The 52009-nt window shown below is 61.3% G+C and carries 71 protein-coding genes (1 of these 71 cut by a window edge); 26 read left to right on the top strand and 45 right to left on the bottom strand.

The features are described from left to right. From JQ558_RS30765 to JQ558_RS30670, 21 genes are all read right to left on the bottom strand, one after another. Nucleotides 1-1070: the 5' portion of a hypothetical protein gene (locus tag JQ558_RS30765; protein ID WP_212296133.1), read on the bottom strand. The gene continues 940 nt to the left of window position 1, outside the view; the window shows 1070 of its 2010 coding nt (coding positions 1-1070); the start codon lies at nt 1068-1070; its stop codon lies off the left edge, out of view. Nucleotides 1071-1089: 19 nt separating this feature from the next. Then, nucleotides 1090-1929, bottom strand: coding sequence for a hypothetical protein (locus JQ558_RS30760; protein ID WP_212296132.1), 840 nt, complete (start codon nt 1927-1929; stop codon nt 1090-1092). A 13-nt stretch (nt 1930-1942) separates the two neighbouring features. Continuing rightward, complete coding sequence (locus tag JQ558_RS30755) at nt 1943-4318, bottom strand: hypothetical protein (RefSeq protein ID WP_212296131.1); 2376 nt, start codon at nt 4316-4318, stop codon at nt 1943-1945. Then, complete coding sequence (locus JQ558_RS30750) at nt 4318-5145, bottom strand: hypothetical protein (RefSeq protein WP_212296130.1); 828 nt, start codon at nt 5143-5145, stop codon at nt 4318-4320. The genes JQ558_RS30755 and JQ558_RS30750 overlap by 1 nt, the downstream gene beginning before the upstream one ends. Continuing rightward, the gene (locus tag JQ558_RS30745; RefSeq protein WP_212296129.1) at nt 5145-7169 is read right to left on the bottom strand and encodes a hypothetical protein; all 2025 of its coding nucleotides are present in this window, start codon (nt 7167-7169) and stop codon (nt 5145-5147) included. Before JQ558_RS30745 ends, JQ558_RS30750 begins: the two co-directional genes overlap by 1 nt. 8 nt (nt 7170-7177) lie before the next feature. Continuing rightward, complete coding sequence (locus tag JQ558_RS30740) at nt 7178-7390, bottom strand: hypothetical protein (protein WP_212296128.1); 213 nt, start codon at nt 7388-7390, stop codon at nt 7178-7180. 89 nt (nt 7391-7479) lie between these two features. Beyond that, a complete protein-coding gene (locus tag JQ558_RS30735) occupies nt 7480-7911 on the bottom strand; it encodes a hypothetical protein (RefSeq protein ID WP_212296127.1) in 432 nt (143 codons plus the stop codon). 3 nt (nt 7912-7914) lie between these two features. After that, the gene (locus JQ558_RS30730; protein ID WP_212296126.1) at nt 7915-8349 is read right to left on the bottom strand and encodes a phage tail tube protein; all 435 of its coding nucleotides are present in this window, start codon (nt 8347-8349) and stop codon (nt 7915-7917) included. 61 nt (nt 8350-8410) lie between these two features. Beyond that, a complete protein-coding gene (locus tag JQ558_RS30725) occupies nt 8411-8872 on the bottom strand; it encodes a hypothetical protein (RefSeq protein ID WP_212296125.1) in 462 nt (153 codons plus the stop codon). Next, nucleotides 8872-9279, bottom strand: coding sequence for a DUF3168 domain-containing protein (locus JQ558_RS30720; RefSeq protein ID WP_212296124.1), 408 nt, complete (start codon nt 9277-9279; stop codon nt 8872-8874). The genes JQ558_RS30725 and JQ558_RS30720 overlap by 1 nt, the downstream gene beginning before the upstream one ends. Beyond that, nucleotides 9279-9686, bottom strand: a complete 408-nt coding sequence (locus JQ558_RS30715) for a hypothetical protein (protein ID WP_212296123.1) — start codon at nt 9684-9686, stop codon at nt 9279-9281. Before JQ558_RS30715 ends, JQ558_RS30720 begins: the two co-directional genes overlap by 1 nt. A gap of 25 nt (nt 9687-9711) precedes the next feature. Then, nucleotides 9712-10098, bottom strand: a complete 387-nt coding sequence (locus JQ558_RS30710) for a head-tail adaptor protein (RefSeq protein WP_212296122.1) — start codon at nt 10096-10098, stop codon at nt 9712-9714. A 3-nt stretch (nt 10099-10101) separates the two neighbouring features. Continuing rightward, nucleotides 10102-10680 (bottom strand): head-tail connector protein, encoded by a 579-nt coding sequence (locus JQ558_RS30705; protein ID WP_212296121.1) that lies wholly within the window; start codon nt 10678-10680, stop codon nt 10102-10104. Continuing rightward, nucleotides 10680-11051 (bottom strand): hypothetical protein, encoded by a 372-nt coding sequence (locus JQ558_RS30700; RefSeq protein ID WP_212296120.1) that lies wholly within the window; start codon nt 11049-11051, stop codon nt 10680-10682. The genes JQ558_RS30705 and JQ558_RS30700 overlap by 1 nt, the downstream gene beginning before the upstream one ends. Nucleotides 11052-11102: 51 nt before the next feature. Continuing rightward, a complete protein-coding gene (locus JQ558_RS30695; RefSeq protein WP_212296119.1) occupies nt 11103-11387 on the bottom strand; it encodes a hypothetical protein in 285 nt (94 codons plus the stop codon). Nucleotides 11388-11444: 57 nt separating this feature from the next. Continuing rightward, nucleotides 11445-12650 carry a phage major capsid protein gene (locus JQ558_RS30690; protein ID WP_212296118.1) on the bottom strand — a complete coding sequence of 402 codons (1206 nt, stop codon included), beginning with the start codon at nt 12648-12650 and terminating at the stop codon, nt 11445-11447. A 31-nt stretch (nt 12651-12681) separates the two neighbouring features. Then, complete coding sequence (locus JQ558_RS30685; protein WP_212296117.1) at nt 12682-13338, bottom strand: HK97 family phage prohead protease; 657 nt, start codon at nt 13336-13338, stop codon at nt 12682-12684. Then, the gene (locus JQ558_RS30680; protein WP_249142716.1) at nt 13339-14598 is read right to left on the bottom strand and encodes a phage portal protein; all 1260 of its coding nucleotides are present in this window, start codon (nt 14596-14598) and stop codon (nt 13339-13341) included. It abuts the gene before it with no gap. Between the two features lie 2 nt (nt 14599-14600). Continuing rightward, the gene (locus JQ558_RS30675; protein ID WP_312015053.1) at nt 14601-16139 is read right to left on the bottom strand and encodes a terminase TerL endonuclease subunit; all 1539 of its coding nucleotides are present in this window, start codon (nt 16137-16139) and stop codon (nt 14601-14603) included. Then, nucleotides 16127-16552, bottom strand: a complete 426-nt coding sequence (locus JQ558_RS37975; RefSeq protein WP_312015051.1) for a P27 family phage terminase small subunit — start codon at nt 16550-16552, stop codon at nt 16127-16129. The genes JQ558_RS30675 and JQ558_RS37975 overlap by 13 nt, the downstream gene beginning before the upstream one ends. Nucleotides 16553-16753: 201 nt before the next feature. Continuing rightward, nucleotides 16754-17149: an HNH endonuclease gene (locus JQ558_RS30670; RefSeq protein ID WP_212296193.1), complete on the bottom strand. Its 396-nt coding sequence runs from the start codon at nt 17147-17149 to the stop codon at nt 16754-16756. 175 nt (nt 17150-17324) lie between these two features. Here JQ558_RS30670 and JQ558_RS30665 point away from each other — a divergent pair, with 175 nt between their 5' ends. Further along, nucleotides 17325-17558 carry a hypothetical protein gene (locus tag JQ558_RS30665; protein ID WP_212296115.1) on the top strand — a complete coding sequence of 78 codons (234 nt, stop codon included), beginning with the start codon at nt 17325-17327 and terminating at the stop codon, nt 17556-17558. A 174-nt stretch (nt 17559-17732) separates the two neighbouring features. Here the strand turns inward: JQ558_RS30665 and JQ558_RS30660 are convergent, their stop codons facing one another. From JQ558_RS30660 to JQ558_RS37540, 9 genes are all read right to left on the bottom strand, one after another. After that, entirely contained in the window at nt 17733-18032 is a 300-nt protein-coding gene (locus tag JQ558_RS30660) for a hypothetical protein (protein ID WP_212296114.1), read from the bottom strand. Between the two features lies 1 nt (nt 18033). Continuing rightward, nucleotides 18034-18591 (bottom strand): transcription termination/antitermination protein NusG, encoded by a 558-nt coding sequence (locus tag JQ558_RS30655; RefSeq protein ID WP_249142724.1) that lies wholly within the window; start codon nt 18589-18591, stop codon nt 18034-18036. Next, on the bottom strand, nt 18591-19535 hold the full coding sequence (locus JQ558_RS30650) for a hypothetical protein (RefSeq protein WP_212296112.1): 945 nt from the start codon (nt 19533-19535) through the stop codon (nt 18591-18593). The genes JQ558_RS30655 and JQ558_RS30650 overlap by 1 nt, the downstream gene beginning before the upstream one ends. Further along, nucleotides 19536-19724, bottom strand: coding sequence for a hypothetical protein (locus tag JQ558_RS30645; protein WP_212296111.1), 189 nt, complete (start codon nt 19722-19724; stop codon nt 19536-19538). It lies immediately after the preceding gene. 201 nt (nt 19725-19925) lie between these two features. Further along, nucleotides 19926-20216, bottom strand: coding sequence for a DUF6378 domain-containing protein (locus JQ558_RS30640; RefSeq protein ID WP_212296110.1), 291 nt, complete (start codon nt 20214-20216; stop codon nt 19926-19928). After that, entirely contained in the window at nt 20213-20557 is a 345-nt protein-coding gene (locus JQ558_RS30635; protein ID WP_212296109.1) for a hypothetical protein, read from the bottom strand. The genes JQ558_RS30640 and JQ558_RS30635 overlap by 4 nt, the downstream gene beginning before the upstream one ends. After that, the gene (locus JQ558_RS30630; protein WP_212296108.1) at nt 20554-21114 is read right to left on the bottom strand and encodes a GcrA family cell cycle regulator; all 561 of its coding nucleotides are present in this window, start codon (nt 21112-21114) and stop codon (nt 20554-20556) included. Before JQ558_RS30630 ends, JQ558_RS30635 begins: the two co-directional genes overlap by 4 nt. Further along, a complete protein-coding gene (locus JQ558_RS30625) occupies nt 21114-21680 on the bottom strand; it encodes a helix-turn-helix domain-containing protein (protein ID WP_249142715.1) in 567 nt (188 codons plus the stop codon). The genes JQ558_RS30630 and JQ558_RS30625 overlap by 1 nt, the downstream gene beginning before the upstream one ends. Before the next feature lie 10 nt (nt 21681-21690). Further along, complete coding sequence (locus JQ558_RS37540) at nt 21691-22164, bottom strand: phage regulatory CII family protein (RefSeq protein ID WP_249142714.1); 474 nt, start codon at nt 22162-22164, stop codon at nt 21691-21693. Between the two features lie 95 nt (nt 22165-22259). Between JQ558_RS37540 and JQ558_RS30620 the strand changes: the two genes are divergently transcribed. Further along, on the top strand, nt 22260-22538 hold the full coding sequence (locus tag JQ558_RS30620) for a hypothetical protein (RefSeq protein ID WP_212296106.1): 279 nt from the start codon (nt 22260-22262) through the stop codon (nt 22536-22538). Nucleotides 22539-22554: 16 nt separating this feature from the next. On the opposite strand, the gene JQ558_RS30615 is transcribed toward JQ558_RS30620, so the two are convergent. Further along, nucleotides 22555-22833 (bottom strand): hypothetical protein, encoded by a 279-nt coding sequence (locus JQ558_RS30615; RefSeq protein ID WP_212296105.1) that lies wholly within the window; start codon nt 22831-22833, stop codon nt 22555-22557. A gap of 97 nt (nt 22834-22930) precedes the next feature. On the opposite strand from JQ558_RS30615, the gene JQ558_RS30610 reads away from it, so the two are divergent. Together JQ558_RS30610 and JQ558_RS30605 are read left to right on the top strand one after the other, a co-directional pair. Further along, complete coding sequence (locus JQ558_RS30610; RefSeq protein ID WP_212296104.1) at nt 22931-23620, top strand: helix-turn-helix transcriptional regulator; 690 nt, start codon at nt 22931-22933, stop codon at nt 23618-23620. 366 nt (nt 23621-23986) lie between these two features. Continuing rightward, a complete protein-coding gene (locus JQ558_RS30605) occupies nt 23987-24694 on the top strand; it encodes a hypothetical protein (protein WP_212296103.1) in 708 nt (235 codons plus the stop codon). On the opposite strand, the gene JQ558_RS30600 is transcribed toward JQ558_RS30605, so the two are convergent. Together JQ558_RS30600 and JQ558_RS30595 are read right to left on the bottom strand one after the other, a co-directional pair. Then, nucleotides 24655-25269: a hypothetical protein gene (locus JQ558_RS30600; protein WP_212296102.1), complete on the bottom strand. Its 615-nt coding sequence runs from the start codon at nt 25267-25269 to the stop codon at nt 24655-24657. The two genes, JQ558_RS30605 and JQ558_RS30600, sit on opposite strands and share 40 nt — an antisense overlap. A gap of 49 nt (nt 25270-25318) precedes the next feature. Further along, a complete protein-coding gene (locus tag JQ558_RS30595) occupies nt 25319-25555 on the bottom strand; it encodes a hypothetical protein (RefSeq protein WP_212296101.1) in 237 nt (78 codons plus the stop codon). A gap of 167 nt (nt 25556-25722) precedes the next feature. Here JQ558_RS30595 and JQ558_RS30590 point away from each other — a divergent pair, with 167 nt between their 5' ends. The 18 genes from JQ558_RS30590 to JQ558_RS30505 all read left to right on the top strand — a co-directional run bounded on the left by JQ558_RS30590 (nt 25723) and on the right by JQ558_RS30505 (nt 34169). Beyond that, nucleotides 25723-26157, top strand: coding sequence for a hypothetical protein (locus JQ558_RS30590; protein ID WP_212296100.1), 435 nt, complete (start codon nt 25723-25725; stop codon nt 26155-26157). 7 nt (nt 26158-26164) lie between these two features. Then, entirely contained in the window at nt 26165-26434 is a 270-nt protein-coding gene (locus JQ558_RS30585) for a hypothetical protein (protein WP_212296099.1), read from the top strand. Beyond that, on the top strand, nt 26434-26595 hold the full coding sequence (locus JQ558_RS30580) for a hypothetical protein (protein ID WP_212296098.1): 162 nt from the start codon (nt 26434-26436) through the stop codon (nt 26593-26595). The genes JQ558_RS30585 and JQ558_RS30580 overlap by 1 nt, the downstream gene beginning before the upstream one ends. Next, a complete protein-coding gene (locus tag JQ558_RS30575; RefSeq protein ID WP_212296097.1) occupies nt 26595-27044 on the top strand; it encodes a DUF968 domain-containing protein in 450 nt (149 codons plus the stop codon). Before JQ558_RS30580 ends, JQ558_RS30575 begins: the two co-directional genes overlap by 1 nt. Next, nucleotides 27041-27292: a hypothetical protein gene (locus tag JQ558_RS30570; RefSeq protein ID WP_212296096.1), complete on the top strand. Its 252-nt coding sequence runs from the start codon at nt 27041-27043 to the stop codon at nt 27290-27292. Before JQ558_RS30575 ends, JQ558_RS30570 begins: the two co-directional genes overlap by 4 nt. Nucleotides 27293-27488: 196 nt before the next feature. Then, nucleotides 27489-27662, top strand: coding sequence for a hypothetical protein (locus JQ558_RS30565; RefSeq protein ID WP_212296095.1), 174 nt, complete (start codon nt 27489-27491; stop codon nt 27660-27662). Beyond that, nucleotides 27659-27952, top strand: coding sequence for a hypothetical protein (locus JQ558_RS30560; protein WP_212296094.1), 294 nt, complete (start codon nt 27659-27661; stop codon nt 27950-27952). Before JQ558_RS30565 ends, JQ558_RS30560 begins: the two co-directional genes overlap by 4 nt. Further along, nucleotides 27952-28320: a hypothetical protein gene (locus JQ558_RS30555; protein ID WP_212296093.1), complete on the top strand. Its 369-nt coding sequence runs from the start codon at nt 27952-27954 to the stop codon at nt 28318-28320. The genes JQ558_RS30560 and JQ558_RS30555 overlap by 1 nt, the downstream gene beginning before the upstream one ends. Beyond that, nucleotides 28317-29108, top strand: a complete 792-nt coding sequence (locus JQ558_RS30550; protein ID WP_212296092.1) for a hypothetical protein — start codon at nt 28317-28319, stop codon at nt 29106-29108. The genes JQ558_RS30555 and JQ558_RS30550 overlap by 4 nt, the downstream gene beginning before the upstream one ends. Next, entirely contained in the window at nt 29105-29434 is a 330-nt protein-coding gene (locus JQ558_RS30545) for a hypothetical protein (protein WP_212296091.1), read from the top strand. Before JQ558_RS30550 ends, JQ558_RS30545 begins: the two co-directional genes overlap by 4 nt. Then, nucleotides 29427-30101: a hypothetical protein gene (locus JQ558_RS30540; RefSeq protein ID WP_212296090.1), complete on the top strand. Its 675-nt coding sequence runs from the start codon at nt 29427-29429 to the stop codon at nt 30099-30101. The genes JQ558_RS30545 and JQ558_RS30540 overlap by 8 nt, the downstream gene beginning before the upstream one ends. Then, entirely contained in the window at nt 30094-30312 is a 219-nt protein-coding gene (locus JQ558_RS30535; RefSeq protein ID WP_212296089.1) for a hypothetical protein, read from the top strand. The genes JQ558_RS30540 and JQ558_RS30535 overlap by 8 nt, the downstream gene beginning before the upstream one ends. A gap of 241 nt (nt 30313-30553) precedes the next feature. Next, entirely contained in the window at nt 30554-30700 is a 147-nt protein-coding gene (locus JQ558_RS30530) for a hypothetical protein (protein ID WP_212296088.1), read from the top strand. Further along, a complete protein-coding gene (locus JQ558_RS30525; protein WP_212296087.1) occupies nt 30697-31458 on the top strand; it encodes a DNA cytosine methyltransferase in 762 nt (253 codons plus the stop codon). The genes JQ558_RS30530 and JQ558_RS30525 overlap by 4 nt, the downstream gene beginning before the upstream one ends. Continuing rightward, nucleotides 31455-31910 (top strand): XF1762 family protein, encoded by a 456-nt coding sequence (locus JQ558_RS37535; RefSeq protein WP_249142713.1) that lies wholly within the window; start codon nt 31455-31457, stop codon nt 31908-31910. Before JQ558_RS30525 ends, JQ558_RS37535 begins: the two co-directional genes overlap by 4 nt. 282 nt (nt 31911-32192) lie before the next feature. Then, nucleotides 32193-32459: a hypothetical protein gene (locus tag JQ558_RS30515; protein ID WP_212296086.1), complete on the top strand. Its 267-nt coding sequence runs from the start codon at nt 32193-32195 to the stop codon at nt 32457-32459. After that, the gene (locus JQ558_RS30510; protein WP_212296085.1) at nt 32452-32814 is read left to right on the top strand and encodes a hypothetical protein; all 363 of its coding nucleotides are present in this window, start codon (nt 32452-32454) and stop codon (nt 32812-32814) included. Before JQ558_RS30515 ends, JQ558_RS30510 begins: the two co-directional genes overlap by 8 nt. A 335-nt stretch (nt 32815-33149) precedes the next feature. Further along, nucleotides 33150-34169, top strand: a complete 1020-nt coding sequence (locus tag JQ558_RS30505) for a tyrosine-type recombinase/integrase (protein WP_212296084.1) — start codon at nt 33150-33152, stop codon at nt 34167-34169. Nucleotides 34170-34454: 285 nt separating this feature from the next. Here JQ558_RS30505 and JQ558_RS30500 read toward each other — a convergent pair whose 3' ends face one another. The 5 genes from JQ558_RS30500 to JQ558_RS30480 form a co-directional block, all read right to left on the bottom strand. Further along, a complete protein-coding gene (locus JQ558_RS30500; protein WP_212207364.1) occupies nt 34455-35423 on the bottom strand; it encodes a tripartite tricarboxylate transporter substrate-binding protein in 969 nt (322 codons plus the stop codon). 54 nt (nt 35424-35477) lie between these two features. Then, entirely contained in the window at nt 35478-36245 is a 768-nt protein-coding gene (locus JQ558_RS30495) for an RraA family protein (RefSeq protein ID WP_249119173.1), read from the bottom strand. A 94-nt stretch (nt 36246-36339) separates the two neighbouring features. Then, entirely contained in the window at nt 36340-37224 is an 885-nt protein-coding gene (locus JQ558_RS30490) for a phosphatidylcholine/phosphatidylserine synthase (protein WP_212207424.1), read from the bottom strand. A 79-nt stretch (nt 37225-37303) separates the two neighbouring features. Next, complete coding sequence (locus tag JQ558_RS30485) at nt 37304-38008, bottom strand: phosphatidylserine decarboxylase (RefSeq protein ID WP_212207363.1); 705 nt, start codon at nt 38006-38008, stop codon at nt 37304-37306. Nucleotides 38009-38065: 57 nt separating this feature from the next. Next, nucleotides 38066-40012, bottom strand: a complete 1947-nt coding sequence (locus tag JQ558_RS30480; RefSeq protein WP_212207362.1) for an ABC transporter ATP-binding protein/permease — start codon at nt 40010-40012, stop codon at nt 38066-38068. Between the two features lie 213 nt (nt 40013-40225). On the opposite strand from JQ558_RS30480, the gene JQ558_RS30475 reads away from it, so the two are divergent. Continuing rightward, nucleotides 40226-40831, top strand: coding sequence for a TIGR00730 family Rossman fold protein (locus JQ558_RS30475; protein ID WP_212207361.1), 606 nt, complete (start codon nt 40226-40228; stop codon nt 40829-40831). 12 nt (nt 40832-40843) lie between these two features. Here the strand turns inward: JQ558_RS30475 and JQ558_RS30470 are convergent, their stop codons facing one another. The 4 genes from JQ558_RS30470 to cysS form a co-directional block, all read right to left on the bottom strand. Continuing rightward, nucleotides 40844-41221, bottom strand: coding sequence for a VOC family protein (locus JQ558_RS30470; protein WP_212276202.1), 378 nt, complete (start codon nt 41219-41221; stop codon nt 40844-40846). A 131-nt stretch (nt 41222-41352) separates the two neighbouring features. Next, nucleotides 41353-42951, bottom strand: a complete 1599-nt coding sequence (cimA, locus tag JQ558_RS30465) for a citramalate synthase (protein WP_212207359.1) — start codon at nt 42949-42951, stop codon at nt 41353-41355. Further along, nucleotides 42948-43457, bottom strand: coding sequence for a GNAT family N-acetyltransferase (locus tag JQ558_RS30460; protein WP_212207358.1), 510 nt, complete (start codon nt 43455-43457; stop codon nt 42948-42950). Before JQ558_RS30460 ends, cimA begins: the two co-directional genes overlap by 4 nt. A 117-nt stretch (nt 43458-43574) precedes the next feature. Continuing rightward, entirely contained in the window at nt 43575-44990 is a 1416-nt protein-coding gene (gene cysS / locus JQ558_RS30455; protein ID WP_212296083.1) for a cysteine--tRNA ligase, read from the bottom strand. A gap of 288 nt (nt 44991-45278) precedes the next feature. Between cysS and JQ558_RS30450 the strand changes: the two genes are divergently transcribed. Beyond that, nucleotides 45279-45587, top strand: a complete 309-nt coding sequence (locus JQ558_RS30450) for a hypothetical protein (protein ID WP_212296082.1) — start codon at nt 45279-45281, stop codon at nt 45585-45587. Nucleotides 45588-45755: 168 nt separating this feature from the next. After that, nucleotides 45756-46958 carry a DUF2865 domain-containing protein gene (locus tag JQ558_RS30445; RefSeq protein WP_212207355.1) on the top strand — a complete coding sequence of 401 codons (1203 nt, stop codon included), beginning with the start codon at nt 45756-45758 and terminating at the stop codon, nt 46956-46958. A gap of 59 nt (nt 46959-47017) precedes the next feature. Here JQ558_RS30445 and JQ558_RS30440 read toward each other — a convergent pair whose 3' ends face one another. From JQ558_RS30440 to JQ558_RS30430, 3 genes are read right to left on the bottom strand one after another with little or no spacing between them, the layout of a single operon-like run. After that, complete coding sequence (locus JQ558_RS30440; protein ID WP_212296081.1) at nt 47018-48769, bottom strand: NAD+ synthase; 1752 nt, start codon at nt 48767-48769, stop codon at nt 47018-47020. Between the two features lie 44 nt (nt 48770-48813). Continuing rightward, nucleotides 48814-49167 carry a diacylglycerol kinase gene (locus tag JQ558_RS30435; RefSeq protein WP_212207353.1) on the bottom strand — a complete coding sequence of 118 codons (354 nt, stop codon included), beginning with the start codon at nt 49165-49167 and terminating at the stop codon, nt 48814-48816. 1 nt (nt 49168) lies between these two features. Next, nucleotides 49169-50557, bottom strand: coding sequence for a class II 3-deoxy-7-phosphoheptulonate synthase (locus tag JQ558_RS30430; RefSeq protein ID WP_212207352.1), 1389 nt, complete (start codon nt 50555-50557; stop codon nt 49169-49171). 176 nt (nt 50558-50733) lie between these two features. Here JQ558_RS30430 and JQ558_RS30425 point away from each other — a divergent pair, with 176 nt between their 5' ends. Then, a complete protein-coding gene (locus JQ558_RS30425; protein WP_212296080.1) occupies nt 50734-51636 on the top strand; it encodes an alpha/beta fold hydrolase in 903 nt (300 codons plus the stop codon). The last annotated feature ends 373 nt before the right edge of the window (nt 51637-52009 follow it).

Below are 52009 nucleotides of genomic sequence, written 5' to 3'. Positions count from 1 at the left end.
CCGGTCGTGATCGGCGAGACAAAGGTCTGCGCCCCGGCCCATGTGTGCGCAGTTGAGAGGAAGCCGGAACAGATTCCGTAGGTCGGATTGCCGGAAACCCCGTCGCCATTGGTGATACAGACCTCGTTGGCGGTTCCGGTGTTGGTGCGCTGCGCCCAGGTATCGCTCGCAGTGCGGACCGCAAAGCCCGTGCTGCCAAGCGCCTCGAGCGCCCCCAGGTCATTGGCAAGCACAAAGGTCGGATTGCCCGCAGTGCCCGCGCCGTTGGTGATCGTAAAGCCCGCGGCCGGCGCGGTCAGTGTGCGATATGCACAGGTGCCGGCGCCCGTATAGGCCATCAGGCCCGCGGTCGAATTGGCCGCGATGCAGTCGAGATCGGCGTCCCACGCCTGAACGTTGGTGCCGATGACAGCTCCGGCGAGCGTCCGCAATGCAGAGGCATCGGCCGCATTAGTGACCGAACGTCCGAACGACGTGCAATCGAAATTCGCGGCAGTCCCCGAGCCGGTCCAGTAGAAGCATTTGTTGTTGGCCGATGTCAGTCCGGCGAGCGCCGCAAGGTCAGCGTCATAGCCCTGAACATCAGTTCCGATGACGATGCCGGCCAGGGTCCGCAGTGCTGACGCGTCCGCGGTGTTGGCAACCGACCGGCCATATGAACTGCAATCGAAGGTCGCGGCAGTCCCCGAGCCGGTCCAGTAGAAGCATTTGTTGTTCGCCGAAGTCAGCCCGCCGAGTGCGGTTAGCTCGGCGTCGCCGACGTTCAACGTCCCGCCGGAGAACGACAGGAAGCCTCCAATGGAAACCGCCGACCATGCGGCAGCGCCAGAGCGATAATAGATCGTATTGGTGCCAGAAAGTGCCGACAGCGCGTCGAGATCGGCATCCCAGGCCTGCACGGCCGAGCCGATCACAAGTCCCAGATTTGTCCGCGCGCCAGAGGCCGTCGATGCGGCCGTGCCGCCCTTGACGACCGACAGCGGCGACGTCCCCGGGTTGGTCTGAGCACAGGCGAGCGAGCCCGACAGAACAAGCGCGAGCGCGCCCGCGATGAGACTGCGAAGTTTCATGACCGCATCCTTGATGAGTTCAGTACCAACCGATTCCGGAACGCGGGCTGAGTTCAATGGAAGCCCCGTTTGAATCGATGACGTAGGAGGCACCGCCCATGATGGTTTCGTAGCCATAGGTATGGACGCCGGACTGCGATCCGGTCGTGTTGATCGCCGAACCCCCTGGTGTCGCCGAAATCGTGAACGTGTCGGCGGTTGGCGTAGTTTTCACATAGTACAGCGTGTCAGCCGACAGGCCGGTCGGCAACGCGCCCGTCGTCTCCAGGCTCACCGTTTGATTTACCGAAAGTCCATGTTGCGAAAAGGTGAAGACGGCAGGAGAAGCAATCGTGACCGTGAACGTGGCCGGCCGTTTCGGTACAATGGTGATGTTGTTGGTCGCAGCATCAAACTTGCCGTCGACGATTTTTTTCGACGTCGAGGAGACCAGCGACGAAAGCGGCATCACCTCGCGCGAAGCCCCCGCGACCGTCTTGTCGACGATGATGTGGTCGGCGTCCGACGTCGAGATGACGTCAGTGCCGGACGCCGTCACGACGCGCTGTGTCCGCTGCGCGAGGCTGTCCGACTCCGAATTCTTGCCGATGGCCTCATAGCGAAGGATTTTCTCAAACGTTGGCGTACCGCTTGGGCCGAGATAGGCACGGACTCGGTAGGCTCCGCCGACCGCGTATAGCGAAAAACTTCCGTCCACACCCGCATCGAACGGATTGGAGAGAGGCACCGTTCCGTCCCGGTCGCTGAAGATCGCTGCCAGAGGTTGACCCGGCACTTCACGGCGCACCTCGATATGCGCGCCAGGCACGGCATTGCCGCTCGTGTCCTGCACCGTTCGATTGTAAACCGCCAAGGTCATGAAGGTCGCCCTTTTAGTTTATCGTGCCGCCGAGGAGTGAGCCGCCGCTCGCGGTGACGGTGGCGTAGCCCCAGCCGTCGACCGCCGCACCAGCCGCGCCGCCTGCGCCGCCGGAGGCACCGGCGGCACCACCATCAAAACCGGGACCGCCCGGCGATCCGCCGTCGCCGCCGTAACCACCCGATGTGGGACCAGTGCCAGGCGCACCACCGCCGCCGCCGCCAAGCGCCGAGGCATCACCCCCCAAAGATCCGGCCGTCGAGCTGCCAAAGCTTCCGCCGGCAGCGCCGCCGGCAGCACCCGATCCCGCGGCCGTACCCGAACCACCACCGCCGCCGCCGCCGCCGGGACCGTTGAACCATATCGATGGCGTCGAGGAGGGAGACGCGCTGCCGCCACTACCGCCACCGCCGCCGCCACCGCCGGACCAGATCTTGGCCCCCGCGGGATAGCTGAGGTTGAACAGCGCACGGGAAAAGATGGCGGTACCGCCCGGGCTTCCCGGCGAGCCCGCAGTGGGTGAACCAACGGAAGGAGGAACTCCGCCTGACGCGCCTGCACCGCCAGCGCCCGCTGCACCGCCCTTGCCTTGGACCGTTCCGAGAACCACCAGGTTGACCGTGACGCCGGCAGGCCAGGAGCCGACGTGCACAGCCGGCAACCCCGTCGAGACAGACCCGATCACGACCCCTGCATTGATCGTGATGGTGACCGTGTCGCCGGACAGCGGCGCCGATGCATAGATGGAATCATGCGCGGTCCGCAGGTTGATGTTGAAGTTGTTCGCGTCGAAAATGATCTGGCGGTCGGTCAGATCGGCTTCCGGCGCCGTCCAGAGCATTTCCTCCGCTTCAACGGTGAATCGCTCCGGCGACGGATTGAGCCGGGTGACCTGTATCGGAATATTGGACTGGGCGCCGGTCGCGTCCTGAACACAGAAGGCCTCGACGCGATAGCCCACCCCCATCTCGATATCCGTTTCGGCATGGCGCGCCGTTGCGAAGGTCAAGCGGCGCGGCGGATCGCGGAATCGTCCGAGAATAATTTCGCCCAACCGATCGGCGACGGTTCGGCCGGCTTCGGGTATCCATCTGGACGTGATGGTCCTGATCGCCGCCGAGCCGTAGTCTTCCTCGGCTTCGTCGTCCTTCACCAGAGACGTAGACCGGAAGTTGTCGAGGTTCGAGAGCGGCTTGGTCGGGTCCTTCCGTCCGAAATAGGTGATGACCTGCGAAACCCGCAGGTCGGGCTGCTCTTTGATCGTCAGCGTGCCCTGCAGCGTGTTGTCAGGCGTAAACGTGTTGGCATCGGTGATGACGCCACGAAGCACCTGAAACCTGATCTTCTGCGCCAGATCGTCCCACCAGATCGCCAGCGCGGCCTGCTCGATCAGTTCATTGACCAGCGTGTTGACGGGCGTCGGCTCGCAGATGTCGGCGCTGTAGAGCGTTCCAAGAAACGCTGCGGTCTCCGCCTGCCAATCCGCCACATCGATATAGCTGTCGGGGATCAGCGTGAAGTTTCTCAGCAGGTTGGAGATGATGTTGGCAACGTCACCGTTCTGAAACCGAAGCACCAGCTGCGCACGATCCTGCGCCTTGTGCGAACTGGCGATCGTCCCAAGCTCGCCGCGTGTAATCGTCATCGTATCGCCGGAGCGCGTGAAGGAAACGCACTCGTTGCCGCCGATGCAGGCGAAGCCTGAGGACGGATACTCCGCGCCAATTCCTGACGGCAGCAGCGCGATGGACGTCGCGCTTGCATTGATGTCCGCCGACAAAAACCCATTGGACAACAGCGGCGCCTGCGCCCGGTCACCATCGGCCTGCTTTAAGGCGTCCTTTGCCAGGATGGTGTATTTGCCGTCCGGCGTCGGCCCATCGAAGCTATCGATGATGAAATGCCGCGTCTCCATGTCGGCGAGCTCTTCACCAACCACGCCGGAAATCCAGCGGATCGCCTGACCGCGCAGGAACGGCTGACGCGCGCGAAACTTGCCCCAGAACGTCCCTTGGCTGTAGGGGTCATAATCCCGGTCAGCAAGGTACTTGTCGAACCCCTCGCCCGTGTCGGAATGTGGCGCATCGACAAATGTGACGCTCAACGTCGCGCGCGTGCCAAGGTCCTTTCCAAGCGAGATCGTTGCCGGAGTGTATGCAATCTCGCTGATGAACGGAAAGCAGGCGATCTCATCGGGGAGAAAATCCGCCTGTTTAGCAAAGCGCAGCGTGACGTCCTCGGGATCGAAATTGTCCGTATCCTGACAGGTCGTCTTGCAATTGAAGCACTTGATCACGCCGGTCGTCGGTATCGACGCCGTGCACGGCGCGACGCCATAGGTAAGCGAGCAGAAAGGAATTTCGAACTCGATGAATTCGAGCGACTGCATCAAGCCACGCCCTTCATCTTCAAGTCGAAGGCGTGCAAGTTGGAGGGACCAACCGGGGATGGGTCTGGATCCTCGGTCAGCCTGGCATAGCCGATTTCAAGCGGATAGGTCCCCGGCCGCCAGCCGAAAAAGAACGGCTTACGCTTTCCGACGTCCGCGATAAATGCGTCCATGTAATTGCGGTACCAGTCCGGCGAGATCAGCGAGAACGGGGCTACAGACTCGCGCCAGGCCCCAAGTTCAATAGCTCCGAGGAAGTTGCCACTTTCGCTCATGTTGTCGATGACGCGCGTTCGCCGACCGTGCTTCATCGGAACGTGCCCCACATATAGCTTACGTTCCATGATCAGGAGCCGCCCAGCATAGACCACAGCCGCGCGCGGGATAGCCGTCCCTTCCTGTAGCCTGATCCTGATCTGCGCTAGCGATTGCAGGTCGGCACGAAACAACGCCGGACCATCGTCAGGCAGGATCACCTCCTCAACAATCTCCTCCCAGTCGCCGTCGATGAACCCCTCGATCGAAACCGGAATCTGCGCAGATCCCCAGTTGTGACGCGCGACGGCGACATAATCGATCGGGTCGACTTCGTTGGTGGTGATGGTCAGATACTGCTCGCTGTCGTCCTCCGCCCGCCATTCGAGATGCGTCGCTGGGTTGGCAAGGTTCGACGCCGGAAATCCCGCCTCCTCGGTATCGGCGACGATGGTGGATGCGGTGACGAGGTTGTGCCACCCGATGACGGGATGATCGAGCGTAACGCCTCCCGGTAACCCGGTGGGAGACGCCGCCTGCAGAACAATTGCACTGGAGATAACGATCGACATCAGGCCGGCACCACGTTCAAACGGTAGCCGTCACGGGTCATGTCATTCAGGCCGTCGATCAGCGCCCGGAACGCGTCGCGGGTCACGGCAATCGGCATGGAGAGATTAATCGGCTGCGCCCCGCCGGCGCCGCGGCGGGGATCTGCACCTCCGCCCTGCTCCGGACGCCAGACGTCAACCTGCTCACCCGGCGAGAGATCAAGCGCAACACGCTGGGAGTCCGGCCCGCCGCTACCCGGAACCGTGAACGAACCGCCGGTCATCATGCCGGTTGGAACACTCTGGGATTTGATCGACGCGACGAGGCTGGCGCCCTTCGCGAGCACGGCAGCGACCGCAGCGATATTGGCCGGGAAAGGCAGTTCCAGCGCCTTGGCCGCGCCGGTGAACATTGAGATCGTGCCCTGGATGACGCCGAACACCTTCGCAGCGGTCGCCATAGCGGACGACTCCTTGCTGAAGCTGCTCGAGATGGTGGCAAAGCTTCCTGCAATGGACTCGCTGGCCTGCCCCCACGTTGCGCCGGCGGCTTCCGCGATCTGCTGCTGACGCGCGGCGAACGTCTCCATCGTCATATTCGTGGTCTGGTAGACCTCCTGCAGCCGGGCCATATCGTTGGCGAACTTATCGGCCGGGTTCATCACCTGCATTTTGATGTTGGCCGCTTCGAGATTGAGCGCCGCTTGCGCGGAGGCAGCCGCTGCAGCGTTGATTGCGGCGACCTGGGCCGGCCCTAATGCGATCCCCTTGGATATCGCAATCTGCGTCGCCTCATAGGCCAGCCGAAGGCGCGCTTGCTCGCCGACGCTCTTACCGACTGTTTCGGTCTCCGCGTTCTGTGCGGCGACCTTCTTGGCTTGATTGGCAAGATAGCTCTTCAGCGCGTCCGCGTCCGTGGTATCGGCTACGCGCAGCGGTGCGTCCTTCTTCAGGAACTCACCCGCACTCCGAACCGTACCCATGAAGCCGTCCACACTCGCGGACATTTCCTTCATGGCCTGATCTGTCGCGTCCGGCTTCCACATCATCTGGACGCGTTCGCCGAGAGTGGAAAAGGCCGCGCTCGTCTCCGTGGCGGACTTCTTCATCGTCTCGAAGCCGGCGGTGAACTCGCCCTTGGTGAGCTGAGACAGACCTTCCATCAGGTTCGATGCGGTCGCGAAAATGCGCTCCCATGTCGTGATCAATGCGATTCCGACGGTGACGATACCCTGCATAACCGTAGCCAGCCCGTCGCCGATCTTGCTCCAAAGCTGCGACTCTTCGCGCGACTTCAGCATCACCGCCGACAGAGTTTCGAACGACGGCAGAAGTTTTGCCGTCATGGTGACGAACAGACCTTCCTTGATCTTGTCCATCCGCTTCAGGTTGTCGTTGAAGTTCTCCGCAGCGACGGTGGTCTTTTTGTCGAGCACGAGACCGTAGCGTTCCGCCTCGTCGGCGGACTGCTTCAGCCCGTCCTTTCCCAGGTTGAGCAGCGGGATCATCGCTGCACCGGCTTTGCCGAATAGTTCGATCGCGAGCGCGGTCTTTGCGGCGCCGTCGCGGTAATTCTCGAACTTCCCGGCAACGTCCGACAGAACATCCGACGACGACCGCATGGTGCCGTCTTGGTTCTTGACCACGACGCCCATGTCTTTGAACGCCTGACCGGCCGGCCCGGCGCCGTCGACAGCCGCCGACGTCATCGCCTTCGACAGTTTGCCCATCGACTTGCCGAGCGCCTCGCCTGACACGTCGGCGAGTTCTGCGGCGTAGCTGAGTTTTGATAGCTCCTGCGTCGTCAGTCCGGTCGACTGCGACAGCTTGTTCATCTTGTCGGCGCTGTCGATCGCCCTCTGGATCGAGCCCACGATCGACACAGAAGCAGCCGCAACGCCAGCCGCGACAGCCGCCATGCCGGCCGTAACGGCTGTGCCGAACGCGCCCAGCTTGGACTGCGAATCCTTCAGGCCCTTATCGAGCGCGGCGGTGTCTGCTCCGAGAACGACTCGAAGCGCGCCAATGACGGATTGACCGGCCATTCAGTGCCTCAGTTCGGCTTGCCTTTGAATTCGCCGCCCAGGGCAGCGGTCCATTGCTTTGCGACCGCGAGCATTTGCTCTGCGGTCTGCGTGTGACGCTCGCGGATCATAAGTTTTTTCAGAGCAGGGAATTTTTTTGACCGCGGGAGGGCCGCGGTATGCCAAGCCAGCCAGGCACGATCATTGTGCTCACGCTCCAGTTCGGCGATGCGGGCTTTCATCTGCCGCATATATTGGCGAGGAGTGCAGCGCCAGAAGTCGGATTCCTTGAAACCGACCTTCAGCCATTCATCTAGCCGACCGAGCCAATCTATTTTCGATGATTGATCGGCCTCTTCGGAGGGCGCGCTTCACTCTCACCCTTCGAATCCGGCAACGCTGCAGCAAAGCCGTTCACAATCAAGGCATATACGCCGAGCACGCCACCAATATCTTTCATGATCGTACCGGCCTGCTCGATGGTGACGTCTTTGTGCAGGTCGTGAAAGCCAGCCCAGAAGACAGCGCGGCAGAAGCCTAGCCGCATCTTCTTCATGCGGGCCTCAACGTCCGCCTGCGTCTCCGGAAGGGGCTTGCCTTTCGCGTCGAACTTCGGGCCCCAACTCAACAGCTCTCCGAAAATGTCGAAGATGCCGCGGTCTAGATACTCTTCAAGAGCAATGAATGCTCCGTCGGTGTATCGAAGCGTGTAGGACTTGCCAGAAGCCTCGAACGAGACTTCGCCATTCTCTTTGTTGTCCATCCGTTACGCCTGCACCAGCGTGGGCTTGCCGGTTACCTTGAACGTCACCGAAGCCGCCATCTTGTCGTCGAGCGGAGCGTCCGGCTCGAAGCCGGTCAGGATGCCAGCGAATGAGAAGTAGGAGCCGTCGGGAAACAGGATCTGGCGGTTCTTCGAGGCCAGCGGCCCGTCGAGGTCCATCTCCGCCATCAGCGCGGTTGTCGCGGAGCCGCCTGGGATGAAGTTCAGTTCGAGGCCGACCTCGCCGCCGTCCTTCAGGCCCGCGATGAACTCGCGCCAGGCGCCGGGGCTCTCCTCGTGGGTAGCGTCGACCGTATCGCGCGCCATGGCCGGCGGCGTGATACCGGTGACCTCCGCAAGCGTGGTGAACACTTCCGGCGACGCTCCATTGCCGGTCTTGAACAACGTCTGATAGCCAATGCGGGCACTGGTCGCCATCGGGATTACTCCATGTCTGATTTAGGGAAGCCCGCGACGTCGCCCCGGCGGGGATGGGGAACTATTTTCCGGCTGCGATCTTGGCTGCGAGCCGTTCTGCTTTTCTGGCGAGGCGGACGCGCGCCTTCTCGATTTGCTTGGCCAAGTCGTCTTTGATCCCGCTCAGCACCTTCATCACATTGCCGTCGAATGCCGGCCGGAGATGTGGTTGCGCGGCTTGGTGCGCGTTACCGAATTCAGTCTGTACGCCCTTCGCGTGCGGTCCTGGGCCGATGTAAACTTCGACCATACTTTCTTTGCGGTTCAGGCCCTTTTGCCTGCGCGAAAGCTTCTGCCCTACGGTGTAAGATTCCCGAAGTCCGCCTTTGAGGCGCGGCGCATTGCGCTCGCCTGCCTCCTTGATCGGAACGCCTTGCTCTTTCAGGGTGCGGAGCAAAACGTTTCTAGCGGTCGCCTTTGGAAGTTCGGTCATCGCCTCGTCGAGTTCGGCGAGCCCTTCTAGTTTGAAGGTCTGCCGGGCCATTACAGTTCCTCGTGATGGATGAACCAGTCCCGCATCACGCCGTACATCTGCACGGCATCGTCAAACATTTCTCGTTCGTCGGCCATGAACACGCCCTGTACCGTCACAGCGGAGCCACCCGACCCCATCACACCGCGATATCCGTCGAGGCGATCCTTCAACCGCCCCGCGAGCGTCACTGCAGCGTCGGCGCCAGGAGCCCATGCGGCGATCTGGAAGCGCGGCCGGACATAGCCGGTCGACGCCTGCATATCGTAGTCGCCCGCCCCGGAGATCCGGTTGTAGACGACGCTTGCCAGCTTCACACCCTGGGGAAGCACGATCGGGAATACCCGCGTGACCACCAAGGCGGAAATATTGGCATCGCCCAGCAGAAATTCGCGAAGCGCCGGGCGGATGTCCTTCATCAGGCCGAGACGCCCGAGTAGCCGAACAGCAGCTTCATAACTGTGGTCGACTTAGCGATGCCGATCACGTCGAAATACTCGCCGGTGCCTACGTCCGCGATCGGGGCAATTCCCCCGGCAGTTGCGCCGGACAGATAGTAAGTCACACCGGCGGTCATGCCTCCAAGAGTTATCTCGCCGGACCTCTGCACCGTGATCGGCTGGTTGGCTGAAGCTCCGCAAAGCGCGATCGCCTTCGCATCACGAGCCGCGGCGACCGCGGAGTCAGCATCGGCCTTCATCCAGTTTCCGGTGGAATCCTTGTAGAGCGCCTGCCCGGCGGTGATTGTTTCCCCTGCTGTTCCCTGCTCGGTGACGGCCCCGGCGCCGGGAAGCACGTTTGCCGCCGTGATGGTGATGTCGACCATGTCGAATTCCTTTCTGGTTGAGAATTTAGGTAGTTACGTCCGCGCGCCGCTGGGTGATGATCTTGAGACCTTCGCGGCGTCCGATTTCGCTGACGCCGAGGACGTCGTGAATTGATCGCTCCGGCACCACATACCCAGCATCCGCCGCCTGCGCTTCAGTCAGCGCCGGGTGGATAATCTGATCCAAGGGCGTCAACGCAGCCACGTCCGCCGAATGTCGGACTCGAAACTCGATCTGTTCGTAAGCCGTCTCTTCTGGTGCAGAAAACCGCTCGTCGGCGCGCACGGGCCACATTGACGCAGCTCGGCGCACAGCGAGCACGGACCATGTGTCAATCGGCTCTCCAGACGGAGAAGATCCTGACGTCTTTCGACGAATAGTGACGCGGCGATCGAGTTGACCGGATTTCATGGATCAGGCCAGGATCTGGAACGGAAACAGCAACGCCCGAACCGTCATAGGAATTTCAGTTACAATATTGCCGATGTTGACCGGTTCACGGTTCGCGTACCAATGCCCAATCAGCAAAAGGATAGCGTGCTTAATCGGTGCCGGAACGTCTTCCGGGTTGCCATATCCCGCCGTGTATTGGATGCGCACAGCCTCGCTTTGAGCGCGGACGGTTGGCCATGTCTCGTCATAGGCGAGCGTCACGCGTGGCGCGCCAGGCTGGCCGACCAACCGATAAATTGTGTCAGGCGCGGTCTGCTCTACCCCGTCGTCATCGTCGTACTTAACGCTGACGAGGTCGGCGACCGGCGGAAACGGCAACCGGATGTCACAGGTTCCGAATTCATCGCCGCGCCACTCCAATGTCTGGGTCAGGAGCGCACGGCCGAGCCATCCCGCAGGCCCATCAATGTGGGCAACAGCGGAGTCAATCAGCGCCTCGATGTACTCGTCATCATCGTCGAAATCGACGCGCAGGTGCTTCTTGGCCTCGTCGAGCGAAACCAAATCACCAACCGGCGCGTCGATAACAACAACAGGCATCAGTCAACCACGATGTAGAAAACGCCAACCTTGGTGGCGCCACCCTGCGCCAGAACGATCTTCACCCGATCATTGCCCACCGCAACCTTGTCGGTAACGGCAGTGCCGCCGGCCGCGTACAGAAGCGCAACGCCGACCTGTGAATGGAGCGGAGCACGCGGGTACCGGACTGCGGACGCGTTCACGTTCGCCTCGGTCCAGATATTCTCACCGGTTGTTTCCGCAGTGATCGTGAAATCCACGCCGTCGGTATAGGGCGTCGTTCCGTCCTTGACGTAGTTGACGCCGTGGATCTTGCCCGAAATGCGCGGGGTGTATGCCGTAACGGTGCCGTCGGCCGCCGTGGTGACGGTGACTTTGTATCGCTTCATGGTCGTTCTCCTGGTGGTGCGGCGCCGGAGCGCAGGTGGCGGCCTTGCGGCCTACTTGCGCTTGTTGCGCGGGTGGTGCGTCTTGCTGGTGCTCGGTACCGGCTCGGCCTTGTTAGCCGGCGCTGGTTCGGATTTGTTCAGCGGCGCGGGTTCCGCCTTAACCGGCTCGGCCGGTTTCGCGGGATCAAGCGGCCTATCCGCGGGTCCGAGAAGCTCCAGCACCTTCGGGACGAGGTGGCCTAGCTCGGCCTGCGTGCCCTCTCGGGTGTCGCCCTCTTCGTACATGCGGTCGCCTTCGTGACGGCGAAGCACCTTGAATTTCATCTTGTCGGCCATGGTCGCGATCTCCAATGAGAGGAGACCGGCGGCCTGGAGGCCGCCGATCAGATTGCGTTAGGCCGCCAGAGCGGTGTCGAAGTCGCCGTAAATGAACGCTTCCGGCCGATAGACTGCGAGCGCGACGCGCTCTTCGGCCAGGATGGTGACGAGGTTCTTGATGAAGTCGTCTTCGTTCTCGGTGGCGATCTCCACGCGCGCCGTCCAGCGATCGAACACCTGTGCTCCGAGCTTGAATGCACCGGTGAGGAACTTGCGGACGGTCATCGACTGAGTGGCGACCACCGGCAAAGCCCACAGCGTGGGCGTGGTGGTGCCCTGCGGGTTGCCGATGATGTAGCGACCGGTGGTGTCCTTCAGCGTCTCGATGCCCGCCCAATCGGTCGGGTGCATGACGTGACCGGACGCCGGATATTCCGCCAGCGCTGCCTGCAGCATCGCGAGCCGAAGCACGTCGATGATGTTGAGGTCAGCCAGGGACACCGGCGCCGAATAGGCGGTCGCCTGCGGGATGATGCCGTTCAGGTTCTGACCGGTGTTATCACCGTTCAGAAGCTGGGATTCCTCCTTGTAGGCCAGGCCGTACAGAAGGCGTTGGTCGATGATCGAGCGAAGCTGTGAGATGTCGCTCAGCACCTGCCGCGACGCCTTCATGTAGTGCGCGATGACCTTCGCGGACGTCGACACCAGATCCAGCTTGATATCCGACGACGGTTTGGCCGCGCCTTCCGCCACCATGCCGGCATTGTTGGTGAAGCCGGTTTCCTTGACGTACTCCAGCGTCGACCCGTCCATTTGACCCTGCGAGAGAAGGTCGCGGACGGTCATCCGGCGCTGGGGAAGCGGGAGGATGCCCGGAAGACGGGTGTTCTGGATCGCGTCACCGACCGAGCCGGCGGCATCGGTGGTGAGCGACGTCAGCGTGGCCTTGGTCTGCAGGTCGATACGGCCGCGCGGATTGGCCTGAGCCAGGAACTGCTTGACCTTGTCGTCGCCGACAAACATTTCGCCCATGGTCTTGGGCTTGTCCTGCTCGCCCTTGGTGCCTTCGAGAACCTTCTGTTCGAGCGTCGCAAGCTGCTCGTTCAGCACGTTCATTTTGATGATCGTATCGTCGGCCTTGTCCTTCTGCTCGGTGGACATGGTGACACCCTTGGCGGCCTCGGCGAGCGCCTTTTCGGCGATCTCCTTGACGGCATCGAAGGACTTCTGGAACTCGGCTTTCACTTCGCCAGCCAGTTCGGCAGCGGTCTTGTCGGTCATTGGTTTGCCCTTTCGGCAGAGGAGGAAAAAATCAACCGGCCTTCAGGAGACCCTGCAGGAATGCGGTTGCGTCACTCGCCTTGACGTCGGGCTCCCCCCGAAGATGTGGCGCTGCCTTGCCGGCGATTGCCGCGGCAAGACTTTTCGAGAAACCTGCATCCCGCAGGTGGTCCTCAAACTCGCGGACGGTCGGCAATGCGCCGCCCTCCAAAATTGCTTTGACGCCGGTCACCCGCGCTTGAATATTCATCGGCATGGTGACGAGCGAGATTTCGCGGAGATCGATCTTGGAAAGCCTGGTGACGCCGCGGCGCTTCGGGTCCGGCTCGGAACCACCCGCGGGGATCCCGTACCCGATCGACATCCCACCCAAGGCTTTTGCTTTCAGCTTTCCATAGGCGCGCTGCGCGGTCGGATCGCCTTCAAGAATGAGCTGGCCCTTGACGTACAGGCCCTTGGAATCTTCGGCGATGTCCTTCCAGACGCCGATCGGTTCCCGCTGATCGTGCTGCCACAGCATCGGAATGGTCCGGCCGTCGCTCTTCGCCTTCACCACGCTCTCGATGAACGCGCCCGGCTCGACGATGTCGCCGCCCTGGTCGACATTCCCGAAGGTTGAAGCGTAGCCCTCGAACTCGCCAGCCTCGCTGAGGCTCTTGGTCTCAAAGGTGAAATCGAAGTGCTTCATCTATTCGCTCCCGACGACGCGCAGTTTCGGCGCGGCTGGTGCTGGCTTGGGCTCCGGCTCTTTGCCGGCTTCCGTGAGAGGCACGTTCTGCATCTGCACGCGGTTGATATCTCCGCCTTCGACCGGCGGCAGGTTTTCCCAGGCACAAACTTGATTGACGTTCAGCCAGCCATCATTCAGGCCGGCTTTGTAGAAGGCCGCGCGCGCGGCGCTATCACCACGGAGCAAGCCCTCAAGATTGAATTCCACCGTCACGCCTGCAGCGCGATCGGCGGCAGTGAGCAGCCGCTTCTCAATGGCCTGCTCGATCCGCTTCAAGCGGCGCCGGAGATTGAATTTCTGAAAACCGAGCACCTGCTCGGCAAGACCGGTGCCCCAGCTCGTCGACTTCTCGGTATGTCCGATCATGAACGGCGGAACCCCGAAGAACCTGCAGACCTCGTCGACTGAAAAGCCGCGCGTCTCCAGCATCTGCGCGTCTTCGGGGTTGATCGAGATCGGCTTATATTCGAGCCCACCTTCCGCGATGTACGGGCGGCCGGTATTCATGGCGCCCATATACTTCTCGGCCAAGCGCTGCTCGACCATCTCGCGCTGATCCTTTGTCAGCCATTCCTTGAAAACGAACTGGCCCGACGGCCGCATCCCGTTTGAGAACGTGTCGCGCGCGGCGCGGTCGGTGGCGAGTGCCAGACCGAAGGTGTTGCGAGCAAACGAGAGCGTCGACAGACCACCCAGCGGACCGCCGCCGAAGCCGCGAATGTGGAGAACCGTATCATCGAAGCGCTCGAAGAACTGACCGTCTTCCGACCACCGGTAACGAATACGACCATTGTCAGCGCGATCGACGGACATGATGTCCGGCCGGATCGGCAGGAGGGATACCGGCTTTTCACCGGACCGAATGATCCGCGAATAGGAGTTGCCCCAGAACTCCAGGCTCGACTGTACGAACTCGAGATAATCGACCGCGGTCTGATCCGAGTTCGGATTGTCGTGCAGGATCCGGTAAAGCGGATGATCCTTTGCGACCTCCCGCGAGCCGTCTTTCTTCGTTCGGTAGACCATCAGCGGCAGCGTTGCGATGGTGCCTGCGATCAGGTTGACGCAAGCCCAAGCAGCAGACAGGCCGAGCACGCCGGAAGGCGTCACTTCTTCTCCCGCCGGCTTGGTGTCTCCCCCGTTCCAGCCCGTCGGGTCTTTGATGTCCAGCGTCCGACGGCGAAACGTCGTCACCGCCTTTCGCAGCAAGCCCATCATGTTCAACCAGCCAAGCTTGCGAGGAAGTCGTCAATCGTCGGCCCGGTCGTGGCGCGATCTCGCGCTTTCAACCCGACCATCATTGTCAGCGCCACCGCGGGATCGATGCGGAAGCGCGCTTTGTCTTTGTCCAGCTTCCTGTTGCCGGCCGGGTCCATCGTTGCGACTGCGTTAGCCATCGCCCAGGTTAGGACCGGATTTGATGGGTGGATCAGGTTGCGTTCGATGACTTCAAGCTCCAGCGCATCGATCGCAGGAGCCATGTCCTTGAAACCCTGCCCCCACGGAATCAGGCGAAGCCCGCTTCCCTGCTTCTCTTGGCCCTTATCTTCCCAGGCCGCGAGCCCGATGCGATCGAACTCCCGCAACAAATCAGCGATGCGCCAGCGGTCGTATGCGAGCCCGAGAACTTTGAAGGACTTCACCAGTTCGGCGATCTTGTTCGCCACCACCGCAGGATCAATTGATCGTCCGGGAGAGACGAGCAGGTGTCCGGCCTTTTGCCATTCACCGTACCGGTTATTGCCGGAGCCGAAGTCGCGGTCGCTGTGATCCTTCAGAAGTTCTTCCGGCTTCCAGATGAACGGCCGGACCTTTGTTTTCTCTCCAGCGCTACCCATGACGAGCGCGGTGAGGTCGACCACCGCCGACATATCCAGCGCCAGATAGACCTCTTCCTTTTCTGCGAAGTCCACTGGACCCGCACAGGCCATCCACTCCTTGCGCGAGATCAGCGACGCGATCGGTGCGACACGCTGGTTCAGATACAGGTTTCGAAATTTCGGCTCTTCCGCCGGCATCCGCTCCGCTTTGTCGGCGATAGCTTTGAGATCGGCGAGCGACCTGAAGTCGCCTAGAGCGGGGTTGGCCTTCTTCCAAACCTTCGGATCGAAAACGTCTTTGCAGTCTTCCGGGACTTCGTAGAGATGGCAGACGATGCGCGGATCCTTGGCGCCAACACCGTCATCAATAAGCTTCGACAGAATATGTTCTGGATCGTTCGATTGCGTAGAGATGACCACAAAAAGCGGATCAGCACGGGCACCAAACGAGGTATCGAGGACGTCGTACAGTTCCCGGTTCTTCGCCTGCGCCAGCTCGTCGAAGACGACGAATGTCGGATTCAGGCCGTGCTTGGTCCCGCTCTCGCTGGACATCGCGCGATAGAAACTGCCGTTCGAGTAACAGGCGATGGTCTTCGTGGAGTCGACACACCGCAGTATTTCGGAAAGTTCAGGATCGGCGCGCACGATCTGCGACGCCATCTTGTAAACTTGCGCGGCCTGCTCGCGATCGTTGGCGGCCGAATAGATTTCACCGTTCTGGATCGATTCCGGCCCGATCAGATGCGTCAGCACCAGGGCCGCGATCAGCGCCGTCTTTCCGTTCTTACGCGCGATCGAGAGGATGGCACGACGCACGACCCGTAGCCCGTTGGCGCCGTGCGGTTCGTAAATGTCGCGGATGAACCGCTTCTGCCACTCGCGGAGCCGAAACCGGCCTCCCTGCCCCTCGCCCGATGGAACGACTAGCTGCTCAATGAAGGCGATGACCCGGTCTGCCCGAGCAGCCCGGCGAACTTGCTTTTCCGCTGCTTTGCGCCTGGCAGTTTGAGCGCGGCGCGGCTTTTTGGATCGAGCCCGAGCCGGTCGCCGAGGCTTGCCATCAGGGCTGCCTGCTTGTTTAGAATTGCCAGCCATGGACTCTGCGCCTCGGCGCCGTTGTCGCCCACGGTGATGACGTGCTCGAAGTTCGGGTCATTGATCGTGTGGGCCGCCAGCTTGTGCAGCGCCCAGGCCGTGCCGAACGCGGAGAGAAGGAAGCTATCCAAGGCCGAATAGATGTTCGCCGGCATCGACTGCTTGATCACTTCGATGCAGCCGCGGGCGTCGTCGGACAGATGCTCCGGGATGAACGGTTCACCGAGAGCCTCAATTCCGCTCTCCTCGATCACCCGCTTTCCGGGATTCCCTTCGAGCTTTTCGAGCGCCGCGAGCTTTGGCTTTGGTCCTCTCTTACCCAAAACAAGACCCCCGACGTGAAAACTTGCGGAATTTAGATTTGCAGGGGGCCGCCGGTCTAGCCGCGAAGGGCTCCGAAGTTTTGGACCGCCCCCCGGGCGGGGGAGAAACGCGAAAAGAAATAAAACTTCACGTTATTTTATTTCTTGAGGCCATCCATCAGCATCGACCTCTTGTCTTGCTCGACCACCACGCTCGATGCGCTGCTCATCCACATCATGACAGTCAGCACAGCTGGAGCTTAGGTTGGTGGGATCCCAGAACAGCGCTGCATCACCCTTGTGTGGTGAGGTGTGGTGCGCAACCGATGCTGCCACTACTCTGTTCCTTGATGCACAGCGCTCACATAGTGGCTGCTTAGCCAGCTGAGATGCACGTAGGGCCTGCCACCTAGCGGTACCGTACCATGCACGCCAGGGGTTCTCGGCCCTACGCTTGGTGTCGTATTCCCGGTTACGTTGCCTGCGCTCTAGCGGCTTAGGCAGGGTGCACCATGGGAGCGCTATCGAATGGCACCTCAGGATCAGCATGATCCATGGCGAGTTCATCTCGAAAGAACCCCGATCCTGCAACTAGGCCGATAATAGCTCGACGAGCCCTTATGCGCGACTTTCCGCCATCTTCAGCTTTGGGGCCTGGAAACTGAATTACATTGTTCATCCAGCGCACCTTGGGGTAGCCTCCATTTACAAATGGAGATGGAAAATGCAGGTTTTGTACAGCGGTCAGTCGATGCGCGACGCGATGATTGAAGTCTTCAAGCGCCTGCCGAATAACGGCGAATTAGTTATAAAAACGGTGAATGGAGAAAGTTACAACGCGTACCAACCCGTAACCATATTCCTCGACTTCATACGGTTTCAGGATAGCGCGGGCCCGACCAATCAGCGGACGATGAATATTATGATTTCGGCGATCTCTGAGATAAGCCATCCTTGAGGCGACGAGCCGCCACGCCGCAGAAGCGGCGAAAAACCGGCCTTAGCCGGTGTCAAGGCGTTCCACTTATCGCCCTCAGGCGCAGAGTTGAACTGGGTATCCGCACAAGACAATTCGAGCGCTATTCGATTTGCCACAATTCCGCAACTAATTATTGTGGTTGTTCACAGATCGTCAGACACCGTGGCGAGGCTTGTCCTTGCCTTTGACCGATCGCCTCAGCTGCTCGACAATTTCGAGCGTTTTGGGCATATGCCCTGACTGTTTGCCGTGCTCAATGCTGAGGCGCTCTGCGGCGTTGGCGGCCGCATCGAAAGCGCTGAGAATGACCGTCTCTGCCTGTGGAAGCGCTTTGATAACCTCGCTGAGAACACCAGATACGATGAACTGTAGCGCCATAGTTTCGGCAGCTAATAGATCAATCTGTTGTTTGTGTTGGACTAGAGCGGCTTTAACTTCTTCGATTTCATCCATTTTATGCTGCCACCACCATATCCGCCCTCAATGTGTGGCGGATCATGCCGAAGAGTACCTGTATTCGGCCCTTGCTGTCGACCTCATCGACGGTCGCGACGAGACCAGCATAGACACCTCCGTCGGCGTCGATCCGGACCCTCTCGCCCCGCTTGAACTGAGACCGCTTCAGGAACTCGTAATGCTCCTGCATCTGCCGACGGTAGACCGATTGAACGGCGCTGTTCGGCAGGATGACCGGCTTTCCCTCCTCGTTGCGCATGAAGTCGCGGACGCCGCGCGTCGCCAGCACCGACGATAGCGGCGCTCCGTAGCGGAGGAAGCCGTATCCTGGGAACATCGGCTTCGCGATCACCCGCGTTACCTTGTGGCCATTCTTCCCGAGCCGTCCAGTCTTCACCCGACGTCGCAGCACCGGTACAAACATTTCAAGCCCGAGTTCATGCAGCCGCCAGACCGTCGTCAGATCCTGCTGCGGTTCTGTCAGCATGACGTACCAGGGCGCGTCCGGAATCGATGTCGCGACGGGCTGCGGGTCAATCAAATCCTTCACAATCATCACGCTGCATTCTCCTCTGCCGGCGCTATGCGTTCGCCGAAATCGTTGAAACCTTCTGGCCATTGCGATGCGAAGTACCAGCCTCGACGCCCCGTGACCTGTCCGTTTTCGTCGCGATGGTCGGTTGATGGCGTGCCGCGCCGGTTGAGCCGGAACGCCTCCGCCTGGTGGCAAGCCCACTCCGGCGTCCCCTCGTCGACCCAAACCTTTCCTGACGCCACGACCTGCAAATGCGGCGCGATCGCGTGTGCGGCCCGCACAGCGCTATCGCAATAGGCCAGAGAGGCCATGTCCTCTTTGCGGTTCAGCAGCGGCGTGCAAGCGGTCTGGATCGTGTTCGTCGAGATGCCCTCGTAGACCCAGACGTCGATCGGGCTTAGATCAGGCACCGACCATTTTTTGCCAGATCGGATCGCAGCCAGCATGACGCGAAGCGCCAAGGCCTGCTTTTCCTGCCCTTCGTCCAAAACGACCGCCTCTGCAGCGGCTGTGGCTTTGGAATTGGAATGTGGTTCTTGCTTCTTGGGTTTATCCTTACCCTTAACAGGGGGGTTAACCCCCTCCTTATCCTCACCGACCAGCTCAGGATTACCCCCGGTCGAACCCCAATCCTTGGCCTGCTGTGCCTTCGCCTTATCCCGGACCATCTTTCGTGAGTAGATCACCTTGTCGTCGGTGCGGCTGTACACTCCAGCGACTTCAAGCTCGCACATCAGTTTCATGACCTCGGTCAAACCGATTCCAGCGAGCTGCGCCAACTGCTTGTTGCTGACTGCTACGCCGTTGTTCACTAGATGGCCGTAGGGCTCCGCATCGTGCATGATGCAGAGCATCTCCATCCAGAGGCCGCGCGCGCCGATGCTGCACAGGCGCAGCTTCGTATTCCCGCGCCAGTTAGCCGGAAAGAACTTGAACCACGGGTGCTTGTCTTTTGGCTTCGCCACTTATGCCGCCCGTTCCTTTGCCTTCTCAAGCCGACGGCCGCGGGAGATCAGAGCCCTCGCCTCGTCCTCATCGCACCGAAGCAAGCCCTTTACGGACGCCACGCGCTCCGATTTCGGCAGCATCTTCGCGACCTCGTTGACGATGCCCGCCTTGACGTCTCTCATTCGGTTGTCGGTGACTGGTTTCATGCGTCTATACCCCTGAGCGTGGAACAAAACGTTTCATGTGCAACATTCCGCGATGCCTTGCGCCAACCCCTCATGTAGAAGGCGTGGCAGTCGCCGCAGTAGCGCTGATTGGGCCGCGGATTGGGTTGGTCGCACCGCGAGCAGCGCGGATGGTCATCGTTTATCCCGCGCTCACGGCGCGCTGGCGCGTCTGTGAATGGATCACCGCATCTTCTCCCCTGCTTCACCGGCCACGGCAGACCAGCCGGCGCCGTCGATGTAGTTGTCCGCCCGATATGGTCCCGTGTAGCGCCTGGCGATCTTCAGACCTTCCATCATGTTCGCGACGTCATGTGCGTTCAGGGGGCGCGCTGGCGCGGCTCCGGCGGCCGCAAGGATGCCGTTCCAGATCGCGGCGATGCGCTCGATGCCCTCGGTGACATCGCCATAGGCGGCCTTCCTGTCGCCGCTGACGAGCCCGGCGGCCTTCTCTGCTACTGTCTTAGCTTTCATGCCGGCACCTTGCAGATCAGTGAGCCCCACCGCGGGCAGATGGACGCGTGACGTCGCCGGGATCGCCCTGCCCCAACTTGAATGATGACGTCATTCTTGACCGCCCTTCGGTAAATTGTGCCCCAAGCGCGCAGCGTGGGTGGCTGGGGCTCGTCAGCGAGAATGGCAGCGTCGCTCACGTCTTCCGAAATGAAGCTGTCATGGGTCTTTGCGAACTCGACGAGAAACGCATAGGCACGGTCGTTCCAGCCGACATGCTCGTCTTCCGCATGATCCGCCGCCAGCTTCATGCCGGCGTCGCGCTGTGCTCGCGATTCTGCGAGTTCGAAAAGGTCCATCATGCCACTTTCCGCAGATCGCGCTGATACTTGCGAATGCGCATCTGAATGTGGTGCGCGCGCTCCGCCTGGGTCATCTGCTTCGGCGGCTTCAGCCGCTCGGCGCAGTGCGGGCAGTAGCTGGCGCCCGGAATCGTCTCGTTACCGCAGGCGAGATAATCGGGACCGGGCGGCTCGTCTGCGATGAACCGGCACTGGTTAGGTGAGAACTCCATCCAGTCGCGAAGATCGCGAGTCGGGATGCGCAAGTCGCCAACGAAGTCCGGCGGAACGATCGGGGCTGGAGCTTCCATGATAATCCTCGCTGTGATTGGTTTGCCGCGGCGCCTCGCGTCGTATATTTTCTGGCGTTCGAGCCGACGAATTCTGGCCTCTGCTGGGTCCATACGCGGCTTGATGGTCTTAGCTGGCAGTCCGAGCCGATGCGCCTTGCCGATGATGGCGTTCCTTGTGACGCCCATCGCGGCCGCGATCTGGCTGCAGGTTCGATCCGCATCCCAGTGGCGCTTCAGTTCTTCGATCTTTTCGTCCGTCCAGACGAGGTCCGGCCTGTACGCCATCACGCAAGATTCCCACCTAACGAGATGGCTAAGGCGCAAAGCTCTTGGGCTAACGCAGTGTCTCTCGTTCGAAGGTGGTCGATCCTTCGAATGCCGCTCAGAATCGACGTGTGGTCACGCCCGCCAAAGCGTCGGCCGATCTCAGGAAGAGATTTCCCGGTCAGCTCCTTCGCTAAGAAATATGCGACATGCCGAGGCCGAACGATGTTCGCCGTTCTTCGCGCGCTGAGCATGTCGCGAACCGTGACGCCGTAATACTCCGATACGGCGCGCTGAATGTCTTGGACCTGCAGTTTGCGGGGCGCGAACACTCCTGGCGCGTAGGTCTCGGAAAACCTGACGAGTTCGTAACACCAGACGTAGGAGTACGCGGGAGCGACGTATCGCAGGACGGGCACCACATTCTCTTCCGCTATCTTGGGCACGCCAAACGGCGTGTTCGGTATCGAATAGCTGCGATCGTCTCGACGAGGGACGACCATTGTGGCGCGCCGCGCAATTGCCTCGTGGAATTGCCTATGGCGTTCGGCCGCCTTTGCTTGCCTTGGTGTCAGAGCTTGAAGCATGGCGCTGCCCTCAGTTGGAGTTGCGATTGCCGCCCATCGCGGGGCGGACGATCTTGCGAAGATTGACAACCTTCTGCTCGACGTCGGCAGCCTCTTCGTCGAGGCGTCGCGCTTCGGCCGGTGTAAGGTTGCCGTCGGCGCTGGCATCAATCGCAGCCGAGATCAGTTCACCGGACTCGCGCGCCACCTGACCGGCAGCGTGCGCGAGATCGGCCGCCACGGCAGCGTCGACATTGCGCGGCGTGAGGTCGAAGCCGAGAAGGTCTGCCCATGCGCGAAGGATGACGGGATCGCCTGCAGCCCGATCGAGTTCAGCGCAAACATCGATTGGCGCGAAGATCGGAACGTCGTGGTTGCCGTACTGCGAAAGCCTGGATGCAGCAGCCCGCACCACTTCCGACGCTGCGTTAGGGCCTCCAGCCAATTTCACGGCGCGCCGTGTTGCTGCCTTCAGTGCATACTGCGCGTCGGTGAGTGCTGACATCATTGTTCCCGTAACGTTTCGCGCTTCTATTAATTTGCCGCAGTACCGCGCTCTCGTGTTTGTTCCGGCCTATGGAACGGCCTTACGCAGACGAAATGGATTTCATCGAACTCGCCGCAGTGACGCGGAACGCAATTGAATTTCTGATGATGTCGCGAGTGACGGCCGCCACCGCACCGAACGTGTTCGGCGCCGATGCAGTGACGACCGCCTGGCTCCCCGGCGGGGGATCTGCAGCGACCGTCATCTGCCGGGCATGGACCCGCACAGTCGCCGAAGTTGAAATGAGGGCATCCGCCGCCGCGAGGCTGGGGGCTGAGCATTCGGCGGCGGATGCATTCTCACCAGACGCGATACAGGCTGGCGGAATTTGAAATTGATATTCAGGGGTCATGCTGCGCGCTCCGGTTCAGAGGCGCTCGGCGTCGGCCGAGGAACAGCGGAAGGCCAGTCGAGACCATCAGGCCAGTTTGACGAAAACCAATTGATTACTTCGTCGTATTTCCGGACCGTGAAGTTTTTTCGATCATCATGAAGCCGAGCAAAGAAGGGAGAGTCGTTGGCGATTATCCGGCCCAAAGTCGTGAGCTTGACCTCTTTACGACCCGCGTATGCCTCAGCGCATTTGAGCAAGTTTTGTTTGCAAGATTCTTCGAACGACTGTTCCATGGGGAAGATCGTATAGTAGAAATATTCCCACTTTGCAAGGAAAAACGTGGGAACGATCCCATTGGAAAGAATCCCTGAGAAATGGGATAAATTCCACATGACAGACAGCAACATACTCAGGGAAAGGGTCCGGGCCCGCCTCGCGGAACTTGACCGATCGCCGATAACCGCGGCTGTAAAGGTCGGGCTGGATCGCACCTACATCCGCGATTTCATCGAGGGCAAAAAGGCTTCCCTACGATCGGACAAGAATGAACAGGTGGCCCGAGCGCTTGATTGGACCGTGGTCGATCTAATTGGTGCGACCGGAGTATCTGCAAGGCCGGGGGCTAGCGGGCCTCCCGTACTTGGACCGCCGACTTCGATTCCCGGCGACCAACTCGTCGGCGCCCGAGATTTCCCGATCTACGCCGCCGCCGCCGGTGGGGAAGGCTTCATGATCGTCCACACCGACGTGATGGAGTACGTGAAGCGACCGGTTATTCTGGAGGGCGTGCCAGAGAGCTACGGGGTGTTAGTGGTGGGCGAATCGATGGTCCCGGCCTATCGCCCTGGAGACATGGCGCTGGTCCACCCGCGGCGCCCGATCGAACGGGATGCCGACGTCGTCCTGTACGACCACGATCACCGAACCGGCGACGCTAAGGCAATGATAAAGCGGCTGGTCAATTTTAACGACCGCTCGTTCAAGCTCGAGCAGTACAATCCCGCCAAGACCTTCACCGAGCACCGCGCCGACTGGCCGATCTGCCATCAGGTGGTCGGAATGTATAAGGGGCGAAGGTAGCGGATTATAATTTTATAATCTATAGTTGAGTTCGCGTTTTATGCAGTACTGTTCCTGCGGTTTTTTGATTTGAAGGCAAGGTGCGCGGATGATTTATGGAGTTTACTGCCGTAAGGAAACTAGGCTCCAATCGAAGGAAATTGCGATCATACAGGCAAGAACGTCGGAGATTAGAGGAACCGCGGGTCGGTTTAATTATGGCCCAACTGTGCGAGGGTACGCATTTCCGTTGGCGGATACCGAACGGGGGATCGAGTTCACCACTGAGGTGAAGCCCGAGCCTAATCAAGGACCACTTCACGTTAATTGGTACGCGGATCGAACGCCGGGGATCACATTGATCACGGTCGATGGAGAGGACTACGCATGCCTAAAGGCAAACGTAACCAACAAGCAGCCCTGAAGGTCATACGGCAAAACAAGCATGAACTTGATAGCGAACTTGAACCCCAAGCTGTTCTAGGCCGCGCTCTACGTTTTTTTACGATGAACGTACATAGCGACTCTGACGATCTAGACGAGTTTGAGTATGCTGCGTTCTGCATAAACAACTCCATGCACTTCAGCCTTCGGCATTATCGGAACGACCCGAAGAAAATAACTTCGCTTTATACTGAGCCCATGGAGCAAGCTGAGGCCGTGCAGCTTGTGAAGCTCGCTTGCGAAAAATTTGGCGTTGAGGAGTCCGTACTGCACTGGATCCGAGGAAATAAATTTGTCTATGGGCAATTAGAACCGCTAAATCACCAGCTGAAAGAGCGAGAGTCGCGAGATGTTGTCTTAAAGGCCGCCAGTTGCTTTCCTGCTCGCAGAGCGACAACCGCACAAATCAAGGATTTCATTGAAAGCATTATCGAGTTCTCAGAGATTGACTTGAGACCGTTCCCCTCACGGCCCACCGAGCCAAGATGGCGTCAAATCGTCGGTAATGTTGTCTCCCACGCAGAGGCGTCTAGAAGTATTTTCACGATGGGATATGCAAGAAAGACCGCTTCTAACGAGATCATCGTGACGGGAAAGGGAGTCGAGTACCTTCAGAGCATCGGCTTTTCTTTGGCCGAAGCCGCCTTGTAGCCTGGACCCAACCAGCAAAGCTGCGACGCACCTGGCACGGCCAGTTTGTCCCACACAAACCAAGCGTAGGCTGTGGTCCCAGTGCCCTGCTGCTTCGCCCCAGCAGGGTAGAATGTGATGCGCTCACTGAAAACCCAAACTCTTGAGGGTGGATTCTTCGAAAAAATCGTCTTGTACCGATTGGCACCTTCCAAAAAAGCCAACCTCAGTAGAAGGGCGACTTTCCTTTTTGAACTCGATAGGCCAACCCTTAGAAAACCCTCTGCTGCATTGTAAGGAGGGTTCGTGACGATATTGTCGGCCTCTCTGCCGCATGAAAGGAAGTCGATACCGACTTCGCCGTAACCACGGTCGTAAAGATCTGAAGCAATCACGTCGTTCCCGCGGCTACCGAGCACCTTTGCCATTGTGCCGTCACCACATGCCGGCTCCCAGATTTGTCCTTCAAATGGCTCGTTATCCATTAGCGCTTCCACTGCCCAAGCAGGCGTGGGGAAAAAATCTGGACCATCAAGGTCGGCGAATCGCTTCATTGTCGGCTTAAAGCCGCCATTGAGATTGTAAGTCGGGTCCATTTTCAACCTTGTGTCCGATGCACCTTGATTAACACGCTCCCGGGGAGCGCTATACGAAATCTTCGGGAATTAAGCCAAAAGTCTTCAGTATTCTGGCATCCTCAAAATCTCCTGAAGCCGGATCGCCTGTCCGGCTGAAAGCAATCGCCCCGCCCTTCCCTGCCATGTTCTCAGCCCGCCGAATGGCTGCGGATGCGCTTTGCGCTTGTTGAGCCTGGCCAGCTACCAGGCGCCCGCCCTTCGTCAGTTCGAAACCCTGAGCTACGTAATACGTCGCGGTATTCATACAGCCGCACTCCCTTTTTTGATTGCCCGGGAGGGTGACTCCGAAAACAGAACATTTCAAGAACAAAGATCGGTAGAATATTTCCCACCCCTCCTATTGCAAAGTGGGATTTCTTCCACTATCATTCTCCCACGCTCAGGCAACCAGCCGGGCGCCGGGAGACCGAAATGCCCTCCGCCGTTCGCCGCACCAAGTACGCAGCCGCCACCGACGCGATGGTGTGCCTGATGTTGGATATCCGCGGCCGCGCCCGTGAGAATTCGCTGCAGGTCTACTCCTACGGCCTGAAGAAGGTCGTCAACCTTCCCCGGAAGCTGATCGTCCTCGAGACGCCGGACGCGCGCCGCTGGGCCGCGATCTCCGTCCCGCGCTGGCTGATCAATCGCGAGATGCTTTGGTCGAAGCCCGACCTTCCGCCCCTCATGAGCGCGTTTTGCCGCGATCGTTCTTACGACATGCGAACGCCGGACATGATCCGCGACGAAGGCGAGCGAGCCTTGGCGGAATACATCGCCAGCCAGCAGAACAAGTACCGGCTCCTGCCCGGCCAGCATCTCAGCAATCACAAGTTCGATCGTTTCAGCGGCAACGCTTTTGCTTGAGGGTCACATGAACAAACACGTCGCATCCGAAACCGTCGTTCCGTTCCGCCGACCACTCGAGGCTGTGCCGCGATGGGAGATCGTGAAGGTCATGTCGGAGTACTTGATCGCGGCGATCCTTCACGACGGCCTCGACACGTCCAGCGATATCGACGTCATCGAATGCCTCCTCAGTACGCCCGAACGCTTCCAGTCGCGAGTGGTGCTGAACCACCTCGACGACGCGCTGTACGAGGCCAAGCAGCAACTGATAGCCCGCGAACTAGGAGATGCATAATGGACCAGACATTGGTTGCCGCATTGGCATTGGTTGTGTTCGCTGCGTTCGTCGTGTTCGCCTACATCGTCAACGAGGAACGCAAGAGCCGACGGTCGCCAGCCCGCGCCGTTCACTCCGGTCCGGACGACGTCGAGAAGCGCGCGAGGCGCGCATTCTGATGCTGCGCCAGCGATCACCCAGGCAACGAGACGAGAAGCACCTAGCGTTCGTGCGCGCGAAGCCGTGCTGCGTCTGCGGATCGGCGCGCAACGTCGAGGCCGCACATATCCGGATGGCCTGCCCGGCCCGCGGTAAGCCGCCGACGGGCATGCAGGAAAAGCCGGACGACCGCTGGTCGACGCCGCTTTGCAACTACCATCACCAGTCTGGGATCATGGCTCAGCACAAGATCGGCGAGCAGGCGTTCTGGTTTGAAGTTCACGGCCGCAACCCGTTCGATATCGCCGAACGCCTTTGGATCGAATCCGGTGGCGCAGAACGTGCGCTGAAACCAAAGCTCGTTTTACGCGTCGTCAGGACCGCACCACGCAAGCCGCCAGAGCAGCGCCGCAAGATCCCGGCCGGACGGCCGCTGCAGTCTCGCGGGTTCGAACGGAGGCCGTCATGACCGGAATGCTGGTTCAAGAAATCAAGCAGCCATTCGAAGCCTGGCGCTACGAAGGAAATCTATCGGGCGCGCCCGCGTGGGTTCAGAGAAGCTGCTCGCGCAACGATGCGGGCGAACTGATCCACACCCGCTACTCCGGAACGCAGGTCGTGAACGAGGGCGAATACCTTGTTCGTGAGCTTGATGGATGGGTTTGCTTCTACACGTCCGACGAATTTTGGGAAAAGTTCGAGGAGCGCGCGAAATGATCCGGCGCCCCGAAATCCCGTCATGGATCGTCTTCTGTGCTGGCGTTCTCATACTCGCATCGGCGGCGTTCGCGGTGCATCCGGTTGCTTGCTCGCTGATCGTTCTGGCGGTTGCCGTCGAGCGGTTCGCGGAATTTCTATACCGGGCGGATCAGCCGAGGGCATCCTCGGTGCTGAAGGGAGATCGAAAAACCCCATGAGCTACGACGACTGGAAAACCCACAATCCAGATGACGACCGCTGTGAGTTTTGCGGCGTCGCGCCTTGGCAGTGTCGCGGCGGATGGCAGCCAGATCAGTGCACTGGCGACTGCCGCCACGGGTGGCGCGACCCGGATGCCGAATACGAACAGATGATGGACGAAGGATGAGCGAATTTCAGATTCTAGCCGACCGGCTTCTCCAGTTGGCTAACGACGAGGGCACGGCACAAATCCACGACGTAGCCTTGGAATTGGCTCGGCTCGCTCCTCTTTATGAGAGGAAAATTTCCGATGCCAAGCGTGAGTTGGCAAGAGAGGTGTTTGCCCTCCACGAGGATACGGTGGAGCGCTATCACGCTATTGCCGAGCGTGACCATGAGGGTAAGCAAGGAGCTTATGCCAGAGGCCGCATCACCGAGGCCAAGAGCATCGCCAAGGCCATCGGAGCGATATTGTAATGACGGTCTCACGCTCCCAGCCTAGCTGCGACGATCTCCGCACCCGCTGCGAAGAGCTTTTGGGCTGGAGCAAAACAGGCTTGCTTGCCGGCGGCAAGGGAGGCGTGGTCCGTGCGCTGGCTGAGCGCCTTAGACCAACCGTTGGCGACGTCTACGCGCTGAGCGTCGCTGAAGCCCAGACCAAGGACGAGGCGATGGCGTTTGTCGTCTCCCACGCCTCCCTGAAGGCTCGCATTGAGGCATTGGAGGCGGCGCTGCGGTTCTATGCCTGCGACGGCCATTGGATGCTGGATGGCCAGTGCGACCCAAATTCATCGCGGTTTGAAGGCCCGAACGTTGCCCGCGCCGCCCTGGAGGCCAAACCATGACGGACTTGCCCTCTTCCACTGGCAGTGAAAGACCCCGCGTTGTCTGCCGGTTCTCTTGCGGAGCGGCGTCCGCCGTCGCAACCAAGCTGGCGCTACGCAAGTACGGTCACGAGCGCGTCGAGATCACGTATTCCGACACTGGCTCGGAGCACCCGGACAACAAGCGGTTCATGGCCGACTGCATCCGCTGGTTCAATCACCCGATCACGGTCGTGAAGTCAGCGAAGTACGCAGACACCTGGGCCGTTTGGGAAAAGGAACGTTTCATCAAATCTATGCAAGGAGCGCCTTGCACTGGCCTTTTGAAGCGGGAGCCGCATTTCCCGTTTGAGCGCCCGACCGATATTATGGTGTTCGGCTATACCAGCGAAGAACAGCACCGCTTCGACCGGCTGCGCAAAGAGAACTTTGAGCGCACTATCGAGGCTCCGTTGATAGACGCCGGTATGAGTAAGGCGGATTGCCTTGGCCTTGTTAGTAGAGCTGGCATCGCGCTCCCGGCGATGTATCTGCTTGGGTTTCAGAACAATAACTGCATCGGGTGCCCTAAGGGCGGGCGCGGCTACTGGAACATGATCCGGAAGCACTTCCCGGTGCAGTTCGAGCGGATGGCTGCCCTACAGCGCCATCTTGGCGAGGGCTCCGCGTTCTGGCGCGAGCCGGACGGCACCAAGCTCACCTTGGACAAGCTCGACCCCAACCGCGGCGTGATGCACGATGAGCCAGATATTGAATGCTCCGTGATGTGTCACTCCGCTGAAATGCAAATCGCGGAGGCAGCAGAATGATCACGAGGACAGCCGACACGATCAGATTTGATATCTTCATGGCGGGCGATATTGCGCAGGCAAAGCATGTATGCCGCGATTTCTGCTTCTCGGTAGGCTTATGCGTAACCATCGAGCCGGTAGATTTCATCTACACGGGCGGCGAAGAGACCGGATTCCGCATAGGGCTCATCAGCTATCCACGCTTCCCAACCACGCGGGAGGCTTTGCACGAGCGAGCGTTGGCTCTGGCTGAAAGCCTGATGCACCAGCTTTTTCAGCAAAGCTATTCGATAGTAGGCCCGGATCAGACCGAATGGTTTTCGCGGAGGCCGGCAGATGTCTAACAAAACGCACCCCCGCGATGTTGCCCAAGGGGCTGGAGATAGCGGCGGCCTGACCGTCGAGAACATCGATCGAGATTTTGCGGAGTGGTCGAAATCACTGACGGTGGTTGACACCCCGTCCCGCAAGCACGTCTTCAGCCAGGGCTACGTCGCAGGCTGGAACGCGAAGGAAGCCCAGCCCGTTCAGGACGCCGGCAAGGGCGAGGCGGTGGCATGGCAGCGTCGGAATGCTGGGAACGATTGGACCATCATTCACGATACCTCCGATCAGTGCCTGCGATCATTGGAAATGTCGGGTTGGGAAATCCGCCCCCTCTACGCCGCGCCGCAGCCCGCCAGTAACGCCTACGCATCTCCAGAGTTCGTTGCCGATCTTCAGTACGAGGCCGGCATGTACAAGAGCCTGTACGAGAATGCTGTAGTTCAATCGTCGTGGCAGCCTATCGAGACGGCGCCCAGGGACGCGACGCCGATACTGGCCGCCAACTCCCGCCTCCCCGATTTGCCTCCGGTCATGGTTCGCTGGCTGGACGAAATGATGAACCCGGAAACGGGGTGGTGTGACGCCGCCACGGCGTCCGGAGATGCGCTGTATTTCAATAAGAACTACTTCGATCTTTGGATGCCCGCCCCCTCAGTGTCATCGACGGAGGGCAAGCGTGGGTAAGCTCAAGATCATCAAGAAGGCGCAGATGTTCTGTTCGTACCACCCACTTCAGGGTTTGAATACGCATTGGGTGCGCCAGCGCGCCGTCGATATTCGGGGCGAGCCCGGCACCTCGCAAAACAGGTTCTGGAAGAACGCCGTCAAGCACGGGTGGCGCATCGTTCGCGTCACTGTTGCCCTCTCCTCCACCACCCGAGGGCCTGCGGCATGAACGTTTGCAGCCGATACCCTTGCGGATGGAATGGCGTCAATTGCGGGATGCTGAATTGCGCGCGCAACCCGCAGCCATTCCAGTCGCAGCCTCCCGTTTACAACTTTCCGCCGATCCCTATGGGCTGCATCTGCCCGCCGACTAGCGAAAAAACCTGCGAAAATTCAATGTGCCCGCGCAAGAACCGTTCGCTTGCGACGGGTCAAGCACAGTCTCCGGCTCACCGAAACAGCGAGGCAACATGACGCTACTTTTCAAAAGCGGCGCTATCGAAATCTGGGCGGTTACCGAGTCCTATGGGGTCGATTATTACGTCTACGGCGTGATGGTGTCCGGTCCGCGCGTCTGCCCGTCGCTGGAAATGGCTCGCGCGGTGGCCTGCAAATGAAGCTGGCGCTTGACCTTTTCTGCTGTGCCGGTGGCGTCGCCAAGGGGCTGACTGACGCCGGATGGTATGTTGTGGGTGTCGATATCAACCCACAGCCGCACTACCCCTACGCCTTCATTCAGGCAGACGTGATGAACATCTCGTTCGCCAACTTCGGCTTGGTATGGGCTTCCCCGCCCTGCCAGGGCTACAGCGACATGCAGCACGCGCCGGGCGCCAAGGAGCATCCGAGGCTGATCGAGCCTGTCCGTAACAAACTCATCCGCGCCAAGGTCCCCTACGTCATCGAAAACGTCGAAGGCGCAGCGTGGGCGCTCCGGAATCCCATTACGCTCTGCGGGTCGATGTTCGATCTGGGCGCGCAAGGGTGTCAGTTGCAGCGGCATCGGCTGTTCGAATGCAGCTTCCCGGTCGAACAGCCGGAATGCCAGCACGAAGGCCCGGTGATCGGCGTCTATGGCGGCCACGCACGCAAGCGCGCGGCATCTGCCGGCGGCCGGGGCACCCGCGACGTTTGGGAAGGCGGGCACAGAGCCGCCGCGTCGGAAGCCATGGGCATCGACTGGATGACGCTCGCCGAGATGTCCCAGGCGATCCCGCCGGCATTTGCCGAATACATCGGGCGCGCAGCTCTCAGGAAGACGGACATTGAGATTTTGGAGGAAGAGGAAGACAGGCTGATGGCGGAAGACGCCGCCGAAGCGACGCGATGTCCCCTTTGCCGCACCTCACAGATTCCTTCGCAGGATCGAGCATGACTAAACTGCGCCACATCCGGGTCAGGTTGCCAGAGGCGAACGCTTTCGTCTCCGAGCATCACCGGCACCACAAGCCGGTTGTCGGGCACCTGTTCTCGATCGGCGCGGTGATGGGTGACAAGCTGGTCGGGGTGGCCATCGTGGGCCGTCCCGTGGCCCGCATGCGCGACGATGGCGTGACGGCGGAAGTAACCCGCCTCTGTACGGATGGCACCCGGAACGCCTGCTCGTTTCTCTATGGCGCCTCAGCTCGAGCTGCGTTCGCGCTCGGCTTCCAACGAATTGGCACTTACATCCTCGCCAGTGAAACTGGCGGGACACTCAACGCCGCCGGTTGGCGGATGATCGGCGAAACAAAAGGTGGATCATGGTCAAGACCGTCAAGAGGAAGAACCGACAAGCATCCGACACAGCCAAAGATGCTGTTCGAAAGCACCCCAACGACATCGTGAGCAGCCGGCCGGGATACGTCACGCTGCGATACGGCGTAGAGGTTCCGGCGGAGGACTACATGATGGCCTACGCGCCGCTTTCCGTGGTCCGCAAAGTATGTGAGCCAATCTGATGGTTGATGCAGAAGAACTGGCGAAGTGCTTCGATGCCGACGAACTGCGAGGCTACAAGCCGATCAAGAATTTCACGCGAGAGGAGCGCAGGGTGATAGCTGCTGCGCTCCGCGAACTCCGCGCTGACCGTCGCACCTCCTCGGTCCCGCGCCCACACGGAGAAACTTAATGACAAAAGCTAGTGACTGGGTGCCGGGCGACGCCGACTCGATGCGCGCCAATCAGGCGTTGAGCCAAGCCGCGCGCCGCTGCGGTTCTTGCGACTACTGGGAATTCGGCCATCGCAGTTATTGCAGTTGGGGATTTTTCCCAGGAGCGCTCGCGATTTCATCGGCCTACAAGGCCGGCGGCGAATGCCACGCCATGGCGGCGAGCGACGGCAAAGATTGCCCGACGTGGGTAGCGCGATCCCCACAGGAGAGAGAAAATGGCTAGCATCAGGCCAAGCGACGGCGAATATGTCGTCATCGATGGCCGGTGGTCCTTCAACCGATACGAAATTCGTCAGATCATCAAGCTGACGGAGCAAATGTATTTCTACAAAGGTGAAGGTTCTGGCCGGGAGCGCCGGTCCCGGCTCGATGAAGTGATCTTCAGCTCCGCCGACAAGGCAGCATGCGAGAAGTTGGCCGAAAAGCTGAAGTCGTCCGACGCCCTGCGTGACGACGAAGAGAGGAAATCTATCGCCCGCTGGGAGCTGCGGCGCGGTAGTCTGATCGGTAAGGCGTATGCCGCGCAGGCCGAACATCCTGTGGGAGCTGCTCCGACCCCCAACGAAAAACACCGCTGAACCCCGGCGCAGCGTCGCAGCCGGCGAATTTCGATTGGAATTTTCCCGCCTTCGGGCAAACAATGGGACACCATGAGCCGCTCACTTTCCAAGATCCGCGCGACCAGCCTTCCCAGGCGAGGCCTCTCTCGAGAGGAAGCCGCAATGTATCTTGGCATCGGCGGGACAGTGTTTGACGAGATGAGAGCTCGAGGCCAGATCGAGCCGCCGCGGCTGATCCGGGGCCGGAAACTTTGGGACATACGCGACTTGGATGTGGCTTTCGAGGCCCTTCCCCGTGAAGATGCGCCCGCAGTCGGGCAACCGTGGGAGGATGCCTGATGCCCCGGGGGCCCATGGCAAAACTTCCCTACGTCAAGGAATACACGGACGATTGCGGCATCCGCAGGCGGTACTTCCGCCGGAAGGGCTACAAGGGCGGGCCCCTGCCTGGTCCGATCGGCTCGAGCGAGTTCCTTGAGGCCTACCAAGCATTCATGGCCGGCAAGCCCGCGCCACTTGCTCGAGCTCGAGACGCCGCCGGCACGTTCGGCAGCCTGATCTCGAGCTATTACGCATGGACCGAGTTCACCAACCTCAAGCCAAATTCCAAGCGACTGTACCGCTATGCGCTCGAGCCAGTCCGGACGAAGCACGGCCACCGGGCACTAGCCACCATGACCCGGGAAAACCTGATCGCCGTCATTGAGAAGATCGGCGAGAAGGCTCCGGGGATGGCAAACCTCACCCGGGCGGTCCTGCAAAAGATGCTGAAGTGCGCGCTCGAGCGAAACGCCATCCGCGTAAACCCGCTGGCGCAGAAGGTCACGGCCTACAAGATCGGCACCCGCCACACATGGACCGATGACGAGCTCGATCAGTTCGAGAAACGCTGGCCTCTGGGAACCCGCCAGCGCCTCGCTTATGCCCTGCTTTTCTATACCGGCCAGCGCGGCGGGGATGTGGTCCGGATGCGCCGGAAGGACATCGCTGGCGGCAGGATCACTGTCACCCAGGAGAAAACCGGCGTTGAGCTCAAGATCAAGATCCACCCGGACCTTGCTCGGGCGTTCAAGGCTGGCCCGACAAAGGGCCTCAACCTAATCGGCGACGAGCACGGCCGGCCGATCCAGCGCGCGGCGCTGACGGGCCTGATCCGGGCGGCGGTCAAGGATGCTGGGTTGCCGGCAAAATGCGTCGCTCACGGTCTCCGGAAGGCGATGCTGCGGACCATGGCGGAAGGCGGCGCGAGCGCGAAACGGCTTGCCGCGGTCTCCGGCCATAAGACGACGAAGGAACTCGATCGCTACACCGCCGCGGCCGACCAGCAGACTTTGGCTGACGACGGAATCGCGTCAATGCCGATCAGAAAGTGAACGCGAAGTGTCTATTTCTATAATTCTAAGTGTCTAGTTAAGCGAGAAAGCCCCGTAGAATGGGCACAACTTACCAAACGACCTTGTAGACGCGTAAAGGTTAAGCCGCGGCTGTGCCGTACAATTGCGAGGGCCGGCATCCCGGGCTCAGCAATCAGTCCAATATCGGCGCCATTTGCCGGATCAAGGGCCCTGGCGCGATCGCAACCTTTTGCTAACCATAATGCGCCGGCCACCGCGGAGCGCAGGGGCAGTCAGTTCAATCGATCAGCTCGCTCGGTCAGTTCACTGGGCCTGTACGCCGATGCCGGCGGATTTGATGATCGGCCACCATTTGTCGATCTCGGCCTTCTGGAATGCGGCCAGTCCTTCCGGCGTCTGCTGCGCGCGCGGGGCGACGTCGAGCCCCAGCTCGGTAAAGCGTTTCTGGATCGCCGGATCGGCCAGCGCCTCGACGGTTGCCGCGTTGAGCTTGGCAATGATTTCCTTTGGCGTTCCCTTCGGCGCCCAGAAGCCGAACCAACCCGACATGTAAAGTCCGGGCACGCCGGTCTCATCCGCCGTCGGGATATCAGGCATCGAGGCGGAGCGCGCCACCGACAGATTGGCCAGCGCCTTGATCGCGCCGGCGCGGATTTGCGGCAGCGCCACAGCACCCTGCACAACCAGAAGATCCACCGTACCCGCGACGAGATCGGTCATCGCCGGCCCTGCGCCACGATAAGGAATAAACTGCACCTTCTGCTTGGTCAGGTTTTCGAACATCACGCCGGTAACATTGGCGGCCGCGTTCTGGTTGACGAAATTGATCTTGCCGGGATTGGCCTTCATCCAGCTTACGAGTTCGCCAAGCGTGTTCGCCGGCAGATCCTTCTTGGCGACCATCAGCTGCGGATTGTTTGATATCAGCGCGATCGGCTCGAAATCCTTTTCCAGATCATAGTCGAGCTTGTAGATGATGCTGCCGACATGGGTGTCCCATTGCCCGATGTCGAAGGTGTAGCCGTCCGGCGCGGCGCGGGCGACACGGCCGACGCCGATGCTGCCGCCGGCGCCGCCGACATTTTCGATCACGATCGACTGGCCGAGGTTGCTGCGCATCCGCTCGGCCATGATCCGGGCGGCGGCGTCGGTGGAGCCGCCCGGCGGAAAGGGAACGACGAGCGTGATGGGACGCGACGGATAGGTTTGCGCATTCGCATCCGCGACGCCGGCAATGACAAGCAATGACAGCGCCGCCCAAAAGGCTCTCATGACGTCTCCCCTCGTGTGTTAATTACCCCAACTTTTCGCCGGTGGTTGTTTTCGTCAGTGGATTTCAGCGGAACGTTTCAGCGCCTCTTTCAGTTTCTCGAGCGTGAAGTCCGGGCTGCGCGCAATATCGAGGATTGGCGTCTCGCGACGGCCGCAGAGTTCGGCGGCGTCCGGAATCTTGGCGGCGATATCGATCGGAATCACGATCGCCCCATGCTGGTCGGCATGGATCAAATCATCGGAATGCACCGTCATGCCGGCGACGCGCACTTCGCCGCCAAAACTTTCGGCATGCACCCAGGCATGCGACGGACCGATCGATCCGGCCAGCGCCTGGAAGCCCGGCGCCCATTGCGGGATGTCCCTGATAGAACCATCGGTGATGACGCCGAGGCAGCCGAGCGCCTTGTGCACGTTGCTCTGCACTTCGCCCCAGAACGCGCCGTAGCCGACGTCGGCGCCGTCGATATCCTGGATCACGGTGATGCGCGGACCAAAGCCGGTGCCGACATATTCATAATAGGCGATGCGGCGCCTTGCCTGCTCGTCGGCCGGAAGGCCTGATTTGAGCACCGAGCGGATCGACACGGTACGGGCATAGCCGACCATCGGCGGCAGGTTGGGAAACGGGCAGACCAGCGGCTTGGTGGTGTAGCCGATCAGCCGGCGCTCAGGCGCCACGATCTCCATCGCATTGCAGATCGTCGGCGTGTCGTAGCGGGCCAACGCTTCAAGCACGGAAGCCGGTAGCGGGGCGGAAGCGGACTGGGTCACTGCGTTTCTCTCCTGATTTTTGGGCCGGAATTCTGGACGGCCTGACATCGCCAAGCCCTATAGCCGAGATTGGGATCGAACCCAACTCGGCCAGCGCTCATGGCAGCTATCTTGGCAGCTATATCGGAAGTCGCGTGGCGGCTCAGTTCAGCCGCGCCGGTCGGTCGTCATGCTCGGCGTCGGCCGGAGCCGCCGGGAATACGGGTGCCGGACCGGCGGGTGCGGCGGCATCGGTGGTCGCAGCCGCCAGCGCGGCAGCAGCGTTTCGCTCGTGATCGCGATAGGTTTTCCAGCCCCACGGCAGGCTCAACAGATACAGCACGGTCCCGACCGAGAGAATGTACCAGGGGTAGCTCACGAGCAGCGCGATGAAGAACACCACCGAGACGAAAACCGGCAGCACCATTTCCGGCGGCACGCGCATGCGCACGGTCTTACCGGAAAGCACCGGCAGCCGCGACACCATCAGGAATCCGATCAGCAGCGTATAGAATGCGGTCAGTATCGCCGGCGGCTGCGGGACGCCCAAAAAGACCAGATAGATCGGCAGCATCACGGTCAGCGCACCGAGCGGCGCCGGGACGCCGGTGAAATAATTTGCCGCGAACGCGGGCTTGTTCGGATCGTCGATGCTGGCGTTGAACCGCGCCAGCCGCAGGCCGCCTGAGATCGCATACACCATGGCCGCGATCCAGCCGCCATTGCCGAGATCATGCAACTGCCAGAAATACAGCATCAGGCCGGGCGTGACACCGAAATTGACGAAGTCCGCGAGGCTGTCGAGTTCGGCGCCGAATTTCGACTGGCCCTTGATCATACGCGCGACGCGGCCGTCGACCCCGTCCAGCACCGCCGCGAACACGATCGCGGCGACTGCGAGCTCCATGCGGCCTTCGATCGACAGCCGGATCGCGGTCAGCCCGGCGCAGATCGCCAGCAACGTGATGAAGTTCGGCACCAGCATCCGGATCGGAATCGGACGAAACCGGCGGCGGCGCATTTCCGGAGATTTGGGATCGGGTGTCATCATGGCTCGCCAATATATAGCAAGCGCCAGCCTGCGCCGCCATTGTGGCGGCCGGCAGGCGCCTTGGCCATTCGGATGGTTAATCGGCGCGGAAGGTCCGCCCCTGCTCGCTGGCGCCGCCGAGATCGGCCAGCACGGTCTCGCCGGCCACCGCGGTTTGGCCCTCGGAAACCAGCGCTTTGCCGCCTTCGGGCAAATAGACGTCGAGCCGCGAACCGAACCGGATCAGGCCGAACCGCTCGCCGGCGCCGATCGTCTGCCCCTCGCGCACGAACGAGACAATACGTCGCGCCACCAGGCCTGCGATCTGGACCACGCCGATGCGGCCATGGCTGGCGGTCGAGATCACCAGCGAGTTGCGCTCATTGTCTTCGCTGGCCTTGTCGAGCTCGGCATTGATGAAGGTGCCGGGCCGATAGGCGATGCGGTCGATCCGGCCCGCCACCGGGCTGCGATTCACGTGGCAGTTGAACACGCTCATGAAGATCGAGATGCGCAGCAGCGGCCGGTCGCCGAGACCAAGCTCGGCCGGCGGCAACACCTGGGAGATCATCGAGACCCGTCCATCGGCCGGCGACACCACGACGCCTTCGCGCACCGGCGTGACGCGCACGGGGTCGCGGAAGAACAGCGCACACCATACCGTCAGGATCGTGCCGATCCAGCCGAGCGGCGTCCAGATCCAGAACAGGACCAGGCTTGCAAGCGCAAAGCCGCCGATGAAGGGATAGCCCTCGGGATGAACAGGCGGGATTTGCGCGCGGATGGAATTGGCAATCGACATCAAGGCTCACTATTGGCTGGCCCGGTCCCGTTGCTTCGGGATCGAGCGGTATTTCAATTATTCCGCAGCGGTGACCAGAGGATCCTGGACCGGCGGCGGGATGCGGTTGGGCGCCTCGTTGTCGTCGTCGATCTGCGCGAGCTTCTCCCGCGCCTCCTCGGCTTCGCGCTGCCTGTTCCACATACTGGCATAAAGTCCGCCGGAAGCCAAAAGCCGGGCGTGCGTACCGCGCTCGGCAATGCGGCCCTGATCCAGCACGATAATTTCGTCCGCGCCGACGATGGTCGAGAGCCGATGCGCGATCACCAGCGAAGTGCGGCCGCGCGAGACCCGTTCGAGCGATTCCTGGATTTCATGCTCGGTGTGACTATCGAGCGCCGAGGTCGCCTCATCGAGCACCAGAATCGGCGGCGCCTTCAGCACGGTGCGCGCGATCGCGACGCGCTGCTTCTCGCCGCCGGACAATTTCAGTCCGCGTTCGCCGACCTGGGTCTCATATCCCAGCGGTGACATCCGGATGAAGCTGTCGATCTGCGCCAGTTGCGCGGCCTCCTCCACCTCCGCATCGCTGGCGTCCCAGCGGCCGTAGCGGATGTTGTAGCGGATGGTGTCGTTGAACAGCACGGTATCCTGCGGCACCATGCCGATCGAGGCGCGCAGCGACGCCTGGGTGACGTTCCTGATGTCCTGGCCGTCGATCAGGATCTTGCCGCCGGAAACGTCGTAAAGGCGGAAAAGCAGCCGCGAGATCGTCGACTTGCCCGCCCCCGAGGGCCCGACGATCGCAACCGTCTTGCCGGCCGGTACCTCGAAGCTGAGGCCTTTCAGGATCGGGCGCTCGGGGTCATAGGCAAATTGCACGTCTTCGAAACGCACATTGCCCGAACCGACCACCAGCGGCACGGCGCCCGGGATGTCCTTGATCTCGGGGTTGCGCGACAGCACGCTGAACATCTTCTCGATGTCGATCACCGCCTGCTTGATCTCGCGATAGACCATGCCCATGAAATTGAGCGGCTGGTACAGCTGGATCATCATGGCGTTGACCATGACGAAGTCACCGACGGTGTTGGTGCCGTTGCGCACGCCGATCGCGCACATCAGCATGGTCGCGGTGAGACCGAGCGTGAAGATGACCGCCTGCCCGGTGTTGAGCACCGCCAGCGACGTGTAAGTCTTCACGCTGTTGTGTTCGTAGCGCTCCATCGAGCGGTCGTAGCGCGCGGCCTCGCGCTGTTCGGCGCTGAAATATTTTACGGTCTCGTAGTTGAGCAGCGAGTCGATCGCCTTGGTGTTCGCCTCGGTGTCGGAATCGTTCATCTTGCGGCGGATCTCGATCCGCCATTCGGTCGCGATGTAGGTGTAGTACATATAGATCACGACCGTGACCGCGGTGACCAGCACGTAGCGCCAGTCGAACTGCCACAGCAGCACCGCCATCAACAGCGACACCTCGACGATGGTCGGGATCAGTTGCAGGATCACCATCCGCACGATCACTTCGATGCCGGTGCGGCCACGCTCCAGCACGCGGGTCAGTCCCCCGGTCTTGCGCTCGAGGTGGAAGCGCAGCGACAGCTCGTGCATGTGCACGAAGGTGATGTAGGCGAGCTTGCGCACCGCATGCATCGCAACGCGCGCGAAGATGCCGTCGCGCCACTGCGTCAGCACCGCCATCAGCACCCGCACCGCGCCATAGCTTGCGGTCATCAGTAACGGCGACGCGATCAGCCACAGCGTCCAGTTCGACGGTTCCACCGGCGCACTGCCGTGGCCGTTGAGCGCGTCGATCGCCCATTTGAAGGTGAAGGGCACCGTCAGCGTCGCGAGCTTCGCGACCAGCAGCAGCACCATTGACCAGACCACGCGCATTTTCAGGTCGGCGCGGTCGCCGGGCCAGATATAGGGCCACAGATGCGCCAGCGTCCCGATCAGGGTAGCCTTTTCGAGGGGGTCGCTGGTGGCCAGTGGCGCTTCGTCGGCGCGCGAATCAGTGTCGGCCATGGATCAAGCGCCCAGAAGTCTGATGGCGCGCCCGTTCGCCGCTGCATGTTTTCCATTGATCGTCATTCTGCTCGTCATATAGAGCGTTTAAACGCCGCGTACAGCCTTGAAAGGCAAAACTTTCTCCGGTTTGCCCGTATTTCGGGTTCAAAACCACTGTGGCAGTATATTCTCGGACTTGAGCTTTTTACGCTGCAGTGCCACATGAATTGCATGAACCAAATCAAAACCGTCTGCGTCTATTGCGGCTCCGGCTCCGGCTCCAACCACCGTTTCCTCGAAGCGGCGACCGCTCTGGGCAAGGTGTTCGCCGAGAACAGTATCCGCCTGGTCTATGGCGGAGGTTCAGTGGGCCTGATGGGCGCGGTTGCCAAATCCGTGCTGGACCACGGTGGCGCCGTCACCGGGATCATTCCGGATTTTCTTGCGAACCGCGAGCGCATGAATCCGAACCTTACCGAACTGGTCGTCACGCCAGACATGCACGAGCGCAAACGGCTGATGTTCGAACGCTCGGATGCGTTTGTCGCCCTTCCCGGCGGCGTCGGCACACTGGAAGAGCTGGTCGAGCAGATGACCTGGCAACAGCTCGGCCGGCACACCAAACCGGTGCTGCTCGCCAACATCGACAATTTCTGGGAGCCGCTGATCGCGCTATTGACGCATATGCGCGCCAATCAGTTCATCCGCCCTGCCCTGGATGTCGAGGTGCTGAAGGCCGAACGCGTCGAGGACATCCTGCCGCGCCTGCGCGCCGCCGCAGCCCTTGCGCCCGCGGGCACCCAGGAGATGGCGCCGGACGTCGCGCGACGGCTTTAGGAGTTTGCGCTGTCATTCACTCGGAAACGTCGCCGCCTCGATGCGGTTGCCGTCGGGGTCGATGACGAACGCGGCGTAATATTTGACGCGGTCATGCGGGCGGATACCCGGTGCACCGTCGGAGCGGCCGCCGGCGCTCAGCGCCGCGGCGTGGAAGGCGTCGACGGCATCTGTAGTCCGTGCGCGAAGGCAGATATGGACGCCGCTCTCCGGCGCGACCGGCGGCATGCCGGCGCGCAGGTTGATCCAGAATTCGGGATAGGCTTTGCCGAAACCGATTGTTGCGGGGCGTGTCACCAGCCGCGTCAGGCCGAGCGCGGCCAGCGTCGGTTCATAGAAGCGCGCCGCGCGTTCGAGGTCGCTGACACCGACGGAGACGTGATCGAGCATGAATGAGCCCCAAGTGTTTCCACGTCATTGCGAGCGAAGCGAAGCAATCCATCGTGCGGCATAACGGATAGATGGATTGCTTCGTCGCTACGCTCCTCGCAATGACGATCGATGGAGTTGACGCCTAAGCCTCACACCGGCGCGCCTGATTTCACCAACTTGTAGACCACCGAATCCATCAGCGCCTGGAACGAAGCGTCGATGATATTGGGCGACACGCCGACCGTGATCCAGCTATCGCCGTTCTCATCCTCGCTCTCGATCAGCACCCGCGTCACCGCCTCCGTGCCGCCATTGAGGATACGGACGCGATAATCGATCAGCCTCAGGCCTTCGATGTATTTCTGGTATTTGCCGAGGTCCTTGCGCAGCGCGACGTCGAGCGCGTTGACCGGGCCGTTGCCTTCCGCGGCCGAAATCAGCCGCTCGCCGGCGACATCGACCTTGACCACCGCAAGCGCCACTGTGACGCGCTGGCCGTTGGAATTGTAGCGCTGCTCGACATTGACGTCGAACTGCTCGACCCGGAAATATTCCGGCACCCGCCCGAGCGTACGCCGCGCCAACAGATCGAACGACGCGTTGGCGGATTCGTAGGCGTAACCGGCCGCCTCGCGCTCCTTCAGTTCCTCGACCAGCCGCGCCAGTTTCGGATCGCTCTTTTCGTAGGGAATGCCGGCGCGATCGAGTTCGGCCATTACATTGGAGCGGCCGGCCTGATCGGACACCAGCACCTTGCGATGGTTGCCGACCAGTTCGGGCAGCACGTGCTCATAGGTGTGCGGGTCCTTCATGACAGCGGAGGCGTGGATGCCGGTCTTGGTCACGAAGGCGCTTTCGCCGACATAGGCGGCGTGGCGGTTCGGCGCGCGGTTCAGCATGTCGTCGAGCGTCCGCGATACCTTCATCAAGGTCGCCATTTTTTCGTCGGTGACGCCGATCTCGAAGGCGTTCGAAAATTCGTTCTTCAGCCGCAAGGTCGGGATCAGCGAACAGAGATTGGCGTTGCCGCAGCGCTCGCCGAGCCCGTTCAGCGTGCCCTGGATCTGCCGCGCCCCGGCGCGCACCGCCGCGAACGAGTTGGCGACCGCCTGCTCGGTGTCGTTATGGGCGTGGATGCCGACATTTCCGCCGGGAATGTGCTTGATCACATCGCCGACGATGGTCTCGACTTCATGCGGCATGGTGCCACCATTGGTGTCGCACAGCACGACCCAGCGCGCGCCGGACTCATAAGCCGCCTTGGCGCAGGCCAGCGCGAATTCGGAATTCTCCTTGTAGCCGTCGAAGAAGTGCTCGCAATCCACCATCACCTCGCGGCCGGCGGCCTTGGCGGCACTGACGCTGTCGCGGATCGAGGCGAGGTTTTCCTCATTGGTGGTCTCGAGCGCGACGCGCACCTGATAGGCGGATGCTTTCGCGACAAAGCAGATCGCATCCGCCTTGGCCTCGATCAGCGCTGCCAGCCCGGGATCGTTGGAAGCCGAGCGGCCGGGACGGCGCGTCATGCCGAATGCGGTAAAGCGCGCATGGTCGAGCTTCGGCTTGGTCGCAAAAAATTCGGTATCGGTCGGATTGGCGCCGGGATAGCCGCCTTCGACATAGTCGATGCCGAGTTCGTCGAGCATGCCGGCGATGATCTGCTTGTCATGCAGCGTGAAGTCGACGCCGTTGGTTTGCGCGCCGTCGCGCAGCGTGGTGTCGAACAGATAGAGGCGTTCGCGGCTCATTGTGGCGCTCCCGGCGCGGCCTCGGCCAGCGTCTTCTGCATCGTGGTATTGGCGAGCCATTCACCGTTGATGGTGACGGTGTTGCGCTGCATGGCGACGTAACCGCGCTTGAGGAAGAATTCCTGCGCGTTGTCGCTGACGTCAACCGTGAGAATCTTGGCGCCGCGCCCACCGGCGAGCTTTTCCAGCGCATCGCACAGCATCGCGCCGACGCCCTGCCCCACCGCACTCGGGTGCACATAGAGCATCTCGATATGCGAGGCGCCCTTCAGCGAAGCAAATCCGACCGGCGAATTCTGCAGCGTCGCGATCAGGGTCAATTCACCGGCCAGCTTCTTGCCGAATTGTTCCTCATCATCGGCCGCCGATGCCCAGGCTTCCTGCTGCGCCTCGCCGTAGTCATCCCCGGTCAATTCCTGGATCGCGGCAACGAAGATCGCCGCCACAACGGGGGTATCCGCCGCAAGAAACGGCCGTAGTGCGGGTTTGGGCAACGACTGTCCCATCGCTTCAAAACACTCCGAACAATCGCAGCACGAGCACGACCGCCGCAACGATCACGGCCCATTTGATGAAGATGTAGTAGCGCCAGTGTTTTGGGAAAGGCGTATCGGGTCTGGTCATCACGCAATCTCCCAGGTTGTCACGGGTTTGCCTTCCGCGTCCTTGCCGTCCTTGATGACAACGCCCATGGCGGCGAGTTCGTCACGGATCCGATCGGACTCCTTGAAGTCCTTTCGCGCCCGCGCGGCCGCGCGGTCGGCGAGCAGCCGATCGACCTGCCCTGCATCGATGCCGCTCGCCTGCTGTTTGCGTCCCTTCCAGTCGGCCGCGCTCACGGACAGGAAACCGAGCAGCCGAAGGGACGCGGCAAACTCGCCGCGTTCGCGCTCCCCCCCGGACGCTGCTGCGTTGCGCAGGCCGTGCAAGACGGCCATGGCCTGCGCCGTGTTGAGGTCATCATAGAGCGCTTCGGTCAGGGCCGGCGACGGCTCACCGGCGTCGGCGTCGGCTGCGATGGCGTACCAATCGTCCAGCGTCCTGGCGCTTTCTTCCGCCCCCTTGGTGGTCCAGTCGAGCGGCGAGCGGTAATGCGTCTTGAGCATGCTCAAGCGCAGCACCTCGCCCGGCCAATCGGCCAGCATCTCGCGGATCGTGAAGAAGTTGCCTGTTGATTTCGACATCTTCTCGCTCTCGAGCTGCAGGAAGCCGTTGTGCATCCAGACATTTGCCATGCGGTCGGAATGAAAGGCGCAGCAGGTCTGCGCCAGTTCGTTCTCATGATGCGGAAACACCAGGTCGATGCCGCCGCCATGGATGTCGAACTTCTCGCCAAGATGTTTCCAGGCCATCGCCGAGCATTCGATGTGCCAGCCCGGGCGGCCTTCCACGGTGATACCGGCCGGCGACGGCCACGACGGCTCGCCCGGTTTGGACGGCTTCCACAGCACGAAGTCGGTGTTGTCGCGCTTGTAGGGCGCGACGTCGACGCGGGCGCCTGCGATCATTTCGTCGAGCGAGCGCCTCGACAACGCGCCATAGCGCGGCATCACCGAGTTTGCGGCATTCATGGCCTGCGGCGAGAACAGCACGTGGTCTTCGGCGGCATAGGCAAAGCCGCCGGCAACCAGTCTCTCGATGATCGCCCGCATCTCCGGGATATGCTCGGTCGCACGCGGCTGCACGGTCGGCGCCAAGCAGCCAAGAGCCGAAACGTCGTCCTGATACTGCTGATAGGTGGTTTCGGTGACCTTGCGGATCGCATTGTTCAGCGGCACGCCGGGATAGTCGCGCGCGGCGCGCACGTTGATCTTGTCGTCGACGTCGGTGATGTTGCGTACATAGGTCACATGATCAGCGCCATAACGATGGCGCAACACGCGAAACAGCACGTCGAACACGATCGCGGCGCGACCGTTGCCGATATGGGCGAAGTCATAGACCGTCGGCCCGCAGGCATACATGCGGACATTATCGGAATCGAGCGGCGTGAACGGCCGCTTCTCCTTGGTCAACGTATCGTAGAGTCGTAATTGCATGGGAATCCCGTACCTTGCGGCCGGGCGTCCAGTGATCTCATTTTGAGAAAAGACGGCCTCAGCCAGCGAATCGCTAGCTAATAATCTCGCGGCAAATGCTGCAGATGGCGAGGAAACCGTTCATGGTTCCACCATGTCCCAGCCCGGGGGATGCCGTCAAGGCCCGCCTGCGGCCGTTTTTGAACCAAATTCGTCGCGGGACGCCCGGCGACGGGCTCATGGTTAATCATTATTAAGACTTTGGACTTATCTGAGAGGGGCGATCCCTTTTCCTTATTGGGTGCCCCCATGCGAATTTCAGCAGCATTTTTTACCAGCGCATTCCTGCTCACCGCCTCGGCCGCTTATGGCGACAGCCGCGTTTTCATCATTGCCAATCAGGCCGACGGCTACGGCATCGATCAGTGCCTCGCCAAGGGCGACAAATGCGGCGCCCATGCCGCCCGCTCCTACTGCCAATCACGCGAATTTGCTTCCGCAACCGCCTACCGCCGCGTCGATCCCGATGAAATCACCGGATCGGTACCGAGGGGCGGAAACGACAAATGTAGCGGCAGCGGCTGCGACGAATACGTCGCCATTACCTGCCAGCGCTGAACCGGATCGACGCGGCGGGCCGTTGCCGCATTGCCACACCGGCGCCGCGGAAACGACGTGACGCTGCCCCGAGAAGCAGCTATCAGATGCGGCCTCGGCCGCACCGTGCCGCCTGGGCCGCGCCTTTTCGGCTATAAAGCCGCGCGGATTCGTTATCGATGGCTGGATATGCCCCTGACGCTGACTGCTCCCTTCTCCCGGTGGATTTTGACCTGCGCCGTGCTGCTTGCTGGCATCGCCGGGACGAGTTCGGCTGCGATCGCACAAGCCGATCCCGCGCCATCGAATATGGACGCGCTCGCACAAATGCCCCCCGGAGCAGCTCCGCCTCCCCAGCAACAGGGCGCGCAAGCCAACCCGATCTGCATCCGCCTTGAAGGACAATTGGCGGCCGTCGACCGCGGTGCCAGCGGCGGCGATCCTGCCAAGGAAGAGCAAATCCGCCGCTATCAGGAAGCGGCGACCAAACAGCAGGCCGAGCTTGACCGCGTCACGATGCAAGCGAAGCGGATGGGCTGCGAAAGTTCCGGCTTCTTCTCGCTGTTCAACGGCCAGTCCGCACAATGCGGACCGGTTAATAACCAGATCCAGCAGATGCGCGCCAATCTCGAGCAGATGACGACCAGCCTCGAGCGGTTGCGCTCAGGTGGCATCGGCGGCGCCGACCGCGAAAACCAGCGCCGTTCGGTGCTGACGGCGCTCGCGCAGAACAATTGCGGCCCGCAATACGCCGCTGCCGCGCGCAACGGGGGCAGCTTCATCGACAACCTGTTCGGCAACAACACCATCCCTCCGCCGAGCGCCGATCTCGGTGCGCCATCCGGCACGTTCCGGACGGTGTGCGTGCGCACCTGCGACGGCGCCTATTTCCCGGTCTCGTTCGCCACCTACCAGGCGCGCTTCCAGGACGATGAGAGGACCTGCAAGGCGCTGTGCCCGGCAACGGAAGCATCGCTGTTCACCTATCGTAATCCCGGCGAAGACATCAACCAGGCGGTCTCGGTCAGCGGCCAGCCTTACTCGTCGCTGCCCAATGCGTTCAAATTCCGCACCGAGTTCAACCCGTCGTGCGCCTGCAAGGCCGCGGGCCAGACCTGGTCGGATGCGCTGAAATCGATCGACGAGAAAGCCGCCGCCGAACAGCAGGGCGACATCATCGTCACAGAAGAGAGCGCGAAGCGGATGCAGCAGCGCGCGATGCCTCAGCAGAAGACGGCCCCCGTCGCCAAGAAGGGCACGGCACCCGCAGGCACGACGGCCGCCGCGCCCGCTCCTGCAACTCCCGCGCCTGCCGCCGACTCAACCGGCGCGACGGACGAGAAGAAGCAGATCCGCACCGTTGGGCCGACCTTCATCCCGCCGAAGCAATAGATTCTTGTTTTGACGCGTTTTCTTCACGCGAACCGGTGTCCGCTTCGCTCGAAAACGCTCTACCCGTCGAACACATCAGCCGAGGCGCGCCCCGCGCGGGCGACCAGTTTTTCGTCGGGTGCCGGCAACGCCTTGCCGTTGTCGCGAAAACGGTTGGTGATGGGATAGCGGCGGTCGCGGCCGAAATTCTTCTCGGTGACCTTGACCCCCGGCGCCGCCTGGCGGCGCTTGTATTCGGCGATGTTGAGCAGGCGGTCGATCCGCGTCACCACATCGGCCGGGTAGCCCGCAGCGATGATCGAGGCCAGCGGCTCCTCGCGCTCGACCAGCCGTTCCAGGATGCCGTCGAGTATCTCGTAGGGCGGCAGCGAATCCTGGTCGGTCTGGTTCTCGCGCAATTCGGCGGTGGGCGGACGGACGATGATGTTGACCGGAATGACCTCGCCCGACGGTCCCAGCGCGCCGTCCGGCTTCCATTCATTGCGCAGGCTCGACAGGCGGAACACTTCGGTCTTGTAGATGTCCTTGATCGGGTTGAAGCCGCCGTTCATGTCGCCATAGAGCGTGGCGTAGCCGACCGACATTTCCGACTTGTTGCCGGTCGTGACCACCATCGCGCCGGTCTTGTTCGATATCGCCATCAGCAGCGTGCCGCGGGTGCGCGCCTGCAGGTTTTCCTCGGTGATGTCGCGCGGTAGCCCGGCGAAGGTGCCGGACAGAATCTTCTCGAACCCGTTCACGGCGTCCGCGATCGGCAACACCTCGTAGCGGAAGCCCAATGCAGTGGCGAGTTTTGCCGCATCGTCGAGCGACACCTGCGCTGTGAACCTGAACGGCAGCATCACGCCGCGGACACGCTCCGCACCGAGCGCATCAACCGCGATCGCCGCACACAAGGCCGAGTCGATGCCGCCGGAAACGCCGAGCAGCACGCCGGGAAAGCCATTCTTGCGGACGTAGTCGCGCAGGCCGAGAACGCACGCCGCGTAATCGCCCTTGTCGCCCTCGATTAGGGGCACTACCGGTCCATTACAGCGCCAGCCGTCGGCGCCCTTGGTCCAAACCAGCGTCGTGATGTTTTCCTCGAACGCCGGCATTTGCGTCGCGACCGAAAGGTCGGCATTGAGCGCGAACGATGCGCCGTCGAACACCAGTTCATCCTGCCCGCCGATCTGGTTCAGATACACCAGCGGCAACCCGCTCTCGGTGACACGGGCGACCGCGATCGACAGCCGCAGATCGTTCTTGTCGCGGGCATATGGCGAGCCGTTCGGCACCACCAGAATTTCCGCGCCGGTCTCGGCCAGGCACTCGACGACGTTTTCATATTCCTCGGACTCTTCGAGCCAGATGTCCTCGCAGATGGGGACGCCGACCCGGACTCCCTTCACCGTCACCGGCCCCGCGGCGGGACCGCGAGCGAACAGGCGCTTTTCGTCGAACACGCCGTAGTTCGGCAGATTGGCCTTGAAACGCAGCGCGGCGATGCGGCCGTCGTCAAGCAGCGCGCAGGCGTTATAGAGCTTGCCGTCCTCGACCCAGGGCGTGCCGATCAGGACCGCCGGACCACCACCCGCGGTCTCGCGTGCCAGTTCCTCGATCGCGGAGCGGCAGGCCGCCTGGAACGCCGGTTTTAGTACCAGGTCTTCCGGCGGATAGCCGGTGATGAACAATTCCGGCAGCACCAGCAGATCAGCGCCGTCGGCTTTCGCCTGCTCACGCGCGGCGCGCGCTTTCGCGGCGTTGCCGGGGACATCGCCCACGGTCGGGTTCAACTGCGCCAGCGTAATTGTGAATTTCGGTTCGCTCATATGCCAATGGTGCCCTGCACACGCCGAAACTTCAATCGCCGCCTTTAGAACGCGCCTATGCGTTCGGCGATGGCAAACAGCCAGAAGGCGCCGGACATCAACAGCGCCACGCCGACCGCGGCCGATCCCATGTCCTTGACCCGCCCGATCTGCGGATCATGGTCGGTGGTGAGCCGGTCGGCGAGCTTTTCGATCGCGGTGTTGAGAATCTCGACGACGAGGACGAACGCCACCGCCGCGACCAGTTCGACCCGGCGCATCACGCTGGCGCCGACCAGCCAGGCCAGCGGCACCGACAGCGCCAGCGCAAACAGTTCCTCGCGGACGGCCTGCTCCGAGCGGATCGCAAAAGCGAGGCCGTTACGCGTGTTAATCGTGGCGCGCCAGAGTCGCAGCAAGTCAGAAACCCGCTGCAGCCGGTATCGGTTTGACCTTGCCGGCGCGTTCCTGCTTGAGCAGTTCGGCGATCAAGAAGGCCATGTCGATCGATTGTTCGGCGTTCAGACGGGGATCGCAGACCGTGTGATAGCGGTCGTTGAGATCCTCGTCGGTGATGGCGCGGGCACCGCCAATGCACTCGGTGACGTCCTGCCCGGTCATTTCCAGGTGAATGCCGCCGGCGTGGGTGCCTTCCGCCTGATGGATGGCGAAGAACGATTTCACTTCCGACAATATCCGGTCGAACGGGCGGGTCTTGTAGCCCGAATTCGAGCTGATGGTATTGCCGTGCATCGGATCGCACGACCAGACCACGACGCGCCCTTCCCGCTGCACGCTGCGGATCAACGGCGCCAGATGATCGCCGACCTTGTCCGAGCCGAAGCGGTTGATCAGCGTCAGCCGTCCGGGCTCGTTGTCCGGATTGAGGATGTCGATCAGCTTCAGCAGTTCATCGGGCTTGAGCGACGGGCCGCATTTGAGGCCGATCGGGTTCTTGATGCCGCGGAAATATTCGACATGGCCGTGGTCGAGCTGGCGGGTGCGGTCGCCGATCCAGATGAAGTGGCCGGAGGTCGCGTACCAGTCGCCGGTGGTGGAATCGACGCGGGTAAAGGCCTGCTCGTAGCCCAGCAGCAGCGCCTCGTGGCTGGTGTAGAAATCGGTGGCGCGAAGCTCGGGGTGGCTTTCGAGATCGAGGCCGCAGGCGCGCATGAAATTCAGCGCGTCCGAAATACGATCGGCCAGTTCCTTGTAGCGGCGGGACTGTGGCGAATCCTTCAGGAAGCCGAGCATCCACTGATGCACACTGCCGAGATTGGCAAAGCCGCCGGTCGCAAACGCGCGGAGCAGGTTGAGCGTCGCCGCCGACTGCCGATAGGCCATCAGCTGGCGCTGCGGATCGGGGATGCGCGCCTCGGGCGTGAACGCGATGTCGTTGATGATGTCGCCGCGATAGCTCGGCAGCTCGACGCCATTGATCTTCTCGGTGTTCGACGAGCGCGGTTTTGCGAACTGTCCGGCGATGCGGCCGACCTTCACGACCGGCAGCGCGCCGGCATAGGTGAGAACGACGGCCATCTGCAGCAGCACGCGGAAAAAGTCGCGGATGTTGTTGGCGCCGTGCTCGGCAAAGCTCTCGGCGCAATCGCCGCCCTGCAGCAGGAAGGCTTCGCCGGCGGCGACGCGCGCCAGCGACTTCTTCAGATTGCGGGCTTCACCGGCGAACACCAGCGGCGGAAAGGTAGCCAACTGCGCCTCGACATCAGCCAACACCTTGGCATCGGGATAATCGGGCACCTGCAGCACCGGTTTGGCGCGCCAGCTATCGGGTGTCCACCGCTCGGACATGACGTTAACTCCTGAGCAAAAACCGCGACTTACCCGCGGTTACGAAGGGCCGGGTTATACACAGGGCGATGGCCAACCGCCATTAGATTTCCACCTGTCCAGTCAAGCCCTTGCAGCAAAAGCCGAATTCGCATTTGTTAGGGCCAAATCGCGAAAAGCGAGGAAGGAAATCGCGGGTGGCCGAGCTGGGGCTGGACGACGTATTCATCGACGATATCACGCTTCCCGCGGCGGATGGCTATCCGCTGGGGGCGACGCTGTTTTTGCCGCGCGGGACCAAGCGCCACGCCGTGTTGATCAATTCGGCGACCGCGGTCCACCGCAAGGTCTATCGCGGCTTTGCCGGCTACCTCGCCAAGCGCGGCTGCGCGGTGCTGACCTATGACTACCGCGGCACCGGCGGTAGCAGGCAGAAATCGATGACCGGCTACAACCAGCCGAAATCGCTGGTCGGCTTCAAGGCCTCGATGTCGGACTGGGCCGCGCAGGATGTGACCTCCGCGGTGGCCTGGATGCGTGAGCGCTACAAGGCGCTGCCGTTTGCCTATGTCGGGCATTCCTTTGGCGGCCAGGCGCTGGGCCTGCTGCCCAACAACACCGAGATCTCGCGCGCGCTGTTCATCGCAGCACAAGCCGGCACCTGGAAACTGATCGCGGTGCCCGAGCGCTATCGCGTCTATGCGATGCTCAATGCCGCGGTCCCCCTCACCCGCGCGTTCGGCTACACGCCGGGCTGGCTCGGGCTCGGCATGGACATGCCGAAGGATGTGTTCCTGCAATGGGTCTCCTGGGTGATGAGCCCGCGCTACATGTTCGACGACAAGAATCTGGCGGCCTTGCAAAATTTTCCGAACTACAAAGGCGCGTTGCGCGCGCTGTGCATGTCTGACGATCCCTGGGCGACGCGGCCGGCGGTGGAGTTGCTGTGCTCGGGATTTACGGCCGCCAAACCCGAGATCATCACGGTGACGCCAAAGGACACCGGCGCCAGCCGGATCGGCCATTTTGGTTTCTTCCGCCCCGAGCATCGCGACACGCTGTGGCGCGGGGCGGCGGAATGGATCGAGGCGGCGGAGTAGCGCGTTGCTGTCGTCCCGGCCACTCGTCGTCCCGGCCTTGAGCCGGGACCCATACTCCGCGGCGGACATTGCTTGAAGAAGATCTCTAACGCCGGCGCTCTATCCGATGGGCCGCGGCGTATGGGTCCCGGCTCAAGGCCGGGACGACGTGGATGGGTCATCGCAAACGCACCTTCGCCTTCTCGCGACGCATTGCGCCCGAGCTTTGCCAAAAACTCCTTGCCCTCGAAAACTGAGGGCGCAGGGAAGACCGGGTGCGCGCTGCACCCGCGGTCTCGTGTGCGAATAGTGCAAAGAAAGCTGCACACGAGCATACAGGGCAGCGGAGAACACCCGGCCTTCCCTGCGCAATGGCTTTACGGCTTATGCCGTG

The organism is Bradyrhizobium sp. AUGA SZCCT0160 (assembly GCF_018130105.1).
Classification (GTDB): Bacteria; Pseudomonadota; Alphaproteobacteria; order Rhizobiales; family Xanthobacteraceae; genus Bradyrhizobium.
Note: the sequence above shows the minus strand (reverse complement) of the source record. Positions and strands in the feature narration are given on the sequence as shown.

Coding starts and splice junctions, on each gene's coding strand:
- JQ558_RS30760 (WP_212296132.1), bottom strand. CDS start 1,929: ATGACCTTGGCGGTTTACAATCGAACGGTGCAGGACACGAGCGGCAAT.
- JQ558_RS30755 (WP_212296131.1), bottom strand. CDS start 4,318: ATGCAGTCGCTCGAATTCATCGAGTTCGAAATTCCTTTCTGCTCGCTT.
- JQ558_RS30750 (WP_212296130.1), bottom strand. CDS start 5,145: ATGTCGATCGTTATCTCCAGTGCAATTGTTCTGCAGGCGGCGTCTCCC.
- JQ558_RS30745 (WP_212296129.1), bottom strand. CDS start 7,169: ATGGCCGGTCAATCCGTCATTGGCGCGCTTCGAGTCGTTCTCGGAGCA.
- JQ558_RS30740 (WP_212296128.1), bottom strand. CDS start 7,390: ATGAAAGCCCGCATCGCCGAACTGGAGCGTGAGCACAATGATCGTGCC.
- JQ558_RS30735 (WP_212296127.1), bottom strand. CDS start 7,911: ATGGACAACAAAGAGAATGGCGAAGTCTCGTTCGAGGCTTCTGGCAAG.
- JQ558_RS30730 (WP_212296126.1), bottom strand. CDS start 8,349: ATGGCGACCAGTGCCCGCATTGGCTATCAGACGTTGTTCAAGACCGGC.
- JQ558_RS30725 (WP_212296125.1), bottom strand. CDS start 8,872: ATGGCCCGGCAGACCTTCAAACTAGAAGGGCTCGCCGAACTCGACGAG.
- JQ558_RS30720 (WP_212296124.1), bottom strand. CDS start 9,279: ATGAAGGACATCCGCCCGGCGCTTCGCGAATTTCTGCTGGGCGATGCC.
- JQ558_RS30715 (WP_212296123.1), bottom strand. CDS start 9,686: ATGGTCGACATCACCATCACGGCGGCAAACGTGCTTCCCGGCGCCGGG.
- JQ558_RS30710 (WP_212296122.1), bottom strand. CDS start 10,098: ATGAAATCCGGTCAACTCGATCGCCGCGTCACTATTCGTCGAAAGACG.
- JQ558_RS30705 (WP_212296121.1), bottom strand. CDS start 10,680: ATGCCTGTTGTTGTTATCGACGCGCCGGTTGGTGATTTGGTTTCGCTC.
- JQ558_RS30700 (WP_212296120.1), bottom strand. CDS start 11,051: ATGAAGCGATACAAAGTCACCGTCACCACGGCGGCCGACGGCACCGTT.
- JQ558_RS30695 (WP_212296119.1), bottom strand. CDS start 11,387: ATGGCCGACAAGATGAAATTCAAGGTGCTTCGCCGTCACGAAGGCGAC.
- JQ558_RS30690 (WP_212296118.1), bottom strand. CDS start 12,650: ATGACCGACAAGACCGCTGCCGAACTGGCTGGCGAAGTGAAAGCCGAG.
- JQ558_RS30685 (WP_212296117.1), bottom strand. CDS start 13,338: ATGAAGCACTTCGATTTCACCTTTGAGACCAAGAGCCTCAGCGAGGCT.
- JQ558_RS30680 (WP_249142716.1), bottom strand. CDS start 14,598: ATGATGGGCTTGCTGCGAAAGGCGGTGACGACGTTTCGCCGTCGGACG.
- JQ558_RS30670 (WP_212296193.1), bottom strand. CDS start 17,149: ATGCTGATCCTGAGGTGCCATTCGATAGCGCTCCCATGGTGCACCCTG.
- JQ558_RS30665 (WP_212296115.1), top strand. CDS start 17,325: ATGCAGGTTTTGTACAGCGGTCAGTCGATGCGCGACGCGATGATTGAA.
- JQ558_RS30660 (WP_212296114.1), bottom strand. CDS start 18,032: ATGGATGAAATCGAAGAAGTTAAAGCCGCTCTAGTCCAACACAAACAA.
- JQ558_RS30655 (WP_249142724.1), bottom strand. CDS start 18,591: ATGATTGTGAAGGATTTGATTGACCCGCAGCCCGTCGCGACATCGATT.
- JQ558_RS30645 (WP_212296111.1), bottom strand. CDS start 19,724: ATGAAACCAGTCACCGACAACCGAATGAGAGACGTCAAGGCGGGCATC.
- JQ558_RS30640 (WP_212296110.1), bottom strand. CDS start 20,216: ATGAAAGCTAAGACAGTAGCAGAGAAGGCCGCCGGGCTCGTCAGCGGC.
- JQ558_RS30635 (WP_212296109.1), bottom strand. CDS start 20,557: ATGATGGACCTTTTCGAACTCGCAGAATCGCGAGCACAGCGCGACGCC.
- JQ558_RS30630 (WP_212296108.1), bottom strand. CDS start 21,114: ATGGCGTACAGGCCGGACCTCGTCTGGACGGACGAAAAGATCGAAGAA.
- JQ558_RS30625 (WP_249142715.1), bottom strand. CDS start 21,680: ATGCTTCAAGCTCTGACACCAAGGCAAGCAAAGGCGGCCGAACGCCAT.
- JQ558_RS37540 (WP_249142714.1), bottom strand. CDS start 22,164: ATGTCAGCACTCACCGACGCGCAGTATGCACTGAAGGCAGCAACACGG.
- JQ558_RS30620 (WP_212296106.1), top strand. CDS start 22,260: ATGGATTTCATCGAACTCGCCGCAGTGACGCGGAACGCAATTGAATTT.
- JQ558_RS30615 (WP_212296105.1), bottom strand. CDS start 22,833: ATGGAACAGTCGTTCGAAGAATCTTGCAAACAAAACTTGCTCAAATGC.
- JQ558_RS30610 (WP_212296104.1), top strand. CDS start 22,931: ATGACAGACAGCAACATACTCAGGGAAAGGGTCCGGGCCCGCCTCGCG.
- JQ558_RS30605 (WP_212296103.1), top strand. CDS start 23,987: ATGCCTAAAGGCAAACGTAACCAACAAGCAGCCCTGAAGGTCATACGG.
- JQ558_RS30600 (WP_212296102.1), bottom strand. CDS start 25,269: ATGGACCCGACTTACAATCTCAATGGCGGCTTTAAGCCGACAATGAAG.
- JQ558_RS30595 (WP_212296101.1), bottom strand. CDS start 25,555: ATGAATACCGCGACGTATTACGTAGCTCAGGGTTTCGAACTGACGAAG.
- JQ558_RS30590 (WP_212296100.1), top strand. CDS start 25,723: ATGCCCTCCGCCGTTCGCCGCACCAAGTACGCAGCCGCCACCGACGCG.
- JQ558_RS30585 (WP_212296099.1), top strand. CDS start 26,165: ATGAACAAACACGTCGCATCCGAAACCGTCGTTCCGTTCCGCCGACCA.
- JQ558_RS30580 (WP_212296098.1), top strand. CDS start 26,434: ATGGACCAGACATTGGTTGCCGCATTGGCATTGGTTGTGTTCGCTGCG.
- JQ558_RS30575 (WP_212296097.1), top strand. CDS start 26,595: ATGCTGCGCCAGCGATCACCCAGGCAACGAGACGAGAAGCACCTAGCG.
- JQ558_RS30570 (WP_212296096.1), top strand. CDS start 27,041: ATGACCGGAATGCTGGTTCAAGAAATCAAGCAGCCATTCGAAGCCTGG.
- JQ558_RS30565 (WP_212296095.1), top strand. CDS start 27,489: ATGAGCTACGACGACTGGAAAACCCACAATCCAGATGACGACCGCTGT.
- JQ558_RS30560 (WP_212296094.1), top strand. CDS start 27,659: ATGAGCGAATTTCAGATTCTAGCCGACCGGCTTCTCCAGTTGGCTAAC.
- JQ558_RS30555 (WP_212296093.1), top strand. CDS start 27,952: ATGACGGTCTCACGCTCCCAGCCTAGCTGCGACGATCTCCGCACCCGC.
- JQ558_RS30550 (WP_212296092.1), top strand. CDS start 28,317: ATGACGGACTTGCCCTCTTCCACTGGCAGTGAAAGACCCCGCGTTGTC.
- JQ558_RS30545 (WP_212296091.1), top strand. CDS start 29,105: ATGATCACGAGGACAGCCGACACGATCAGATTTGATATCTTCATGGCG.
- JQ558_RS30540 (WP_212296090.1), top strand. CDS start 29,427: ATGTCTAACAAAACGCACCCCCGCGATGTTGCCCAAGGGGCTGGAGAT.
- JQ558_RS30530 (WP_212296088.1), top strand. CDS start 30,554: ATGACGCTACTTTTCAAAAGCGGCGCTATCGAAATCTGGGCGGTTACC.
- JQ558_RS30525 (WP_212296087.1), top strand. CDS start 30,697: ATGAAGCTGGCGCTTGACCTTTTCTGCTGTGCCGGTGGCGTCGCCAAG.
- JQ558_RS37535 (WP_249142713.1), top strand. CDS start 31,455: ATGACTAAACTGCGCCACATCCGGGTCAGGTTGCCAGAGGCGAACGCT.
- JQ558_RS30515 (WP_212296086.1), top strand. CDS start 32,193: ATGACAAAAGCTAGTGACTGGGTGCCGGGCGACGCCGACTCGATGCGC.
- JQ558_RS30510 (WP_212296085.1), top strand. CDS start 32,452: ATGGCTAGCATCAGGCCAAGCGACGGCGAATATGTCGTCATCGATGGC.
- JQ558_RS30505 (WP_212296084.1), top strand. CDS start 33,150: ATGGCAAAACTTCCCTACGTCAAGGAATACACGGACGATTGCGGCATC.
- JQ558_RS30500 (WP_212207364.1), bottom strand. CDS start 35,423: ATGAGAGCCTTTTGGGCGGCGCTGTCATTGCTTGTCATTGCCGGCGTC.
- JQ558_RS30495 (WP_249119173.1), bottom strand. CDS start 36,245: ATGTCAGGCCGTCCAGAATTCCGGCCCAAAAATCAGGAGAGAAACGCA.
- JQ558_RS30490 (WP_212207424.1), bottom strand. CDS start 37,224: ATGACACCCGATCCCAAATCTCCGGAAATGCGCCGCCGCCGGTTTCGT.
- JQ558_RS30485 (WP_212207363.1), bottom strand. CDS start 38,008: ATGTCGATTGCCAATTCCATCCGCGCGCAAATCCCGCCTGTTCATCCC.
- JQ558_RS30480 (WP_212207362.1), bottom strand. CDS start 40,012: ATGGCCGACACTGATTCGCGCGCCGACGAAGCGCCACTGGCCACCAGC.
- JQ558_RS30475 (WP_212207361.1), top strand. CDS start 40,226: ATGAACCAAATCAAAACCGTCTGCGTCTATTGCGGCTCCGGCTCCGGC.
- JQ558_RS30470 (WP_212276202.1), bottom strand. CDS start 41,221: ATGCTCGATCACGTCTCCGTCGGTGTCAGCGACCTCGAACGCGCGGCG.
- cimA (WP_212207359.1), bottom strand. CDS start 42,951: ATGAGCCGCGAACGCCTCTATCTGTTCGACACCACGCTGCGCGACGGC.
- JQ558_RS30460 (WP_212207358.1), bottom strand. CDS start 43,457: ATGGGACAGTCGTTGCCCAAACCCGCACTACGGCCGTTTCTTGCGGCG.
- cysS (WP_212296083.1), bottom strand. CDS start 44,990: ATGCAATTACGACTCTACGATACGTTGACCAAGGAGAAGCGGCCGTTC.
- JQ558_RS30450 (WP_212296082.1), top strand. CDS start 45,279: ATGCGAATTTCAGCAGCATTTTTTACCAGCGCATTCCTGCTCACCGCC.
- JQ558_RS30445 (WP_212207355.1), top strand. CDS start 45,756: ATGCCCCTGACGCTGACTGCTCCCTTCTCCCGGTGGATTTTGACCTGC.
- JQ558_RS30440 (WP_212296081.1), bottom strand. CDS start 48,769: ATGAGCGAACCGAAATTCACAATTACGCTGGCGCAGTTGAACCCGACC.
- JQ558_RS30430 (WP_212207352.1), bottom strand. CDS start 50,557: ATGTCCGAGCGGTGGACACCCGATAGCTGGCGCGCCAAACCGGTGCTG.